The organism is Chryseobacterium proteolyticum, assembly GCF_046591535.1.
In the GTDB taxonomy this organism is placed as follows: domain Bacteria; phylum Bacteroidota; class Bacteroidia; order Flavobacteriales; family Weeksellaceae; genus Chryseobacterium; species Chryseobacterium proteolyticum.
Genome location: NZ_JBJLWK010000002.1, coordinates 921,405 through 979,075, shown reverse-complemented (window position 1 = coordinate 979,075; position 57,671 = coordinate 921,405). Strand labels below are relative to the sequence as shown.

General features: G+C 34.7%; 51 protein-coding genes and 2 pseudogenes (2 of these 53 cut by a window edge). 24 read left to right on the top strand and 29 right to left on the bottom strand.

The features are described 5' to 3' along the window. The 6 genes from ACJ5H0_RS10610 to ACJ5H0_RS10585 form a co-directional block, all read right to left on the bottom strand. Window positions 1-420 carry the 5' portion of a serine hydrolase domain-containing protein gene (locus ACJ5H0_RS10610; protein WP_411249426.1) on the bottom strand. Its footprint begins 18 nt before the window's first position, so the window shows 420 of its 438 coding nt (coding positions 1-420); its start codon is at window positions 418-420; its stop codon lies off the left edge, out of view. Window positions 421-437: 17 nt separating this feature from the next. Then, on the bottom strand, window positions 438-797 hold the full coding sequence (locus ACJ5H0_RS10605) for a DUF2200 domain-containing protein (protein ID WP_411249424.1): 360 nt from the start codon (window positions 795-797) through the stop codon (window positions 438-440). 29 nt (window positions 798-826) lie between these two features. Continuing rightward, complete coding sequence (locus ACJ5H0_RS10600; protein ID WP_411249422.1) at window positions 827-1,405, bottom strand: peroxiredoxin family protein; 579 nt, start codon at window positions 1,403-1,405, stop codon at window positions 827-829. Between the two features lie 108 nt (window positions 1,406-1,513). Next, a complete protein-coding gene (locus ACJ5H0_RS10595; protein ID WP_411249420.1) occupies window positions 1,514-2,023 on the bottom strand; it encodes a hypothetical protein in 510 nt (169 codons plus the stop codon). A gap of 30 nt (window positions 2,024-2,053) precedes the next feature. Continuing rightward, window positions 2,054-2,428: a VOC family protein gene (locus ACJ5H0_RS10590; protein WP_411249419.1), complete on the bottom strand. Its 375-nt coding sequence runs from the start codon at window positions 2,426-2,428 to the stop codon at window positions 2,054-2,056. A 100-nt stretch (window positions 2,429-2,528) separates the two neighbouring features. Continuing rightward, window positions 2,529-2,909, bottom strand: a complete 381-nt coding sequence (locus tag ACJ5H0_RS10585; protein WP_411249417.1) for a nuclear transport factor 2 family protein — start codon at window positions 2,907-2,909, stop codon at window positions 2,529-2,531. 90 nt (window positions 2,910-2,999) lie between these two features. Here ACJ5H0_RS10585 and ACJ5H0_RS10580 point away from each other — a divergent pair, with 90 nt between their 5' ends. Next, window positions 3,000-3,407: a winged helix-turn-helix transcriptional regulator gene (locus ACJ5H0_RS10580; protein ID WP_273649500.1), complete on the top strand. Its 408-nt coding sequence runs from the start codon at window positions 3,000-3,002 to the stop codon at window positions 3,405-3,407. Window positions 3,408-3,416: 9 nt separating this feature from the next. Here ACJ5H0_RS10580 and arr read toward each other — a convergent pair whose 3' ends face one another. The 12 genes from arr to ACJ5H0_RS10520 all read right to left on the bottom strand — a co-directional run bounded on the left by arr (window position 3,417) and on the right by ACJ5H0_RS10520 (window position 14,223). After that, window positions 3,417-3,851, bottom strand: a complete 435-nt coding sequence (gene arr, locus ACJ5H0_RS10575; protein WP_228456995.1) for an NAD(+)--rifampin ADP-ribosyltransferase — start codon at window positions 3,849-3,851, stop codon at window positions 3,417-3,419. A gap of 16 nt (window positions 3,852-3,867) precedes the next feature. Then, on the bottom strand, window positions 3,868-4,323 hold the full coding sequence (locus ACJ5H0_RS10570; RefSeq protein WP_411249414.1) for a MarR family winged helix-turn-helix transcriptional regulator: 456 nt from the start codon (window positions 4,321-4,323) through the stop codon (window positions 3,868-3,870). A 146-nt stretch (window positions 4,324-4,469) separates the two neighbouring features. Beyond that, the gene (locus ACJ5H0_RS10565) at window positions 4,470-6,554 is read right to left on the bottom strand and encodes a M48 family metallopeptidase (RefSeq protein WP_411249412.1); all 2,085 of its coding nucleotides are present in this window, start codon (window positions 6,552-6,554) and stop codon (window positions 4,470-4,472) included. A 123-nt stretch (window positions 6,555-6,677) separates the two neighbouring features. Then, complete coding sequence (locus ACJ5H0_RS10560) at window positions 6,678-6,992, bottom strand: hypothetical protein (protein ID WP_411249410.1); 315 nt, start codon at window positions 6,990-6,992, stop codon at window positions 6,678-6,680. Between the two features lie 48 nt (window positions 6,993-7,040). Then, window positions 7,041-8,216 (bottom strand): Kelch repeat-containing protein, encoded by a 1,176-nt coding sequence (locus ACJ5H0_RS10555; protein WP_411249408.1) that lies wholly within the window; start codon window positions 8,214-8,216, stop codon window positions 7,041-7,043. 13 nt (window positions 8,217-8,229) lie between these two features. Then, window positions 8,230-8,991, bottom strand: coding sequence for a hypothetical protein (locus tag ACJ5H0_RS10550; protein WP_273649490.1), 762 nt, complete (start codon window positions 8,989-8,991; stop codon window positions 8,230-8,232). A 63-nt stretch (window positions 8,992-9,054) separates the two neighbouring features. After that, complete coding sequence (locus ACJ5H0_RS10545) at window positions 9,055-9,633, bottom strand: hypothetical protein (RefSeq protein WP_411249406.1); 579 nt, start codon at window positions 9,631-9,633, stop codon at window positions 9,055-9,057. Window positions 9,634-9,824: 191 nt separating this feature from the next. Next, on the bottom strand, window positions 9,825-10,940 hold the full coding sequence (locus ACJ5H0_RS10540; protein ID WP_411249404.1) for a DUF6794 domain-containing protein: 1,116 nt from the start codon (window positions 10,938-10,940) through the stop codon (window positions 9,825-9,827). A gap of 154 nt (window positions 10,941-11,094) precedes the next feature. Further along, window positions 11,095-11,709, bottom strand: coding sequence for a hypothetical protein (locus ACJ5H0_RS10535; protein ID WP_273649484.1), 615 nt, complete (start codon window positions 11,707-11,709; stop codon window positions 11,095-11,097). A 175-nt stretch (window positions 11,710-11,884) separates the two neighbouring features. Further along, window positions 11,885-13,510, bottom strand: coding sequence for a chaperonin GroEL (groL, locus tag ACJ5H0_RS10530; protein WP_172280536.1), 1,626 nt, complete (start codon window positions 13,508-13,510; stop codon window positions 11,885-11,887). 110 nt (window positions 13,511-13,620) lie between these two features. Further along, window positions 13,621-13,899 carry a co-chaperone GroES gene (locus tag ACJ5H0_RS10525; RefSeq protein WP_029295711.1) on the bottom strand — a complete coding sequence of 93 codons (279 nt, stop codon included), beginning with the start codon at window positions 13,897-13,899 and terminating at the stop codon, window positions 13,621-13,623. Window positions 13,900-14,088: 189 nt separating this feature from the next. Further along, a complete protein-coding gene (locus tag ACJ5H0_RS10520; RefSeq protein WP_262888827.1) occupies window positions 14,089-14,223 on the bottom strand; it encodes a hypothetical protein in 135 nt (44 codons plus the stop codon). A gap of 328 nt (window positions 14,224-14,551) precedes the next feature. Between ACJ5H0_RS10520 and ACJ5H0_RS10515 the strand changes: the two genes are divergently transcribed. Then, window positions 14,552-15,667, top strand: coding sequence for a trypsin-like serine peptidase (locus ACJ5H0_RS10515; protein ID WP_411249401.1), 1,116 nt, complete (start codon window positions 14,552-14,554; stop codon window positions 15,665-15,667). A 52-nt stretch (window positions 15,668-15,719) separates the two neighbouring features. On the opposite strand, the gene ACJ5H0_RS10510 is transcribed toward ACJ5H0_RS10515, so the two are convergent. The 3 genes from ACJ5H0_RS10510 to ACJ5H0_RS10500 form a co-directional block, all read right to left on the bottom strand. Beyond that, entirely contained in the window at window positions 15,720-16,745 is a 1,026-nt protein-coding gene (locus ACJ5H0_RS10510) for a dicarboxylate/amino acid:cation symporter (RefSeq protein WP_411249399.1), read from the bottom strand. 243 nt (window positions 16,746-16,988) lie between these two features. After that, window positions 16,989-18,275, bottom strand: coding sequence for a CitMHS family transporter (locus ACJ5H0_RS10505; protein WP_172280530.1), 1,287 nt, complete (start codon window positions 18,273-18,275; stop codon window positions 16,989-16,991). Window positions 18,276-18,316: 41 nt separating this feature from the next. Continuing rightward, complete coding sequence (locus ACJ5H0_RS10500; protein ID WP_411249396.1) at window positions 18,317-18,922, bottom strand: DUF2490 domain-containing protein; 606 nt, start codon at window positions 18,920-18,922, stop codon at window positions 18,317-18,319. A gap of 603 nt (window positions 18,923-19,525) precedes the next feature. Here ACJ5H0_RS10500 and ACJ5H0_RS10495 point away from each other — a divergent pair. Both ACJ5H0_RS10495 and ACJ5H0_RS10490 read left to right on the top strand, forming a co-directional pair. Further along, on the top strand, window positions 19,526-20,269 hold the full coding sequence (locus ACJ5H0_RS10495; protein ID WP_411249394.1) for a sensor histidine kinase: 744 nt from the start codon (window positions 19,526-19,528) through the stop codon (window positions 20,267-20,269). After that, on the top strand, window positions 20,262-20,963 hold the full coding sequence (locus ACJ5H0_RS10490) for a LytR/AlgR family response regulator transcription factor (protein ID WP_172280526.1): 702 nt from the start codon (window positions 20,262-20,264) through the stop codon (window positions 20,961-20,963). Before ACJ5H0_RS10495 ends, ACJ5H0_RS10490 begins: the two co-directional genes overlap by 8 nt. Window positions 20,964-20,986: 23 nt before the next feature. Here ACJ5H0_RS10490 and ACJ5H0_RS10485 read toward each other — a convergent pair whose 3' ends face one another. Next, window positions 20,987-23,362 carry a M1 family metallopeptidase gene (locus tag ACJ5H0_RS10485; RefSeq protein WP_411249392.1) on the bottom strand — a complete coding sequence of 792 codons (2,376 nt, stop codon included), beginning with the start codon at window positions 23,360-23,362 and terminating at the stop codon, window positions 20,987-20,989. Window positions 23,363-23,429: 67 nt separating this feature from the next. Beyond that, window positions 23,430-24,008 (bottom strand): HupE/UreJ family protein, encoded by a 579-nt coding sequence (locus ACJ5H0_RS10480; protein WP_172280522.1) that lies wholly within the window; start codon window positions 24,006-24,008, stop codon window positions 23,430-23,432. Window positions 24,009-24,074: 66 nt separating this feature from the next. On the opposite strand from ACJ5H0_RS10480, the gene ACJ5H0_RS10475 reads away from it, so the two are divergent. The 3 genes from ACJ5H0_RS10475 to ACJ5H0_RS10465 all read left to right on the top strand — a co-directional run bounded on the left by ACJ5H0_RS10475 (window position 24,075) and on the right by ACJ5H0_RS10465 (window position 25,202). Further along, a complete protein-coding gene (locus ACJ5H0_RS10475) occupies window positions 24,075-24,224 on the top strand; it encodes a DUF6702 family protein (RefSeq protein WP_411249390.1) in 150 nt (49 codons plus the stop codon). After that, on the top strand, window positions 24,160-24,579 hold the full coding sequence (locus ACJ5H0_RS10470) for a DUF6702 family protein (RefSeq protein ID WP_411249389.1): 420 nt from the start codon (window positions 24,160-24,162) through the stop codon (window positions 24,577-24,579). Before ACJ5H0_RS10475 ends, ACJ5H0_RS10470 begins: the two co-directional genes overlap by 65 nt. Before the next feature lie 428 nt (window positions 24,580-25,007). Next, window positions 25,008-25,202: a hypothetical protein gene (locus ACJ5H0_RS10465; RefSeq protein WP_273649473.1), complete on the top strand. Its 195-nt coding sequence runs from the start codon at window positions 25,008-25,010 to the stop codon at window positions 25,200-25,202. Between the two features lie 357 nt (window positions 25,203-25,559). On the opposite strand, the gene ACJ5H0_RS10460 is transcribed toward ACJ5H0_RS10465, so the two are convergent. From ACJ5H0_RS10460 to radA, 3 genes are all read right to left on the bottom strand, one after another. Further along, a complete protein-coding gene (locus tag ACJ5H0_RS10460; protein ID WP_411249387.1) occupies window positions 25,560-26,153 on the bottom strand; it encodes an acyl carrier protein phosphodiesterase in 594 nt (197 codons plus the stop codon). 80 nt (window positions 26,154-26,233) lie between these two features. After that, window positions 26,234-27,775, bottom strand: coding sequence for a M12 family metallo-peptidase (locus ACJ5H0_RS10455; protein WP_411249385.1), 1,542 nt, complete (start codon window positions 27,773-27,775; stop codon window positions 26,234-26,236). Between the two features lie 307 nt (window positions 27,776-28,082). Further along, window positions 28,083-29,432 (bottom strand): DNA repair protein RadA, encoded by a 1,350-nt coding sequence (gene radA, locus ACJ5H0_RS10450; RefSeq protein ID WP_172280513.1) that lies wholly within the window; start codon window positions 29,430-29,432, stop codon window positions 28,083-28,085. 61 nt (window positions 29,433-29,493) lie between these two features. On the opposite strand from radA, the gene ACJ5H0_RS10445 reads away from it, so the two are divergent. The 4 genes and pseudogenes from ACJ5H0_RS10445 to yidC all read left to right on the top strand — a co-directional run bounded on the left by ACJ5H0_RS10445 (window position 29,494) and on the right by yidC (window position 34,263). Then, on the top strand, window positions 29,494-29,904 hold the full coding sequence (locus tag ACJ5H0_RS10445) for a hypothetical protein (RefSeq protein ID WP_172280511.1): 411 nt from the start codon (window positions 29,494-29,496) through the stop codon (window positions 29,902-29,904). Window positions 29,905-29,965: 61 nt separating this feature from the next. Continuing rightward, on the top strand, window positions 29,966-30,535 hold the full coding sequence (locus ACJ5H0_RS10440) for a YceI family protein (protein WP_411249382.1): 570 nt from the start codon (window positions 29,966-29,968) through the stop codon (window positions 30,533-30,535). Between the two features lie 128 nt (window positions 30,536-30,663). Beyond that, window positions 30,664-32,271, top strand: coding sequence for a CTP synthase (locus tag ACJ5H0_RS10435; RefSeq protein ID WP_411249380.1), 1,608 nt, complete (start codon window positions 30,664-30,666; stop codon window positions 32,269-32,271). A gap of 193 nt (window positions 32,272-32,464) precedes the next feature. Further along, window positions 32,465-34,263, top strand: a pseudogene (gene yidC / locus ACJ5H0_RS10430) (membrane protein insertase YidC). A gap of 61 nt (window positions 34,264-34,324) precedes the next feature. Here yidC and ACJ5H0_RS10425 read toward each other — a convergent pair. Next, on the bottom strand, window positions 34,325-34,909 hold the full coding sequence (locus ACJ5H0_RS10425; protein WP_411249378.1) for a ribonuclease HII: 585 nt from the start codon (window positions 34,907-34,909) through the stop codon (window positions 34,325-34,327). Between the two features lie 315 nt (window positions 34,910-35,224). Here ACJ5H0_RS10425 and ACJ5H0_RS10420 point away from each other — a divergent pair, with 315 nt between their 5' ends. The 13 genes and pseudogenes from ACJ5H0_RS10420 (at window position 35,225) to argS (ending at window position 56,589) form a co-directional block, all read left to right on the top strand. Then, complete coding sequence (locus ACJ5H0_RS10420) at window positions 35,225-38,221, top strand: SusC/RagA family TonB-linked outer membrane protein (RefSeq protein WP_411249377.1); 2,997 nt, start codon at window positions 35,225-35,227, stop codon at window positions 38,219-38,221. Between the two features lie 12 nt (window positions 38,222-38,233). Further along, window positions 38,234-39,460: a SusD/RagB family nutrient-binding outer membrane lipoprotein gene (locus ACJ5H0_RS10415; protein WP_411249375.1), complete on the top strand. Its 1,227-nt coding sequence runs from the start codon at window positions 38,234-38,236 to the stop codon at window positions 39,458-39,460. Beyond that, a complete protein-coding gene (locus ACJ5H0_RS10410; RefSeq protein ID WP_411249373.1) occupies window positions 39,420-39,899 on the top strand; it encodes a SusD/RagB family nutrient-binding outer membrane lipoprotein in 480 nt (159 codons plus the stop codon). Before ACJ5H0_RS10415 ends, ACJ5H0_RS10410 begins: the two co-directional genes overlap by 41 nt. A 483-nt stretch (window positions 39,900-40,382) precedes the next feature. Next, window positions 40,383-43,415 (top strand): SusC/RagA family TonB-linked outer membrane protein, encoded by a 3,033-nt coding sequence (locus ACJ5H0_RS10405; protein WP_273649458.1) that lies wholly within the window; start codon window positions 40,383-40,385, stop codon window positions 43,413-43,415. A gap of 5 nt (window positions 43,416-43,420) precedes the next feature. Further along, entirely contained in the window at window positions 43,421-44,851 is a 1,431-nt protein-coding gene (locus ACJ5H0_RS10400; protein WP_172280496.1) for a SusD/RagB family nutrient-binding outer membrane lipoprotein, read from the top strand. A 524-nt stretch (window positions 44,852-45,375) separates the two neighbouring features. After that, window positions 45,376-47,442: a TonB-dependent receptor plug domain-containing protein gene (locus ACJ5H0_RS10395; RefSeq protein ID WP_411249370.1), complete on the top strand. Its 2,067-nt coding sequence runs from the start codon at window positions 45,376-45,378 to the stop codon at window positions 47,440-47,442. A 140-nt stretch (window positions 47,443-47,582) separates the two neighbouring features. Then, complete coding sequence (locus ACJ5H0_RS10390) at window positions 47,583-48,380, top strand: SusC/RagA family TonB-linked outer membrane protein (protein ID WP_411249368.1); 798 nt, start codon at window positions 47,583-47,585, stop codon at window positions 48,378-48,380. Window positions 48,381-48,392: 12 nt separating this feature from the next. Then, the gene (locus tag ACJ5H0_RS10385) at window positions 48,393-49,814 is read left to right on the top strand and encodes a SusD/RagB family nutrient-binding outer membrane lipoprotein (protein ID WP_172280492.1); all 1,422 of its coding nucleotides are present in this window, start codon (window positions 48,393-48,395) and stop codon (window positions 49,812-49,814) included. A gap of 381 nt (window positions 49,815-50,195) precedes the next feature. Next, window positions 50,196-53,219: a SusC/RagA family TonB-linked outer membrane protein gene (locus ACJ5H0_RS10380; protein WP_411249366.1), complete on the top strand. Its 3,024-nt coding sequence runs from the start codon at window positions 50,196-50,198 to the stop codon at window positions 53,217-53,219. A gap of 10 nt (window positions 53,220-53,229) precedes the next feature. Next, a complete protein-coding gene (locus tag ACJ5H0_RS10375) occupies window positions 53,230-53,625 on the top strand; it encodes a SusD/RagB family nutrient-binding outer membrane lipoprotein (protein ID WP_411249364.1) in 396 nt (131 codons plus the stop codon). Between the two features lie 19 nt (window positions 53,626-53,644). Beyond that, window positions 53,645-54,202, top strand: a complete 558-nt coding sequence (locus tag ACJ5H0_RS10370; protein ID WP_411249362.1) for a SusD/RagB family nutrient-binding outer membrane lipoprotein — start codon at window positions 53,645-53,647, stop codon at window positions 54,200-54,202. Window positions 54,203-54,224: 22 nt separating this feature from the next. Then, a complete protein-coding gene (locus tag ACJ5H0_RS10365; protein ID WP_411249360.1) occupies window positions 54,225-54,659 on the top strand; it encodes a SusD/RagB family nutrient-binding outer membrane lipoprotein in 435 nt (144 codons plus the stop codon). A gap of 162 nt (window positions 54,660-54,821) precedes the next feature. Beyond that, a pseudogene (gene argS / locus ACJ5H0_RS10360) lies at window positions 54,822-56,589 on the top strand (arginine--tRNA ligase). Between the two features lie 34 nt (window positions 56,590-56,623). Here argS and ACJ5H0_RS10355 read toward each other — a convergent pair. Then, window positions 56,624-57,562 carry a YihY/virulence factor BrkB family protein gene (locus ACJ5H0_RS10355; RefSeq protein WP_411249358.1) on the bottom strand — a complete coding sequence of 313 codons (939 nt, stop codon included), beginning with the start codon at window positions 57,560-57,562 and terminating at the stop codon, window positions 56,624-56,626. Window position 57,563: 1 nt separating this feature from the next. Further along, a protein-coding gene (gene tamL / locus ACJ5H0_RS10350; RefSeq protein ID WP_345991977.1) for a translocation and assembly module lipoprotein TamL crosses the window boundary here: on the bottom strand, window positions 57,564-57,671 show its 3' portion. 2,220 nt of this gene lie beyond the right edge of the window; 108 of the gene's 2,328 nt are visible here — the last part of the coding sequence; its start codon lies off the right edge, out of view — the gene reads right to left on this strand; the stop codon is at window positions 57,564-57,566.

Here is a 57,671-nt window from a genome sequence, read left to right as displayed (position 1 = left end):
ATTATTTTTTCGTCTTTTTTTTACATAATTATTTAAGCCACTGGAATGTTCAAGCAGATTCTGAATAGTAATTTTATCAGCATTTTTGACTAAAGGAAAATATTTGTCAAGCGTAGAGGTCAGCGAAATTTTATGTTGTTCAATAAGTTTGAAAATTAATGTTGCTGTAAAAAGTTTTGTTACTGAGCCGACCTGATATTCAGTGTTTGGTCCAAACTTTTTATCCGGTATTTCTCCGAAAGACCTAAAATATATTTCTTTTCCATTTTTAAAAATGGAAATAGAGCCAATATCAAGGTTATTTGTTTGAATATAATCAATGTATTTATCTATTGATTTAGAATGGATGTTTTGAGAATATATATTTTGAATAAAAAAAAATGTAATTGCTACAATTAGAATTTTGCTTATATGTTTCATAAATGCTTTTAATAAAATTATTTTCTGAGAATTTTATCCATTGCTTTTCCCTTGGCGAGCTCATCAATCAGCTTGTCGAGATAACGGATTTTCCTCATGAGGTCATCTTCAATATCTTCCACACGGTATCCGCAAATAACTCCTTTTATCAACGAAACATTGGGATTAATTTGTGGGGCTTGTTCGAAGAAATCCCTGAAATTGGTTTTATTCTTAATTATTTCCTGAAGTTCTTTTTCAGTATAGCCCGTCAGCCAAAAAATAATTTCATCTACTTCTTCTTTTGTGCGCCCTTTCTTTTCTGCTTTGGTAATATAGTGAGGATAAACCCCGGCGAACGACATGTTGTAAACCCTTTCGTAATTTGTGTTTTCCATCTTTTTGTTTTAGTGGTTCATCAATGAGCTTATTTCTTATTGGCTTTTATGCTGTCAAGTTTTTGGGCAATAGCCGAAATATTTCCTGCTCCGCATGAAGAATGGAGGACTTTGCCATCTATGCCAATAAGTACTTTTGCCGGATTGCAAAATACATTATAATTTAATTTCTCAGATTTATTGTACGACTTTGTATTGTCAATTTGTTCAAAAAGAACATTAGAGTGGGCAAGGTAATCTTTAAACTCTTTTTCATTTTCCACAAATCCTTCTACAATACCAATAAAATGAGCTTCCTTATTGTATTTACTGTATAAAGCATTAAATTCTTCCGCCATATCATAGGATTCGCTCTTTTTCAGATAAGATTTATCGTAAATAAAAATAATAAGGTTTTTCCCCTCGTAATCCCGTGAATTAAAAGAAGTCCCACTGATCGTTTTAGCTGAAAAAGGTATGGGCTTTGAACCCACAAACAGATCGATCTGATTTTTCTTCATGGCCTTTGCCTCTTCCTGGAACTCTTTAAAAATCCTTTCTTTTTTTGCTTCCTTGCTTTCACAGGATAGCATTAATAAAATAACTGATACTGCTACAATATTTTTCATAGTACATTTTGTGATGGATGATGCTTTGATAAATATACGTGAAAATCAGGTGATCAAAGATGCCGGGATATATTTATCCATGTGATGTTATTATTTCTCATTTTACAACTATATCTTCCGTTCATATAGCTTTGCTTTTTCAAGCCCGTAATTATTGATCCTAAGAGTCAGTGCATTTGAATCCCAATCAGGAAGGTTTTGCTCGAGCATGTGCGTCAGTTTTGTGATTCCGGGTATTTCCTGATCGAATTCATACTGATTTTTGTCGGTTATGATTTCAAGGCCTGTCTGTCTGTCGTCAAAAAAAGGGATGCTGAATGAATAGACAGAAACAATTTCATCCCATCGGATAAATTCTGGCTGATTTTTGTGCTTATGGTAAAAACCATCTGCAGTGTATTTAAAATTCCCATCTAATTTCTCTAATCTGTCGGTTTCCTTTTCAATTGATTCATAATCTGTTTTAGTGTCAGAAGAATATATTTTAGCAATGGAAAAACAAAGAACTGTAAAACAGGAAAAAATGATAAAATAAGATATCCCTTCACTGTCAAAAACCGGATAATACATATAAACCCACAGTACAACAAGACAGCACATGATGATTATTATTTTCATGAAAGCGGGGAATTTAAAGAGGTTGTGTAATTACTTTTTAGACTTTAGCTGGAATACATTTCCTTCAGGATCAGTTCCGTCACATAACCAATAATCATAGTTTTCAAAGGTTTTAATTTCTCTCATCAGGATATTTTTCGATACGAACTCATTTCTTGCCTGTTCGATGTCTGTGTCAATTTCAAAAACGATCTTTGTATTATTATCGAATTGATGACCTGCATTAATTTTTTCCAGATAACGGTCTCCGATTTTATGAAATCCGATTTGGACCGATCCTGCATTAAGGAGCAGCCAGCTGGCGTCTTCCTCAATCACAGGGAGATTAAAATTTTCAGTATAAAATTTTTTTATCAATGGAATGTTCTGAACATACAGGATCAAGGTATCAAATTTTACATTCATTGGTCTCTTTTTTTAACAACGATAAATATAACAAAAAACCACTCCTGAAAATAGAATGGTTCTTTATTTTGATATAAAATATCCATGAAAGCCGGATGGTTTATGGCTTCATATTCTCCATAAAAGTTAAGGTATCAAAATACAGGGTTAGAGATTGTAACTTCCCATTTTTCACGGTCCAGTTTTCAGAAACATTACCATTAATTTTAGCGCCGTTCGGGAATTGGAAATCATAATTTCCGATGACGCTGGCTTTATCATCTTCAATTACCATTTGTTTCACTCTCATGGCTTCAAAACGTTGTGAAAACCGCTTTATAATTTCAATATAAGCCTGCTTTCCAACAACAGGAGTTGTGTTGGTCATATCACAGCCGGTATATTCGAAATCGTCGGCTAATGTACTCTCCCAATTGGCTTTTGCTGCAAATCCCTTGTAATAAGTTTCAAGAAGTTGCCTTGTGCTTGTTTGATTTTCCATTGTATTAAAATTTGTGATTATCTTTGTTGTTGCAAAATGCAATAACAAAGATATAAAAGTTATTGCATTTTGCAATAACTTATTTTTTGTATGGATAAACAGAGATCAGATTGCCCAATTAGTTGTTCCCTTGATATTTTCGGGGATAAGTGGTCACTTTTAATCATCAGGGATGTTATGCTGAGAGGTAAAATGTCGTACAGCGAATTTTTACATTCTGAAGAGCGGATAGCATCAAATATACTGGTTAACAGATTGAGTGTTCTGGAAGCAGAGAAAATCCTTGTTAAGGAAGTATCACCGCTCAACAAATCAAAATTTATCTACAGCCTCACAAAAAAAGGAGCAGATTTGTTACCAATTGTCATTGAACTGATGGATTGGGGAGCAAAATACAATGCCAACTGCCCACGAAAAGAGCTGGGGAAAAAAATCCAGCAGGACAAAATAGGTGTTATCCGCGAGTTAAGTGATGACCTGAAGTCAAAGATCAAGTAGTGCTGCTTGTCAGTTTATAATTTCTGCATCAGGGTTCTCACGGATTTTTGCAATGTTTTCACGCCATCTCTGAAGTTCATCATCTGTTAGTTTGATCCATTCTTTCACTTCGCCGATAATCTTTAAAGGTTCCTTGCTGCGGTAAGAACGGGTAGGGTTACCTGGAAATTTTTTGTCTGTTACATTAGGGTCGTTTTCAAATTCACCGGTTGGCTCCACAATGTATATCCTTTCACTACCATCTCCATTTGCCAATGCGGCGGCAAGTCCTGCGCCGTTTTTTAAAGCGGTAAAATAAATGTGATTCATAATAATTTCCGGATAGTAATTAGATGCGAATCCGGCGGTCAGCAGGTCTCCAGTTTTCAGATCCGCCTTTGTTCCATGATAAAACGGCCCTTTGTCTAAAACTTTATTTTCAGGTTCTTTGTTATTCATTTCCATGATACTCATATTTTACTTAAGATTTGATTTTTTCAATTTTGGTATTCATTATTTCCAGGGCACTCCGGAAATATTTTTCCAGGGTTTTTAATTCTTCCGGTGAAAAAGAGGCAAAAAGCTGATCTGTATTATCCTGGAAATCCTGATATTGAGGAATAATAAGTTGGGCTATTCTGGCGTTGTCCGGGACAATGATTATTTTTCGCCTGTCATCCTTATCCGGTTGGCGGCGGACGAGTTTTTTCTTTTCAAACCTGTCAATCAGGCCCGTGACGGCACCTGTTGTCAATCCTGTGATGACAGCCAGTTCTCCGGCAGTCATTGATCCCTTTTGCACAAGAAATCCCAGATACTTATGATCGGTTCCGCTAAGGCCTATTTTTCTACCGATACTTTCGTGCATTTGGATCGAAGTATAGGCAAATTGTTGACTAAGTTTTCTCAGTTGAATTGCTTCTTCACTAATTTTCATTATTCTTATTTGCTAAATATCTTAGTTACAAAGATAAATTAATTTTGTAAATAAAAAAACCACTTTGAAAAAAACAAGGCGGTTTTAGATTGAATAATAATCCTCTTTGAAGTCTGAAGACTTAAGAGCATTGTATGGACATTAATTTACGGGGCAAAATTGGAAGTGGTTGATATAGTGATTGGTTCTGAAACTGATTTGATAGTTTCAATATCCTTTATAACCGTCAGGAATTCCTTTTTTATAAGAAAATATTGTTTATGGAGAAAGTAAGGAAGTATGTTTATTGCCGTTATTAATAGTTGCAAATTAGCCGTGATATACTGATCGCTGCTGAAATAGACGAGTTCATTCTCGATGTAATACTTAAGATCTTTTAAGGTTTGTTCTTCAATATCATCAACTACTTGTGTATTCTCTAAATATGGGAGAATTTCATTTTTCAATTTTGTTTCAAGAGGTTTCAGGTTGGTAAAATTCTTTTTGATTTGTTCAAATTGAGTTTTTTCATTAATAAATGATGTTGCATTGATTAACTCAGAATATAATATATATTTATCTTCATATTTACCATCGTATTCTTCAAAATTACGGTAGCTATTTTCAAATTCATTTTTTCTGTTAAGAACAGCGGAAGATTTCAGGAAGTAGGTGTAAATATCCGAGTCATTCTGGTGGATTTGTTGTTTGATTTCCGAGATGGTATCATTCAATTGTGGAACAAGTTTTCCTGCTTCTCCGGAATTATATTTTTTCCCGTCATAATCAAAGGTCTTTAGAATGATTTCTTTTTTAGCGATGGCTTCTATTGTTTTTTTATCATTTTCCAAAGCAAGCAAAGTATAAACAAGTTCTACTTTGTCTTTTGAAAAAAGCTCTTCAAAAGAAAGATTGTCATTGGAATTTTCCGTAACAGTGAAATCAGGGTTTTTATTATCATAATAACCATTGAAGATTTTATCAAAGGAATCTCTGTTATATTGTTCTTCAAATTCTGTAGTAAATGTTTCAAAATTAAGTTCGGTTCTTTCCTTTTGGTACTTTAATCTGGAAAAAAGTTTTGCGGTCAACTTTTCTTCTGTTTTCTCAAAATCCCTGAAAAGGTTTTTAGCCGGTGTGCTTTCATTATCTTTTATGATATTAAGATTTCTAAGCCTTATGATTCTGTCTTCGTTGGAGGGATGTGAAGCCCACTGATTTTCAATATTCAGTTTTGACTTGTTGAAAAGTCCGGATTCAGAAAGTTTTACATAAGGAAGCCCATATTGGGTTTCGAGCTCACTTTGTTTTGCGAGGAAATTCATTACAAAAAATTGTTCTTTGTAAATATTTGGACTTGCCTGGTTCTTTGAAACCTTAGCATCATAAAAATTGATAACATTCTGGTATGAATTGTGAGCCAGCTCCATTCTTAATAAAGACTCCTCCAAAGCCAGTGATCCTGCAATATTCGCGGCTACTTCATCTGCATGAAACTCCATCTCTCTTGAAAGTGCCATATGTCTGATGTTCACAAAAGAATACATTTTGGTGAGCACCCACTGGATTTTATTTGTGATAAAAAGTGCTAATGCTGCAAAAATTGAGAAGTAACCACTCATATTTGACCATTTCTCAATAGAGTTACGGTACGATTCATCATCATTAACCAGATTAAAGATAATTTGATTCACATTATATACATAACTTCCAACTTTCATCGAGCGTTGGGAAAAATGCCCAAACTCATGGGAAAGGACAGCTTTCAATTCCTGTTTTGTCGAAGTATTAATCAGCCCAAGTCCGATGGTCAGATTTTTCTTAATAGGATAGAACATACTCCAAAAGCTGGAGTCATAGAAGACACTTGCATTGACATCGTATGCTAAATATACTTTTTTAGGAAAATCAGTCTCAGCCTCCTTTACAATTTCATCGATCATTTTAAAAAGCTCAGGTTCATCTGATCTTCTGATTTCAGTCAGAAAGCTTCTGTCGTTAATGTGTTTCTTAAACAAAAATTTAATAATAAAAAAGAATACGAAAACTCCTGTGCCTGCAAGCCCAGCTCCCAGCATGATGGTAATAAACATGGGTTTTACAGCAATTAATCCTATCCCTCCGATAATGCATCCTACTGCCAAGGCTATGGTAAAAAGGAACATGAGAAGATATATGAGGATGAAAACAACAATGGCTGAAACAGCAGATTTACTTTTCTTTTTGAAATCCTCAGAAACCTGAATGTACATGATAATAATTTTTTTGCAATAATACATTCATAAATTTAAAAGGACAAGAAAAACTGTTCTGAAAATCAGGATGATTAATGAGATCGGTTTTTTTAGGCAGTATCTTTTTTTATATAATCCTTCTTATTTCTTTGTAGCGAAAATTATGGTCTTTATTGTGTTGTAGGAGTAATTCAATCGTTTTATTTCTGAGCTGTCCTTTATTACCTTAACGTTGTTTATCTTATCCCTCTGAATAAGATCTGTCAGCCTTTTGAGATCAGATTCTTTTTGATTTATGAGCACTAAGGTTTGTTTATTTTGCCTTTTAAGTTCTTTCGAAAACGAAAGCATGCGTTCATTTTCTGCATAATTGGTGCTATAATCAACAATAGGTTGAGTCGTTGTTTTATTGCAACTTGCTAATACGAGCATTAAAATAATTGTAAAATATTTCATAGTGATAAAGTATGAATAAATATAAGTATTCTTCCAAAACACAGATCACTATCTCACAATTTTAATGCTTTCTAACTCCCCTTTTTCATTTTTAAAACGGAAAATATAAGTTCCCTTTCGGAACTTTGATAAATCTATATTTTGATTATAGTTGGTAAAACCTTTAAAGATTAATTTTCCATTTATTGAGAAAATGGAGTATTCAAATTGATTGCTATTATTTTTATTACTGATTATAAAGCCGTCTCTATAAGAATTGACATAGGCTTTTGTTTTCAATGCCTGATCTTCCGCAGGTGTATCTCCAGAAAGTATATTTTCACTAATATCTGCCACTTGTATACTTTTAATAGCTGAACTGGTTAGAGACGTTGTACTTCCACCGATGATATATAATTTATTATTATATACTTCCGCTGTAGCATGTCTTCTCGGAATCATATTGGAGGATAACTGATGGATTTTATTGGTTGTCGTGTCAAAATAGGCAATGAAATTTTGATAATTATAGCCCCCTACAATGAAAATTTTATTCCCGGATACAGCTAATGAATGTCCGGATATACCAACAGGCATCGTATATTGATCGATCCAACGGTTAGTCTTGAGATCGTAAACATTGATCAGGCGGGATGGAGTGCCATTAAAACCGCCAATTACATACAGCTTATCATTAACAATTTTCCCCTTTGTTTCCCTGGCTGTAGGCATATTAGGTAATGAATTCCAGGTGTTTAAAGCAATATCATAATACTGGAATTTATTAGAAAATACAGTGGTTGCGGCTCCGTTTAATCCGCTGCCACCAAACACATATATTTTGCCATTATAGATTGCAGAACCTGAATTTCCTGTATAGGAACGATTGGTCGCACCCTTCGTGATGGTATTGGTGTCAAGATCTACAATTTCAAGATGGCTATTTCCCCAACCGTTAAAAATATAAATTTTATTATTGTAAGTTTCTGAATTAGCAAATCTTTTAGGAAGTAGGGTAGAATTGAAAACACTCCATTTGTTATCGGTAATATTGTATTTCTCAATATACTTGGCATCGCTTGCTTTTTCCTGATACCCATTGCTTACATAAATATTATCATTCACGATTACACTGGTTATAGCACCTCTGCCAATGGACATATTCCTGAGATTTTTAAAATTGAGCATTTGTGCATGCGTTAGCAATGAGCCAAAAAATGAAAGAAGTAATAATTTTGTTTTCATGCTATGAAGTTAATTAATAATCAACATATATTTTTTCCAAATTCGACATCATAAATAAGAAACCATCAATCTCATCTTTTGAAGGTTCTTTTGCATACTGTTTCCTTATTTGTCTAATTTCCTCTTTTGATAATTCTTTTGTGTTTTCATGGGATAGATCCCATTCTTTGTCTTCTTTGTGACGCTTGAGATAGTTTTTATATTCAATTCTATATTCCTCGGTTTTTTGAAATGCTTTGAACTGATTTATTTTAAACTTTATGTAATCCTCTTTTTGTAACTCTTTGCTTTTGATTAAAATATCATTACTTAAAGTAAGAATCAGATAACTTGAATAGTAGCTTGAAAAACCAAAATTATCAGAATCAATAAAATCTCCATTCGGTACGGTAAGAATTCCTGAATAATTCAATTTAGTTTTTTTATCAGGAAAGATTTTATTGAATACAGAAATTTGTGTTTCTGAATCACTGTCCGGATCTGCTATTGTAAGATCAATCAGGAATAACTCATTATCTATTATTTCAAAATAGGCAATATACCCACGATGGTTTGAGGTAGTCATTAAAAATGTTTCATCTCCGTTTTCATTCTTTCTTACAAACTTTTCTCCATAAACAGGATGATCTTCTGGATGTTTCACAAAATATCCTTCTAAAGGATCATTCAGTAATTTATGGTTTTTTCCGTCTATTGTGATAAAATTAGACTGCTGGCCAGTTGCAAAAATTTTTATAGATATGATTAGAAATAGAACTAAAAATTTGAATTTCATAAGTCTGGGGTAAGAGTAAATGTATTAGAATGGCAGAGTTGTTTTCGGGATGGTTGCAGCCTTTTACGTCATAAAAGTATTAGTTACCCTTTTTACTTCCCAGCTTCCATCTTTTTGCTTTTCCAGCAGATAACCAAAACCAATTACAAAAGAAGTGTCATGATACTTATATTCTATGTAAGCAAATCTATCATTGAAATATAACGGATTTGAGAATTGATACAGTTTTATAGGATGATCAACCTCTTCCTTATGAGCAAGCCTTATATTGGAATTTATTTTATCATCAATCTTCAAAGAATCCAGGATATATTTATTTTGTATTAATAAATACAGCGAATCAGATTTTCTTTCTCCTGATTTACTATTTTTTAAATCAAGTAAGTGAACAACACTTTTATTAAAAAACGGTGGCGGTCCCGGCTCTTCTCCCAGCATTTCTTTTGGACTGGGAGTGTAGATTTTTAATTGTAGCAATTTAGGATCAACTAAATAGGGATTCTCTTTTGAAGGATTACGATTGGATTCGTATTTCAAAACAGCACTCACTATTTTGTTTAGTTCTGTTTCTTCTTGTTTTTTACTTTTGGAGCAGCTCACCGTAAAAAGAACAACAATTAACACCCAAAATATTTTTCTCATTCCATTAATCTTCAGGTTATGTATATTTAATGTGGTTTCGAAACAAATATAAGTAAAGTTGCGGGAGAAGCTGCTTTTTCAAGGACAACTCTCGTTACTTTAGTTGGGTCAATGATCCTTGCTTCAAGAATGTGAACATACTCTTCTATAGAGAAAATGAATGCAAAGACTTATTATTTATGGTGCTTTTATTATTCAAAGGGTTCCCAACTTTTATAGTCAAACCATTGTTCTTTATTATGTTTAATTTTTTTAATAATTCTTTTTGAAGGTCTGCTTGACCTTTTGGTTTTTGGATCATATATCATATCTCCATCATTGTCATAATAGATGATTCCTTTTTTGTCGCAAGTTTCAATGATTTTTACTTTAATGAGAAAGTCCTTTTCATTACGTTCGGTAATTATTCCTGTTGCAATACAAATATCATTATCATATTTATCTTCCTGTTCCTTACTCACAAATCCTTTTTGATAGTTGAACTTAATTGTATCACCAATTTTATATTTTGAAAAGCTTTCTGTTTTTCCTTTCAATTCGGTCTTTTTAGCATTCTCCCAATAATCCTGATAGTATTTTACCTGCTCTTCGAGCCTAATCTCTCTATTGTTTAAATGTCTGTGATAACTTACCAAAATAATTCCCGACATATTATCCGGATGATAAATATTTAAATCATTAAAATATTTTGATAGTCTTGAGCCTCCCCAAAGCTGCCAGTTATTCCTCATCCACATTCCAAATCCTAAATGAACTTTACCGGTAAACTCTTTTTCTTCCAAGGTTTTAACTTTTGCTTTTATACTATCATTCCAAAATGTATTGATCTGAGCAAAGCAATCCTCCAAGTCTTTGGGAATGTAAACTTTGTCAATGGTGTCTGTAATATATTTTATCTTGTTTTTATCATCTAGTTGTTTTTGAAGTTTAATATACTTGTTAAGAATATCTTTTTCTTTGATTTTACCATTTACAAGATATTGCTTAAAACTATATAGCAAGACTTGAGAGTGATGATCAAAAATTCCTTTTTTATCTAAATATTTAGTGATTTTTGGATTACCATTTTCACTTGTCCAATTAAAAATTGTTTCATAGTTTTTATACGGTTTTGTTTTTGCAAATGGATAAACAGTATAAATTAAACTGTCTTGATGAGTATTTTTAATTTGTATTTTAATACTATCCGGGCAGTCTTTATCTAAATACATTACAACTTGTTTTAAGTTTTTGGGTAATTTATTTTGGGCAAATACCTGTAATTGTGCTAAAAATAGAATAATGCTTATGAGGAATATTTTTTTCATGATATTGTAGATGGTCCAAATCTACGAATTACAGAAATATTATGTACGTTTAATTATACTAACAATGTTATTTTCGAGAAACAAAAAACCGTTCTACAAAGTAGAACGATGTATATAAATTGTCCAATATAATTTTATCTGTAAGAAAGAAATTTTAATCCCTTTCCATTATCCGGTACCAGTTTTTTTCTAATTTCCAATTATATTCTGGTTTTACTTTTATTAGTTCTTCATATTGCTTTTGTGTCTCCTTATCATTTGTGAATATAAAATAAGTTTGTGGTGATTCGAAAAAGCCACGAGAAATCCAAAATTTGATAGTTTTTGTGCCTTCAGTTTTATTCTGATAAATCCAAATATCATTTCCTCCATTTGAAATAATCGGGAAGTCAAATGAAAGTTTATAGATACCATTATTCGTTTTTGTATTTGGTTTCAATTTTTCTGTCAAAACTTCTTTTACTATTTGATTGCGCTTATTATATGAAATACGCCAGTCAATTTTTTCAATAATGGAGTTTGGGATTTTGTTGAAATTGTAAGACGTTAGAACTAATAAAATTAATGTTACTGAAAGATTTACTATTCTATTTGTCTTTATGTACTTTCTTTCCCTAATTAATTTTATTATTTGTCTTACTGTTAAAATTAGCAAGATTATACATACTAAAAACCAAGAAAAGGGTTGGATAAAATAGGGAAGATAAAAGTAGTCGACAAAAACAAAAACTAACCAGATTATTACCAAGATTACTATTTTTTTTATCATTCAATTCATTATTAAGTTTTGTCTGTCATTGGTTCATCGGATTGCCACTAAGATCCAAATTTAAATAATTGCAAATAAAATTTCAATGAGAAAGTTCCTTGGATTTTCTGTATAAAAAAACCGCCCCACAAAAAGTAGAACGGTTAGTATATTAAATTGTCTCAACGACATGTTGTTACATCATTCCTGGCATTCCACCACCCATTGGCATAGCAGGTTCGTCTTTTTTCACTTCAGTGATTACACACTCAGTTGTTAAAAGCATACCAGATACAGAAGCTGCATTTTCAAGGGCAACTCTTGTTACTTTCGTAGGGTCGATGATTCCTGCTTCAAGCATGTTTACATACTCGTCAGTTTTAGCATTGTATCCGAAGTCTCCGGAACCTTCTGCTACTTTAGCAACGATTACAGAACCTTCACCTCCTGCGTTAGCAACGATTTGTCTTAATGGCTCTTCGATCGCTCTTTTTACGATTTTGATCCCTGTAGTTTCGTCAGCGTTGATTCCTGAAAGGTTTTCTAAAGCAGAGATGGCTCTTACTAAAGCAACACCACCACCAGCTACGATACCTTCTTCTACCGCAGCTCTTGTTGCATGAAGTGCATCATCTACTCTGTCTTTTTTCTCTTTCATTTCCACTTCAGAAGCTGCTCCTACGTAAAGAACTGCAACTCCACCAGCTAACTTAGCTAATCTTTCCTGAAGTTTCTCTCTGTCGTAGTCAGAAGTTGTAGTTTCCATCTGAGCTTTGATCTGAGCTACTCTTCCTTTGATTTTCGCTTCGTCACCACCTCCGTTTACGATTGTTGTGTTGTCTTTATCGATTGTTACTTTCTCAGCAGTTCCCAACATATCTAGAGAGATGTTTTCCATAGTGAAACCTTGCTCCTCAGAAATTACCTGACCACCTGTAAGGATCGCGATATCTTCTAACATTGCTTTTCTTCTGTCTCCGAATCCAGGAGCTTTTACAGCAGCAATTTTAAGAGAACCTCTCAGTTTGTTTACCACTAAAGTTGCTAAAGCTTCACCTTCCACTTCTTCAGAGATGATCAATAGAGACTTACCACCTTGTGCGATTGGCTCAAGAACAGGAAGCAATTCTTTCATTGAAGAGATTTTCTTCTCTACTAAAAGGATATATGGGTTTTCTACTTCAGCTACCATTTTCTCAGGGTTAGTCACGAAGTAAGGAGACTGGTATCCTCTGTCGAACTGCATACCTTCTACAACATCTACCGTTGTATCGATACCTTTAGCTTCTTCTACAGTGATTACACCTTCTTTACCTACTTTTCCGAAAGCTTCAGCGATCAAAGCACCGATAGTTTCGTCGTTGTTCGCAGATACGGAAGCAACCTGCTTCACTTTATCTGTAGAATCTCCCACTTCCTGAGACTGGGATTTTAAGTTTTCAACAACTGCAGTTACTGCTTTGTCGATCCCTCTTTTAAGATCCATTGGGTTGGCACCCGCAGCTACATTCTTAAGACCTTCTCTTACGATAGCCTGTGCCAATACAGTAGCGGTAGTTGTACCATCTCCTGCAATATCATTAGTTTTGGAAGCTACTTCTTTTACCATTTGAGCTCCCATATTTTCTACCTTGTCTTCAAGTTCGATTTCTTTCGCTACAGAAACACCATCCTTCGTTACGTGTGGAGCACCGAAAGATTTTTCGATCACTACATTTCTACCTTTTGGTCCTAAAGTTACTTTTACTGCATTTGCTAATGCATCAACTCCTCTTTTTAAAGCGTCTCTTGACTCGATATCGAATTTTATTTCTTTTGCCATTTTATTTAGATATTAGATGTTAGACGTCAGATGTTAGACGCCAAGCATTATTTGAAAATTATTTTTTATTCAGTTTTAAATCTGAAATCTGGTGTCTTATATCTGGAATCTTATCCGATGATTCCCAGTAAGTCTCCTTCTTTTACGATTAAGTAATCTTTTCCTTCCAATTTCAATTCGGAACCTGAATATTTTCCATAAAGAACTTTGTCACCTACTTTCACAGTTGTAGGCTCATCTTTTTTTCCAGGACCTACCGCTACTACTGTACCCTCTTGTGGTTTTTCTTTTGCTGTGTCCGGAATAATAATACCTGAAGCTGTTTTAGTTTCTGCAGCGATGGGTTCGATCAAAACTCTGTCTGCTAATGGTTTAAAGTTTACTGACATAATATATCTGTTTTTTTAATTATTTCTGCTTTCAAATTCTCTAAATGTGTGCCAAATGAGGTTGGTACTTGTCAGGCGATGCTTCATGGTTAAAAATGGCAGAATTTTATTTTTGGTGTGAAATTTTGGCAGATTAAAAAAAATAAAGCCGGAAAAATTCCGGCTTACTTTACTGATCAATTTATCAGACTAAGGACAATATTGTCCCGGTCCGATCCATAATGTACATTTTCCGTTTTCATCACGTTCGCAGCAAACAAGTCTTGCAGCTCCACCGTGGATGGTTTTCTGAGCATCTCTGCTTAATAATTTAGCATTTTTCATAAGTTAATATTTTGTTTTTCTGATGTTCCTGAACATTTATTGTCAATCAGGAGTTTTTTGACATGATCAAATATAAGCTTTTTATTCAATTAAAATGATGTTGTTTGTAGATAGTTTTTGGTGTTTTGTATTTTGATAACCAGTGGATTATACTGTAAAGGGCAGCAGGGTTAATACTGTGCAAAAACAGGGATATTACTGTGGTATTTGGTGATGTATTCCTTCAACTTTGTGAGACCAAATATCATAAAAACTGAAACAATGGAAAAATTAAAAAAAAATCTTTCGTGATGCTCCGGCTGATTCACCGGTTCCCCGGGAATTGCTATTGGAGTATGAGAATCCGCTTCCGACTAAAGAACCGGATCGCAATTTATTTATTACGGATTCTGCCAAAAACTTCAGACTAACCGGAAAAAAAGACTCAGCAAAAATCTCAGTATCAAAGCTGAACCGGGAATTTTACCAGCTGGACCAGATTTCACCTTTTGACTGGGGTATTCCCGGGAAATCCGAAGAGATCATTACCGTAGAAAAGCTTCGTGCTACAATTAAAACTAAGAAAATAAAAGTGACCGAAGCTGAAGCTTTTGTGCCGGAAACTCATATACTGGGACTTCATCCTAAAGTGGTTTTTCCGAATACGAAGTCTGTCAAGAGAAACCGTTTGAACAGATTGGTTACGAAAAGTGCCAATCACGTAACTATTTTCGGAAATGATGACAGGGTAAATATTTATCCTAATACCTATCCGGAATGCTGTGTGTGCAGGGTAGAAGTATATACCAAATTAACCAGTGCCTCATCATGGAATTATCAGGGCAGGGGAACCGGATTTATGGTAGGCAGAAAAATTCTAATGACCTCTGGACATATGAGGCCTCAAAAACCTTATGCATCATGGATGATCAAAGTGATTCCTGCATATTACGATGGACGATCCATTTATGGAAATTCATTTTATACTTATGGAGAAAGCTATGTGGCTTACCAAAGTGACGTGGGAAATGATATGATGGTGGTGAAACTGTATGATAATATCGGAGATACAACAGGTTATTTCGGGGCAAAAAGTTATAACGACGATTGGGAAGATATGAATGTGTGGACCATGACGGGATATCCTTATGATAAAGGAGAAAACAGACCGACTTATCAGAGCAGCATCAGTGTTGTGGATGATGATGATGGAGATGATGTAAAGCTTCCGGATGGAAATAGTGTGGATAGTACACAGATAGAAAGCTACGCAGACGAGGCAAGTGGTGCATCGGGATCACCGTTATATAGTTGGTTCACCAATGGACAGATGTATGCCATAGGCGTTCATCATGGTAATGAAACCGACTGGGAACTTTTCGGATCTGATCTTCATTCTGTGGCTTCAGGGGGAGATATGTTGCCCGCACTTGTGATCTGGGCAAGAAATAATTGGGGAAATTGAAAGGATCACCTTGAAAAAACAAAACACAAGTAATATAAAAAACGCTTCATTTTTATGGGGCGTTTTTTTCTACGGGCTGATTTATTTTTGAGATAATGGCTCCGGAAACGGCAATACCGATAAAATTGGTTACTGACCTCGCCTCGTTCATGAAACGGTCTACACTATAAAGCAATGCAATATCATTCGCAGGGATCTTTCCAAACCTGTTCAAAGTAAAAATAAGAGCAAGAAAACCTGATCCCGGAACCCCGGAAGCTGTTTTAGATGTAACAGAAATGATAACAAAAAGCCATAAGTAATCATTGAGGCTTAATGAGATATTATAAAACTGAATCAGAAAACAGCAGGCTACAGAAATATAAATGCAGGCACCTGCGAGGTTGAAATTGTACCCCAGGGGAATAATGAATCTTAAAATTTTTTTGCTGTATCCCTCAGATTCCATCTTGTCAAAAATGATCGGAAAAGCTGTTTTGGAAGAAGAAGTGGTTATAACCAAAATGATCTCTTCTTTAATGCTTACCAAAAATTTGAGCAAATTGAATTTAAAGATATAAGAAACCAGTCCTAAAACTCCGAAGATAAAAGCAATATCGGCAAGGTATGCGGTTCCCACAACTTTGCTTAATGGCAGCAGGGTATTAATTCCATATACAGAAATGCCGTAAGCAATGTTACAGAAAATGATAACCGGAAGAATGATATATAAATATTTAATAATATGATAAAAAATAACAAGTCCTTTATCAAGGATATTCAGAAAACTCTTTCGTCTTTTTGAAAGGTTCATGCATATGCCGATAATGATTGAAGCTATAAGGAAAATAGCGTACCTGTTGCGATAGATCACAGAAGATAGGGAGGAGTCATTAATTTCAAACCTACTGGGAAGAATTACTTTTGTTTTAACGATCTGAATTCCCGTATGGGAACCGGGCTGAATAGCAATTCCAAAAATAAATCCTATGCTAATAGCCACAGAGCTGATGATAAAAAAGTAGAGAATTGTTTGCCATACAATGCTCCCTGCATTTTTTATATCTGCCAGGTGACAGATCCCGTAAATAACTGCCATAAAAATAATAGGCAGGATGATAGACTCCAGAACCAAAAAAAAAATACTGGCTGATTATCCCTAATTTACCGCTTATCTCGGGAAGGTATTGTCCTGTAAAAACACCACAGATAATAGCCACGAAAACATACAAAGAAAGATTCTTTAAATATCGGCTGGTGAATGTTTTTTTTGTATGGAAAAGATTCATTTGAGTTTTTTTCGCTGGATAAACGGACAATTCAATATAAATATATATAAATTTTATATTATCCCAAGAAGCAAAGCTCCTAATAACATGATAATGGAAGATCCGATAGCCCATTTCAATGTGTATTTCAAATGATCAGAAAATTCCACACCGGCGAGAGAGACCAATAAGTAAGTTGACGGAACTAATGGGCTCAGAAGATGAGAAGCCTGTCCGACAAGACTTGCTCTTCCCAGAATATCAGGTGGGATTCCCAGTTGTTGTCCGGTTGCTGCAATAATGGGTAATATCCCGAAATAATAAGCATCATTAGTCAGGAAAAAGGTAAGGGGAACACTGAAGACAGCAGTAATAATATTTAAAGAGCCTGCCATGCTTTTCGGAACAATTTCTATCATACTATTTCCCATAGCCTGCATAATACCCGATCCATTGAGGATCCCTGTGAAAATCCCTGCTCCAAAGATCATTCCTGCCACAGATAATGCATTTCCCGCATGTTTGGACATGAGTTTCTGCTGGTCTTTTAATTTAGGGTAATTGATAACAGAAGCTATGCAGAAAGCAATCATAAAGGCAATTCCCAAAGGAACAATATCTAAAATCATTACCGTTAACAATACGATGGTAAGGGCAAGATTAATCCAGATCAGTTTAGGGCGAAGAAGGGCCGGATCCGTTTCACCTGCGATATCACTATTGCTGTACTTTGTGTATTTTCCATATTTTGCAATACGCTTTTTTTCTTTCAGTCCTAAAATATAAGCCACAAAGATTACCCAGCAAATACCAAGGACCATAATTGGAATCATAGGAACGAAAATCTCTGTGTGACCCAGTTTGAGGGAACTCATAACCCTTGCTGTGGGGCCACCCCATGGAAGGATATTCATGATACCTCCTGCAAGCATTATGATACAAGTAAGGATCAGGGGATTCAGTCCCTGTTTTTTATATAGGGGAAGCATGGCAGCCACTACAATAATATAAGTAGAAGAGCCATCTCCATCCAGAGAAACTAATGTTGTAAGGATCGCTGTTCCGATGGTTGTTTTGATTGGGTTGTCTCCGACTGCTTTTAAAATAAGGTTAACTAAAGGCTGAAATAATCCTGTATCGATCATTAAACTAAAATAGAGAATTGCAAAAATCAGCATTACGCCTGTAAGTGCGATTTCTTTAACCCCATTTTTCATCATGTCACCCAGCTCATCGCCAAATCCTGCAATAAGAGCAATCACTACTGGAACAATTACCAAAGCAGTAAGTGGTGTCATTTTTTTATTCATGATAAGAACCATGAAAATAAAGATCATCAGAAACCCAAGAAATGTTAGCATAGCATTATATTAAATATTAAATTTTTTAAATTGATGTCTGGTTATTTTTGTTTTTTTCTCCAATCAAAACTGTTTCTGAACCCTATGTATCCGTAATTACTGGTTCTGCCCGGAGATAACTGATTAATGAAAGCCAGTTCAATTGCCGAGTTTTTCCCTGTTTTTATTCCAAGCCCTGCGGTGATACGGTTACTGTCGAAAGGGTCTTCCTTTTTGATGTTCATCCTTATCTCATTTTTTAGAATTCCATACAGTCTTTCTTTTTCACCCTTTCTGTTGAAAGGGATTCTCATGGAGATGAGATACCGGACCCTTAATACAAATTCGTCAGGATTATTCAGGAAACGCTCTTCTACACGGAATCTGCTGGAAATGGAAGATCTGCCGATATCATGGTCCAGGGTTACCTGTTGAAAGGCTCTTTTCTCATAGCGGGTCTTTTTCTGATCTTCTGTCTGGTAGGAATCCAAAATGAGAAACATACCTCCTAAGGCAGGTCTTACTCCTTTGGTTACTTCATAATCCATATATGCATTGACAAGGAAAAGTCTTTTGTCGTAAGCCAGGTCAAAAGAACGGTATTGTGTAAGGGCCGTTAAAGTACTTTTGTCAGAAACCTTGGCAGTCATGATATATTGGAACCACATATTGTAGGTATCAGTGCTTTGACCTTGATAAAAATGATGAAGCACTAATAAAAAAATAAAAATTAATTTTCTCTTAATTTTCATATAATATTGGGTTAATATTGTTACTTCTCAAATATATTTATTCGATTTACCGGGTTTTTAATTTTTCAATCAATGACCTATTTTATCAGCGAACTGCATTTTCTGTTAAAAAACATCTTATATTTGAGAACCCAAGAAATCACGTTTTTAGAATGTTTTTAATTGTAAATATTATACTTATACTGTTGTTTTTCAGGGTTTTATTTAGTGATAAGATTCTGAAAAAACTGATGGACTACCGTTGGGGTTTTCTTTTGAGGTTTCAGCATGTTTTCTTCTTTTTTGTCTTTATTTTAATCACTTTTTTTTACGGAAAATTACTTTCTTGATACCCCGGAGCTTATTTGGAGTGTTTTATCCGTAATGATTTTTAATATTGGGATTTATTATCTGGTGTATTATTATCTGGTTCCTCACTTTTACCTATCGAATAAATATCCGGAGTTTATCCTGTATGCCTTGATCTGTTTTTTGATGTCAAGTCTTTTCAGGATTTTGTTACAGCCTACCATTTTTAAAATGAATTTTAGTGAAACTCTTTCCAACACCAACTTCCTTTTTAATGTATATACGGCGCAGGGAATTGTGATTCTTGTTGCCTCCTTTTTAGGGATTACAAAAGATAAATTCCTTATAGAGCAGAATGTTGTGGATCTTGGGGAACAAAAAGAACAGCTTTACTTTGATCTTTTAAAATCAAAGATGAATCCTCATTTCTTATTGAATACTTTAAATAATATATATGCGAACAGTTTTATCCCATCGGGAAAAACTTCAGATTCCATCCTGCAGCTCAGTAAGCTTCTTCAATATATTATCTATGACAGCGGAAAAGAAAGAATTAGTCTGGCCCAGGAATTTTCGTCGATTCATTCTCTTACCATGTTGTACCAGTTGAAATATGATAACCAACTGAATATAGATTTTGATATCCGGAATGAGGAAACACTGGAATTAATTGAAATTCCACCTTCTGTTTTTTTGACCTTCTTTGAAAATGCTTTGAAACATTCAGGAATCGGTCTGGATCCCAATAGCTTCATAAAAGTTATATATGCTATTAACGACCGTGATTTGTTCTTCGAAATTATCAACTCTGTTCCGGAAAAAAAAGCTTTGGGAGAAACCGGATATTACGGGTTGGGAAATGAAGCAATCACCCAGATACTGGAAAAATACTATCCGGGAAAATATATTCTTTCTTCAGAAATGATTGAAAATAACAGATACAAAACAACTTTAAAAATTGATCTGAATGGCTAATCTATCCGTGATTAATGTGGATGATGAATATCCTGCGTTGCAACTTGTCCGGCAATATTGTGATCAAATAGAAGGTGTAGATCTCCAAAGCTCTTTTCAGGAACCGGAGAAGGCATTGGAATATTTAAAAGAGAATGTCGTTGATCTTGTTATTTTTGATATTAATATGCCGGGTATTAATGGAGTAGAGCTATTGCAACAGCTTCCTTATAAACCTCTCTGTATTTTTATGACCCTGGAGACCCAACATGCGGTAAAAGCTTTTGAGCTTGATGTTGTGCATTATCTTGTAAAGCCTGTAGATTTTGAAACCTTCAGGAAAGCCATCAACAAAGCCAAAGATTTTTTACAGTTTAAAAATTCTGCAGAACACTCAGAAAAAGAAGATTTCATCATGTTTAAATCCAATTATATCATGAATAAGGTTTTTCTTAAAGATATTCTTTGGGTACAGGGATTTGGGGAGTATATTATTTTAGTAACTTCTTTGAAAAAATATATGATCCTCGACAGGATGTCAAATTTTGAAGAAAAATTTCAGGCTTTTGGATTTATCAGAGTTCATAAATCTTATATCATATTGGCTTCTCATATTGAATCTTATGATGTGAAAAGCGTCTACCTCAAAAGTGGAGATAAAATTCCTCTGGGAAGAACTTATAAAAAGATACTAAAAGAGCATTTGGGAAAATAAAAAACCGCTTTTAAAGCGGTTTTTTATTTTTTTCCTGCGGCCTGCATCGGATTTACTTTTCCATTGGCACCGCCTCTTACTGCCCCTTCATGTTTTTGTTTGAATACCTGGAATCTGGAAGTCTCGGACGTACTACCATCATTGCTCCAGAAATTATTTGAAGTGTCAATATCTGCTGTTTCACGCATTGGGTCCAGCTGAATAGACTTTAATTTTTTCTCAAAATAATAAGTCTTTGTAGCCTTTTGTTCGTTAAGCCTCCAGATCTGAGCGGAAGATTTATCGTATAATTTCGTTCCATCTTCAAAAGTAAATTCCAGAATGATTGGCATCACCAGTCCTCCTTTGTTTACGAAGTCAATTTGATAAGCTTGAATGTTTTTGAACTTTTCTTTTTGCTGTTTATCAAGAGCCATATCATTGTCCTGTGTAAGGGAGTATTCTTTATTCTGGTCCACTTTTTCCTGGCCACGATCGTAACGATAGTAGAAATCCTGAGCTTCTTTATCCTTGTCTACATAGAACGTAATATTTTTATCTTCTCTGTTTCTGATTTTGGAAAGGTCTTCAAAATCATTAACAAGAGCTTTGTCGACTTTGTACTTTACTTCTTTAGGTGCAGGTACGGCATCTAAATCGGGAGTGGCAATGGTTACCTTATCAATAGCTATGTCAACAGGATCTGTGCCGTAAAACCATCCTCTCCAGAACCAATCCAGATCTTCTCCGCTTGCATCCTCCATTGTTCTGAAGAAATCGGCAGGTTCCGGGTGTTTAAAAGCCCATCTTTTTGCATAAGTTTTATAGGCCTTATCAAAAAGTTCTCTGCCCATAATGGTTTCACGAAGGATATTCAGGCCAGTTGCGGGTTTTGAGTAGGCATTAGGGCCAAACTGAACAATGTTTTCAGAGTTACTCATAATAGGCTCCAGCTGATCTTTTGGTAGTTTCATGTAATCCACAATAGTCCATGCAGGTCCTCGTTTTGAAGGGAACTTGTTATCCCATCTTTCTTCCGTAAGATATTCTGTAAAGGTGTTCAATCCTTCGTCCATCCAGGTCCACTGTCTTTCATCGGAGTTAATGATCATGGGAAAGAAATTGTGTCCTACCTCATGGATGATTACTCCGATCATACCATTTTTGGTTCCTTCTGAGTAAGTTCCATCTTTCTCAGTTCTTCCAAAATTGAAACAGATCATAGGATATTCCATACCATTTGCCGCTTCTACAGACTGAGCAACCGGATAAGGGTAAGGAATCGTGAATTCTGAATAAGTTTTTATTGTGTGTGCAACAGCTTTTGTAGAGAATTTTCTGTAAAGTCCGTAAGCCTCTTTACCATAGAAGCTCATAGCCATTACTTTATTATTGTTTTCCGGTATTACCACGCCCATTCCATCCCAGATGAACTTTCGGGATGACGTCCATGCGAAATCCCTTACATTATTGGCTTCAAAAACCCAGGTTTTTCTTTGTTTTGATCTGTTTTTTTCTGCTTTCTTCGCTTCATCGAGCGTTACAATTTCTACAGGCTCTGATGAGCTTTGGGCTTTTCTATATCGGGATAGTTGTTCTGAAGATAATACCTGTTCATAATTCTTACACTCTCCGGTACCTCCTACAACATGATCTGCAGGAACATTCATTGAAACTTTAAAATTTCCAAAGGCAAGGGCGAATTCTCCTCTTCCTGTAAACTGGTGATTCTGCCATCCATGAAAATCACTGTAAACACACATCCTTGGATACCATTGTGTCATTGTGTACAAATCATTTCCATCTTCAGGAAAGTTTTCATAACCACCACGGCCACCCATTTTAATTCTGTTGGTGATGTTGTAATTCCAGTCTATTTTTAACGTGAATTTTTCTCCTTTTTTCAGGATTTTAGGCAAATCAATACGCATCATGGTTTTGTTTACAGTATACCGTAATGCATTACCGGTTTCGTCGGTTACTTTTTCCAGATGAACGCCGTAGCCATTGTCCTTTTCCGGAAGTTCCGTTATCTTTAACTTCTGGTCATTTATGGTTTTAGGAAGGGTTGTAGAAGTAGGATAATTGGCTTTGTTGATGCTTGATGCCTCGTTCTCATCCAATTGTAACCATATATAATCTAAGTCGTCAGGAGAATTGTTATAATAAGTAATCGTTTCGGAGCCCTTCAGGTTTCTTTTATCCTCGTCCAGATAGGCGGAAATATTATAATCTGCTCTGTTTTGCCAGTAACCATGTCCCGGAGATCCGGAAGCAGTTCTATAAATATTTGGAGTAGGTAAAATGGTTCCTAATTGTTCAAACTTATTTCCGTGATTACTTCCCGGGTTATTTTGAATATTTTGGGCTGCTAAACCTGCAAATGTGAATACAGAAAGTAGGGTTACTTTTAGTCTCATGACCGAAATGATTTAATAATTTTCAAATATAACAATAACTACTTGAAAAAATATCAATCAATAAGTCTTAAAATGGAATTCTTTCTATTGTCATTTTTAATGCCAGGGCAAAAACACCGGACGATATAAAGAGTATCCAATCTTTTCTATTAATTTTGAATAATGTTAATGCAATAAACAGCAAGATTAAAATAGCACAAACAATTACAATCTGTCCTACTTCCAAACCAATATTAAATCCTAAAAGAGGAATCGCAATACTCTGGCTTTTTGCAATCATCACTCTTGCAGTATTGGCAAATCCCATTCCGTGAATAAGTCCGAAAAATAAAGCCAGGTAATAATTTGTTTTGTCCAGGGCCTGCTTTTTATTCTTCATAATAATATTACCTAATGCTGTAAGGACTATTGTTAGCGGAATTAAAAACTCTACCCAATTTGAAGGCACTCTTACTATATCAAGGATACTTAATGCTAATGTTATGGAATGACCTATTGTGAATGCTGTCACCAGGATTAGAATTTTCTTGAGATCCTTATAAGAATAAACCGCAATTAAAGCTAAAACAAAAAGTTGGTGATCAAGCGCATCTAAAGAAATGATATGTTCCCAACCAAGTTTTAAATAGAATAAAAAGTCCTGCATGATATAATGTACTGTAAAACGTACGAAAATAATGATTAATTTCGAAAAATAATTAAGTCTGTTTTTATGAAAAGTTTGTGGATACTGTTTATTCCTCTTGTTTTTTTGTATTCTTTTACTATTATAAAGCATCCCTATCATGTAGGTTCCGTTGAAATCAATTATAATACAAAATCAAAGACATTCGAGGTTACCGGGCGTTTTTTTTCTGGATGATCTGGAAAATGCCCTTGGTAAAAAATACAACAAGTCTTTCCACTTTAATGATCCGAAGTATAAGGTTCAGTTGGATGACGCTTTAAAAAATTATAGTGCAGAATATCTGAAACTAAAGTCCGACGGTAAGTTCTTAAGGGTAAATTATCTGGGATATGAAGAGGATAATGAGTCTGTGAATATTTTTTTGGAAACGGAATCTGTTAATATGCCTAAGAAAGTTGAAGCTGCAGTTAGTTTTTTGTATAATCTGTTTGATGATCAGATCAACATTGTCCATATTATTTTGAATGGGAAAAGGAAAAGTGAAAAATTATCCTATCCCAATCGATATCTGTATCAACAGTTCCAATGATGTATTTAATACGCTTTCAAGTGTATATGTAATTGTACATGTGTATTTTTTCTAATAATATTCTTTTTTGATGAAAATTAATACACCATTGCGTGATAAATATTAAATTTATATATTTGAGAAATATTAAAATAAAGGATTTTTATTTTTTTTTAACATTTATTTTAGATATTTAAAGGTCTTAAATATTTGCAAATTAAGGATTTTCTATATTTTGTTAAATCTATTAATAGTGACTAATTAATATTATTAATATTTTTTAATATTTGATCTTTATGTGTGTTTATTAAATAATTTTTTTTATATTTGATAGGGTTTAGATATGTTAATTTTTTATAAAATTATATATATTATATATTTTGTATTGGATTTAAAGAAGTTTTAAAAATTGTATTAATTCTTAGTTGTTAGAAATAACAATATTGCATATGGAAAATAAAGAAAGTAATTTTTTCTTGCATTTTTATCCCGCATGTACTTTAATTAAAGAACAAGTAGGGGTTAATACAATAAAGACATCAGGTGTTTTTTATGCAGATGAAGCAAAAGATTATTTAACCCGGATTCTGAAAATAGGTAATCCTCCAAATGACACAATTGGGCTATCGATGGATTCAACGTAATTATAAAAATTGGAAATAGTAAAACAGAACATTATATTTTTATTTTATTGCTATTTGGAGAAATAGTTCCCACAAACTCCGGATAGGATCAGGCACAAAAAATTCTAACAACACAAATTCGACATATATATAGCGCTTATCTTAATGGTAAGTGCTTTTTTGTATGGATTTCAATATTAGTTTTTCTTTGCATAAATGGGATAAATGTTTTTATTTTGTAACTAACAAATGTTTGTTTGTAACATTTTGGCAATAAAATTGACTAATTAAAATATAATCTTCATATCAAATTATTTTTAGCGAAATACCGAAGATTATTAAGCGCTTACTCACGTAAGTGCTTTTTTATTTTAAAGGTTAATTGTCTATTTGTAAAAGAGCATTGATTCCTCTTGTGTGCTCAAGTAAATCCGGAAAAAAATTATTGTAACATTCCTGAAGAAGATCTTTATTTTTTAAAAATGCTTCGAATACAGGAATATCTTTCTCCAGATATTGTGCTTTATTAAGAACATTTTGAATGCTGAATTTTATTCCCCAATCTTCTCTGTAATTATATAGCCAATCTTCTGTTTCCATCTTTGCTAACATTCTCTTAAAATTTTCAGGAAGCCATTCTTGATTTTCATTAAGAGCCTTGTAAACCCGGAGGGAATGGTTTTTCCAGCCTTGCAGTGAGTTAAGAGTAAAGTCATTAGCCAGAAAATGATCCATAGATACATCTACAAATGCTCCTGCATATAGTCTAACCAAAGGGCTGAATATTTTTTTAGCTTCATGAATAGCCGGATGGGAGTCTGTAAAGGTATCGATAGCTCGGTGTAAGGTAATCCCATCCTGAATTTCTTTTGGAAATGAGAACCGCTCTTTGTTTCTGATGAAATCTTCGAGAAACTGTCCGACAATTTGCTGATCTGTAAAAGAGAGAAAAGAATGTGCTAAATAATTCATAGGATATCAGGTTATAAAAATAAAACCTTCAAATAAAGTTAAGGTATTTGAAGGTTTATAAACTAACTATTTAAAAGAAATTATCTAACAATAAACTTTTTACTTTCTATCAAAGAATTTTTGTCATCATAAATACTTAGGAAGTACTCTCCGGAAGTTAATCCTTTGAGGTGGATGGTAGTTTCCGTAGTTGATATTACGTTTTGGCCTGCAGAATTGTATACTTTAAAAGAATACTTGCCGGTTCTGTTTCCTGAAATCTGAATCATATCATGAGCAGGATTAGGATATAGTAAGAACTCTTGTGTTTCATGAATAGCTTCCTTTGTGGCGAGGAAAGATTGTGTTTCAGGCATAAAATTAGAAACGACACAAGCGAAACGTGCAAATCCAAAGGCTTCATTAGCCGGCTTGGTGTTTCCTATTGCTACCCCCGTAGGATCACTATTGTAGTTAATGTCCGGATTTGCCCACCTGTTGATTCTGGTACAGTTGAATCCTTTAGAGGAACATTCATCATTATAAGCCATTATAGTTCTCCATCTTTGAGAAGAAGTGCTCGAAGTTCCAAGATCTATTGCTTTTTTATTGGTGTATCCATGATGATGATCACATGGTGTGGTGCTGGAGTCTACGTACCAGTCATGTCTTAATCCCATATTGTGTCCAAGTTCGTGGGCAAGTGAGTAGTTGGATACAGCACAATTGTATAGGCTTACACAAAACCCTGAATTACTGCTGTAGTTGGTAGAACTTGTATTTACATAGCCTAAGCCGCAAGTGTTAGTTGGTGTTGAGGTAACTAAAGCGCATAGATCCGCTCCATAGGTGGTTCTTAGTGTATGTACATCATCCATATACCCATCATTATTATTTCTAAGCCTTGGAAGATCCGTACTCAAACTTCCGGATTCAGTGTAGCTGATCTCTCCGGAGTATACAAGATTAATGGTGACATTGGAAACCCCTGAATTGGTTAATGCAGTATTGAAATTGGTGATAGCAGTTGCTACAAACGAATTACTCTGTGAAAGCCCGCCCCATGCGTTTTTTGCTGCGGTAGTGAAAACTACCATCACATCTACTCTGGTAGCAGGGCATACAGGGGTTGTTGATAAGCAAACGTTAGAATTTGCTTTATTAAAGTTTTCGTTTTTGTCCATTACATAATCATCAATCGAGTCCTGATTGAGGATTGTAGAATCGCTCACTTCGGATAATGCAAAAACGTTTGCATCAGTTTGGTGGAATATTACTTTTTCACCTGTGCCTGAAGCGTACATTCCTGTTACCACGCGATCATATTGTGAAAGTACAAGTTCGGCTCTAGGATCATTTTCAATAGTGTAAATATAAGATTCACTCTTATTGCTGTACGTTAAAGAACGGCTGAATTTGGCTGTGATCTCTTTACCGGTTGGGAGGTTGATTTGTAAATCGGATTTTAAATTAAAGGGAGCTTGGGAATAGTATTTTGTAACTAAATAAGAAGAGGATAGCTCCCTGCTTACTTTTTGGTTACTTTTTAAATTATTCTCATTAATAGCTGTTTGAAAAATTTTGTTTTGTCCAAATAGCATGCCGGCGCAAAACAACACGAAAATAGTGAATTTTGTTTTCATTTTATGTGATTTAGTATGGTGATATACAAATATATATAAAATATCAACATGTGGTGATTTTTTTTTCAATAGATGATCGAAATTTCTGCGAAATATTTAATTTCAGAGCTTTGTTGCTATTAAATTGATCTAAGAAACCGCGGTTGAAGATTGTTTTTAATAACATCATCACTCTCTATCGAATATTCATATTCATAAAGAGTGATGATGCTTTTTATTTAATCCTTGTCTGGATTTTGGCGATAAATTGGAAACTAGTACGTTTTCTTGGTAAATTAAATAAGGATGTTTTAGGACTGTCTTTTAATTAAAAGATTCGTTCATGGAAATCTTCAATTTTACTGACTTCCTCAATTTTAATCCCGAATTTTCTTTTAGGTATTTTGTTGAGGTTGGAGACAAAGATCTTTTCATATCCCAATTTTTCAGCTTCCGAGATGCGTTGTTCAATTTGAGCAACAGGTCTGATTTCGCCGCTAAGTCCGATTTCCCCGGCAAAACAAAAATGTTCGGATATTGCAATGTCTTCATTAGATGAAAGGATAGAGGCTACTACAGCGAGATCAAGGGCCGGGTCATCTGTCTTTATTCCCCCTGTAATGTTGAGAAAAACATCTTTAGCACCAAGCTGAAATCCGGCTCTCTTCTCCAGTACGGCAAGCAACATATTCAACCTTTTAGCATCAAATCCGGTAGAACTCCTTTGAGGTGTTCCATAAACAGCCGTGCTTACCAGTGCCTGAATCTCCAATAACATAGGACGATTTCCCTCAAGCGTTACAGCTACGGAATTTCCGGAAAGCTCCTCGAATTTTTTTGTAATTAAAATTTCAGATGGATTTTTGATCTCTTTTAAGCCCTGGGAAATCATTTCATAGATTCCAATTTCCGAGGTGGAGCCAAAACGGTTTTTATTAGCCCGTAATAATCTGAAAAGATGATTTCTATCCCCATCGAAATTTAAAACTACATCTACCATATGTTCCAAAACCTTTGGACCGGCAATCTGTCCGTCTTTAGTAATGTGACCTACCAGAAAAACGGGAGTATTGTTCTCTTTAGCATATTTAATGATCTCATTCGAACATTCTCTGATTTGGGAAACGGTTCCCGGTGAGCTTTCTATCAATTGGGACTGTAAAGTTTGAATGGAGTCGATAATGATAAAATCAGGCTCTAATTTTTTGGCTTCATGTAATATTTTTTCCAGTGAAGTTTCGGTGTAAAGGAAGCAATTTGGGTTTTGAACTTCAGATAACCGGTCTGCTCTCATTTTAATCTGTGAGGCGCTTTCTTCTCCTGAAACATAAAATATTTTCTTCTTCATTTTTAATGCCAGCTGTAAAAGCAATGTTGATTTTCCGATTCCCGGCTCTCCTCCGATCAAAGTAACAGAGCCTAAAACAATTCCACCTCCCATTACCCGGTTGAGCTCCTCGGAGGGTGTTTTAATCCTGGGTTCTTCAATTGCTTCAACTTCAATGATATTAATAACGTGTTGTTTTGTTTTCGAGGAAGGAAGACTTCTGCTGGATACCTTTTCCACGACCTCTTCAACTAATGTATTCCATTGTCCGCAGTTTTTGCATTGTCCCATCCATTGTGAGTATTGGGTTCCGCAGTTTTGACAGAAATATGCTGTTTTAAGTTTTGCCATACTGCGAAGTTCAAAATTTTTTTTTGAATTTTACTTCTGAATTTTTGGTTAATTTTCTAGTATGAAAAATATTTTAATAAAAAGCGTGGTTATATTCTTTATAATGACAATCCTTACTACATGGCTTGCAGATTGGCTCGTAGGATATTTGCATTTACCCGGCGGTGATTTTGGAATGCTTTCGTTGGCTGTTCTTATTGGGTGTATAATAAGCAGCGGAGTGGGACTTGTAACGGTTGTCATATTTAAAAGCACATATCAATCGGTGGTTAGGATTGCTATTTTATTTGAAGTACTCTACCTTTTTATGCTGATGATATCAGGAACTAATCCTTTTACTTATTTTTCTGAGAAAACAAACGCGAAACTTCTGAATGTACTTTTGTATATGAATGCAGTTGTCGTTTTTCTGATTGTAATTGCTATTCATTTTATGTATGTGAAAATAAAATCAAAGAAAAAATTATCATAGGTCAAGAGGTGGATGGGTTTATCACTTTATCTTTGGTGGGTAAAAAATAAAATATATTACAATGAAAAAGATACTATTAGCTTTTATGCTTGCTTTTTTAAGCATCGCAGGCTTTGCACAATCAACCTGGAAAGTAGATCCTATGCATTCTTCAGTTAACTTCAATATCAAGCATATGGGGATTAGTTTTGTGCAGGGAAGATTTGATAAATTCGATGGTAGAGTTGTTTCTTCAGGGAAAGATCTGGATAAGGCAACCTTCAATTTTAATGTGGTAACCGGATCGGTAAACACAGGCGTTGAAATGAGGGATAAGCATTTGAAAAGTGCAGACTTCTTCGATGCAGAGAAATTTCCGACCATGACATTCGAAAGCGGGTCTATTACGAAAGATAAAAATAATACCTACATTCTTAAAGGAAAACTTACTATTAAAGATGTGACAAAAGAAATCAGCATTCCGGTAACGTATGGTGGTGTAACAAAAAATCAGCAAGGGAAAGAAATTTTAGGCTTTCAAACAAAATTTACAGTAAACCGTTTAGATTATAATATTAAATATGATCCAACAGGAGCGGGTGTTGCAAAGGATGTAGATGTTAATTTATATTTTGAATTAATAAAGCAATAATTTTTTTAAATATAATTTGGTTTGGTTAAAGGTTTCTCAAGTAATTTTGAGGAACCTTTTTTTTTATTTCTTAGCAAATAAATTGCCTCGTATTTCTTTTTCCCATAACTTTGCACAAACCTAATCTAATGAGTAAAAAGAATACTAAATACATCTTTGTGACAGGAGGTGTAACTTCATCTTTGGGAAAAGGAATTGTTTCTGCTTCTCTGGGACTATTGCTGAAATCACGCGGTTTTAATGTAACGATCCAAAAACTAGATCCTTATATTAATATTGACCCAGGAACTTTGAATCCTTATGAACACGGAGAATGCTATGTAACCGAAGATGGTGCGGAGACGGATCTGGATTTAGGTCATTACGAGCGATACTTAGATGCTCCCACTTCTCAAAACAACAACGTTACTACAGGAAAAATCTACCAGACTGTAATTGAAAAAGAAAGAAAAGGCGACTTTTTAGGAAAAACAGTTCAGGTAATTCCTCATATCACTAACGAAATCAAACGTAGGATTAAAATTTTATCCAAGCAGAACTACGATATCATTATTACTGAAATCGGAGGAACTGTAGGGGATATCGAATCTTTGCCATACATTGAAACTGTACGTCAGCTAAAATGGGAATTGGGAGAAAAGAATTCTATGGTAATTCACTTAACCCTGTTGCCATATCTGGCTTCCAGTGGAGAATTAAAGACAAAACCATCTCAGCATTCTGTACGTCAATTGATGGAAAGCGGAATTATGGCAGATGTTTTGGTTTGCAGAACAGAGCATAAAATACCAAAAGATCAGAGAGCTAAATTAGCTCAGTTCTGTAATGTTCCTTTGGATAATGTAATTGAGTGTAAAGATCTGGAAACTATTTATGAAGTTCCTATGTACCTTCAGAAACAAAACTTTGATGATGTAGTTCTAAAAGAATTGGATCTTAAGAGTGATAAAGAAGCGGATCTTAAAGATTGGAAGAGTTTCCTTAAGAAATTCCAGAATCCTAAAAAGACTGTTGAAATTGCTTTAGTAGGTAAATATGTTTCTCTTCAGGATTCTTACATTTCTATCGCTGAAGCATTTAAGCATGCCGGAGCAGATCTTGAGACGGAAGTAAAAGTGAGATGGGTTTATAGTGGGGATATCACCCAGGAAAATATCAAAGAAACTTTAAAAGGAGTTAACGGAATTCTTATTGCTCCAGGTTTTGGAGACAGAGGTATTGAAGGTAAAGTATTGACAGCTCAATATGCAAGAGAAAATAAAATTCCTATGTTGGGAATTTGTTTAGGAATGCAGATTATGACTATTGAATTTGCACGAAATATTTTAGGGTATTCTAAAGCAAATTCTATGGAATTTGATACTGCTACAGAGCATCCTGTGATTTCTTTAATGGAAGAGCAAAAGAATGTTGTTGATAAAGGAGGAACGATGCGTCTTGGTTCTTGGAAGTGTTCTGTGAAGAATAACTCTAAACTTTTCGATATTTATGGAAGTAAGAATATAGCTGAAAGACACCGTCACCGCTATGAATTCAACAGTGATTATTTACAAGAATTTGAAAAAAACGGATTCTTTGCAACAGGTACTAATCCTGAAACCGGACTGGTTGAAGCTCTTGAGCTTAATGATCATCCGTTCTATGTAGGAGTGCAGTATCATCCTGAATATAAGAGTACGGTTGCAACGCCGCATCCGTTATTCAGAGCTTTTATTAAAGCATGTGAGAAGAAATAAAGGAATTTATATCGATTAAACGTCATATTTAAACTCAGGTTGATTATTATCAGCCTGAGTTTATCATATTGTAATAGAGTAAAAGATAGAGTTTTGATAAAAAATCAGTATTTTTGTCAGCTCGAAATCCAGGGTGAAATTTAATGTTGAATTTTACGGTGGATTATGAAAAAATAATTTTAATAAAATCAAAATGCAACAGAACAACGGACTCGATAAAAGTCAAATGATTAGTTTTGCGGTTTTATGTTTGGTTCTCTTCGGATTCATGTTTTATTTTCAGAATAAACAGCAGAAAGAGGAACAGTTGAAAGCTCAGCAACAAAAAACTGAACAGGTAAAAACTGCCGTAAAACAAACTCAGGCAAGTAATATCAATCCAAATGTAACTCCTAACGCTATTCAGGTTTCTACTTTAGGAAATAATGAATTGAAATTGGAATTTTCCAGCTTGGGAGGGCAAGTTTCTAAAGTAGAACTTTTAAAATACAAAGCGTATGATCACAAAAGTGATCAGGCTGATCTCCCTCTTTATTTAATCAATAAGAATAACTCAAACTACGGTTTTCAGTTTAAGGATAAAACGGGTAAGGTTATTAATACGAAAGACCTGGTTTTCTCTCCGACAGTGAATGGAAATGCTGTAACGATGACAGCTAATTACAATGGTGCTGTTATTCAGTTTATTTATACATTACTTCCTAAATATACATTAGACTTTAAAGTAAGAACCCAGGGGTTGGCTTCAGTAACTTCTGATACCAAGGCTGATTTTCTTTGGAATTATAATGTGAGAAATCTAGAAAAAGGTAGAGCTCAGGAACAATCCCACTCAGAATTTTCTTATGCATTTAATAACTATAAGAGCTATGATTACGATGGAAGAACGACCATGGAAGAAGAGAAAGAAACTCTTAACTGGATTGGTGTAAAACAGCAATTCTTCTCTTCTGTGATTGAAGCTAAAAACGGATTTACACAAAGTAAAGGAAATCAAGAATCAATAGAAGAGGGTGAATATTTGAAAAAATTCAACTACGAAGGATTTGTTCAGATGACAGGGAGTGAATTGAATCAGGATTTTACATGGTATTTTATGCCATTAGATTTACCGTTATTAAAATCATATGATAAAAACTTTGATGAGATATTGCCGTTGGGTTGGTGGCTTATCGGCGGAATGAACCGCTATTTCTTCATGCCAATGTATAATATTATTGCATCTTGGGGATTAACAGCAGGCTGGGTGATCTTCTTTATGACGATCATTGTTAAACTTATCCTATCGCCAATTATGTACAAGCAACATAAATTGAGTGCTATGATGAGGGTAATTCGTCCTGAAATTGATGAGGCTAATGCGAAGTTAAAGGATGCGGATCCGATGAAGAAGCAACAAGCTACAATGGAAATTTACAGAAAGGCTGGTGTTAATCAAATGGCGGGTTGTTTGCCGGCGTTGGTACAGATTCCTATCTTCTATGCATTATTCCGTTTCTTCCCGAACTTTATTGATTTAAGAGGAAAAGGTTTCTGGTTTGCAAAAGATCTGACCGCTTATGATGATTTAATCAGATTACCATTAAAGTTCCTTTCCTGGGAGATCACTTGAGTGTTTTTGCTTTAGCGTGTACGGTGGTAATTTTAATCTATACTATCATGACATCAGGAAATATCCAGCAACCTCAACAGGAAGGAATGCCAAATATGAAAGTATTAATGTACATTTTCCCAATTACATTTTTATTCTTCCTGAATACCTCTGCATCTGGTCTTTCATGGTATTACTTTGTATCCAATGCAATTAACATCTTGATTATCCTTGTTATTAAATATGTGATCCTGGATGAAAAGAAAATTCATGCCCAGATCCAGGCGAATAAGGAAAAACCAAAAACTGAAGGTAAATTCCAGAAAAGAATGCGGGAGATGATGGAGAAGGCTCAGGAACAACAAAGAGCTCAGGAACAACAGAGAAATAAGAAGAAATAATCTTATCATGATAATAAAAAAGAGGTGCAAATTATTTGCACCTCTTTTTTATTGCACCTATTTAATCATATTTAAGTCTGAAAGATTGCCTGTGGTGTACTGTGGGGCCAAATTTTATAAGTGCGTCCTGATGTTTTTTAGTAGCATATCCAAAATTAGTATTCCATCCGTATTCGGGAAACTCATCATGTAATTTAATCATCAGCTGGTCTCTGTAATTTTTAGCTAAGATAGAAGCTGCAGCAATTGAAAGGATTTTAGAATCTCCTTTAATGATGCACTGATGTGGAATGTAATTATAAGGGTGGAACTTGTTTCCGTCCACCAGAATTAGTTCCGGTCTTGTTGTTAATTTATCTAATGCCTGATGCATTGCATGGATGCTGGCATTAAGAATGTTGTGTAAGTCAATGAATGCTGGAGGTAATTCTGCGATAGCATAATCTTTAACATTATCTTTTATATAATTATCCAGATCCATTCTGGTTTTAAAATTCAATTTTTTAGAATCATTTACTAAGCTTTGTTTGAAGTTGTGGTCTAAGATGACAGCTGCAGCAACCACAGGCCCGGACAAGCATCCTCTGCCAACTTCATCACATCCTGCTTCTATGTAGTTTCCTGACCAACTTTGTAATAAATCCATTAAAATAATATATAAAACACTATAATATTTTGTAAAAATAAAGAAAAATATATTTTGGGGCAATATGTGTAAATGGCAGTGTATTTATCTTATTTATTTAATATTTCTAGTTGAGTTTTAAAATTTTTATCATATTTAAAAAATAACACGAATTAGTGATTTATGTTAAATTTGGCTTAATTTTATTAAATCGTTAAATATAATTCATATGTGTATTTGATCATTTATTGTTTTAAATCTTTTTAACAATTTATTTGGTTGTTTTAAGAAAGTTTTACATATTTGCATTTAATAAAAAAAATAATCAGTTTAAATATGAAGAAATTAACTACAAGTGTTTTGGCTATAGTTCTGACTTCCTCTTTTATGGTCGTGAACGCGCAAAAAAAGCAGACTGACACTATAAGAACTCAGGACATACGGGAAGTCGTTGTGACCGGAGCTCTTGGATTAAAGAAAAGACAGGATGCGATTACATCTGCTAATCAGGTTGTAAATAATGCGGAGATTACACAGGCGAATAATCCGAATGCAGTGCAATCTCTTACAGGTAAAGTATCTGGTTTACAGATTAATACAACGAATAATTCGGTAAACTCAACTACTAGAGTGGTTTTAAGAGGGCCGAGATCAATTTCTGGGAATAACCAGGCATTAGTTGTTATAGATGGTGTAATTTCTACATTAGGGATATTGCAAAATTTACCTCCGGAAATCATTGATAATATGAATATTATCAAAGGGATGCAAGGAGCAGCTCTTTATGGTGAAAAAGGAAGTAATGGGGTAATTGTTGTTACTACCAAGAAAGGAAGTAGATCAGAAAAACTTCAATTTAGTCTTACTAACTCAATAGACTTTTCTTCTGTTTTTAAACTACCAATTTATCAAAAACAATATGGTCAAGGGTATCCTGGTGATACATTTGACACTACTGATTTTGGGGGAACAAACTGGACTCCTTATGAGAACTCTAACTGGGGGCCTGCTTATTCATCAGCATTAGGAGGTCAGACTTTAATAGTGGGTATGCCTGATGCTAATAATGTTTGGAAGACTGAGACTTTTAGTCCAAAGAATAATCATATTGGCAAGTTTTTTAAAACAGGTGTACTGATCCAGAATGGACTATCGGTTACAGCTGGTGGAGCTGATTCTTATGCTTTCTTGTCATTAAACAGAGCGGAAAATGACTTCGTAGTTGAGCGTGATAATTTGAAAAGAAATAATTTTATTTTTAAAGCAGGTAAACAGCTTGGTAAATTTAGAATTGATGGTAATATCAATTACCTGGACTTGAAAACATCAACAACTTCCTCTGGTTTATATGGTCAGTTAATACAAACTCCTACCAATGTAGATGTTAGGCAATTTAAAAATGCTTTACCGGATGCCAGTTATACGATATATGCAACTAATCCATATTGGACAATTGAAAATGATAGAACGGATACAAAAGACAGAACATTTTCTGGTTTGATTAATTTAGAATATAAATTAAATGATCATGTATCCTTTACTTATGCTGGAACTGCGGTAATGGGGTCTACTGTAACTGAAAGCCATTTAAATGATTTCGCATACGATAGATTATATGACGGAACAGGAACTCCTATCGACGGTACTCACCCTACAGATTATGGTCCGGAGCCAGTTGTTTCTGAATATTATAAAAGCGTTGCATCTAGCTTTAGATATTATGGAGATTTGATGGCTAATTTTAATTATGACCTTACTGATGATCTGAACTTGAAATTTAATGTTGGGCATAATATTCAGGATACTTCTTCTTCAATAACTTCTGTTGGTGGTAAGAATTTGCAGGTGCCAGGTTGGTATCATATTAACAATGTGCTACAGCCTGACAAATTTTATAACCTTGATAATAGTAAAAACCAGCAAAGATCTTATGCTTGGTTTGCTAACTTGGATTTGGGCTACAAAGATTTCTTATACTTCAACTCTACTTTCAGATATGAGAAAAACTCTGTTTTAAGTCAAAATCCGGTAGGTCCTAATAAAGAGAAATTGGGCTTTAGTAATAAAGGTTATCCATACTATTCTTTCGGTGCATCATTCATTCCTACTAAAGCGTTTGCCTCTATTAAGGGAAAGGTGTTGAATTATGCTAAAGTGAGTTTGTCTTATAGTAAAGTGGGTAACGCGGGGACTGTGCCTGTTTATGGATTGGATCGTGTTGGGGTTTTCCCGACTGGATATCCTTTTAATAGTTTATCATCTTATCTACCAGCTACAACTTTATATAATCAAGGGATTCAGCCTGAATTCCTTAAATCTAAAGAGGCGTCATTGTCCTTAGGATTATTTAATGATCGTATTACCTTTGATGGCTCCGTATATAGAAATGATACAGATAACTTGATTACAACAATTACTACCTCTCTAGCTTCTGGTATTGTAGCATTCCAAGATAATATTGGGAATAGCAGAAACCAGGGGTTGGAATTGGATTTGGGATTTACGCCATTCAAAACGAAAGATTTTGAATGGAAAGTAAGAGGGTCTTATACTACTTATGAAACTAAGATCTTAGGATTGGCTGATGGTGCTGATGAAGTAGCATTATCAACCTATGGAACGCCTGGTGTGGGTATTTTTGCTGTTAAAGGAGAAAATTTCCCGGTAATTAAGGGAACTAAATATCAAAGAGATCCTAATGGAAATATTATAGTAAATGCAAACGGTACTCCTTTGGCGACTTCTACTTTTGAAGTATTAGGTAAAGTAAATCCGGATTATATTTTAGGATTTAGTACTTCATTCAAATTTAAAGGGATAACCTTGAGTGCGGTGGCTGATTATAGAACTGGGAATAGCTTTGTTGCTTTCAATAAGTCATTATTAGGAAGTATGGGTTCATCGGAGAAAACTGCTGATTTTGACAGATCAAAAGGGTATGTGGTTCCGAATTCTGTTCAGTTAGTGAATGGACAGTATGTTCCTAATACAACGCCGGTAGGTAATGATCCTTCATATACTGGTGTAAATGCGTATTTCACTGGGCCATACAGGTCTGTCGGGGAAGAATTTGTTGTTGATGGGACGGCATTAAAAGTAAGAGAAATTGCCTTAAGTTATGACCTTCCAAAATCAATCTTAAGCAACACATTTGTTAATTCGCTATCAATTGGTGTTTATGCAAGAAATCCTTTCTTCATTTATGCTAAGGATAACAGAAATTATTCAGATCCTGAAACGGCTTCAACTTCTGGAAATGCAGCTGGTATTGCTCTTAATGGACAGTATCCTAGTATAAGAAATTTTGGTTTTAACCTAAATGTAACTTTTTAATTTTTGAATAACATGAAGAATAATAAATTTTTAACAATACTTTTAGTTGCAGCATTAGGTCTTACAGCAACCTCTTGTTCCAATGATTATTTGGATGTCAATGACAATCCGAATGCAATTCAAGCGGAAGATATTACTCCGGAACTTATGCTTCCAGGTGCTATTAGTACTGCTTATAGAACTCAGGCTGGTACAATGGTGCAGTTTGGTAATTTAATGATGAACAGCTGGGCTGGAAATGCTTATACTTTCACCAGTCCTTTTCAGAGAGAATTTAATCTTAATAGTGTAGATAATACTTTTTATACTGGAATCTGGGGATTGTATCCTAGGATTGCTAATTTCGACCAGATGGAAAAATTTGCAAATCCTGATCATAAACAAGATAATTATATTGCTGTTGCTAAAATTATGAAGGCATACTATATGCAGTATATTGTAGATTTGTATGGAGATGCTCCTTATAGTGAGGCTTTCAAAGGACAGGTAAATACCTCGCCAGTGTATGATAATGATGTAGATATCTACAAAAGCTTAATTTCTAAACTAGAAGAAGCTAATGCTCTGCTGGATGCGGCGCATCCAGATGCTTTGCCAATAACTGCTCCTGATATAGTTTTTAAAGGAGATATGGATAAATGGAAAGGATTTTCTAATACAGTAATGCTGAGGCTTTTGATTAGGATGTCTAAAGTTACGGGAGATTTGCAGACTTATAGAAACCAGAAATTGCAAGCGCTTGCTGCTAGAACTTCGCCTTCGAATCCGGATCAGCATGGTGGATTTATTGAATCGGAAGTGACTGTTAATCCTGGATACTCTTCTGGAAATGATGATCAAATGAATCCTTATGTTCTTACGTGGGCTAGGACTTCGGCAAATACATCAGTACAGAACTATAGTTTTATAGTTGTCTCCGAGCATATGGCAAATGCATTAGAAGGAAATGTTATTTTGAATAGCAGTGATTATGCAAAGTTTACGGGGCTTAAAGATCCTAGAAGAAGTAGATTGTTTACGAATGTAAATTCTGTTGACGCAAATGGGAATCCTTTTGTTGGTTTAAAAGGGATTAGACAAGGGAATATACCTGGGCAACCGGGTGTGCCAGTTAATAATGTTAATACTTCTAAATTAGGAGTAGGTAACTTTACTTCTGCTGCTACAACTTCTTGGCTTACGATACTTACTAATAATAATGCGAGAGGGGGGGGTACTCTTTTCCAAAGCAGAGAGTGATTTACTGCAAGCTGAAGCAGCTCTTCGTTGGCCTACCATTTTTACTGGAATAGTAGGTCAAGCTAAATTTACTGATGCAATTACATCAAATGCAAACTGGTTAGGAGCAAATACTAGTCAGATGGCAACTTATTTAACTGGCATTAGTACAAGGCCAGGACTTGGGTGGATGGGTAGTGATGCTCAGAAGTTGGAGGCTATTATGACGCAAAAATGGATTGCTTTAACGAATATTAATCCTACAGAAATGTTTATTGAATACAATAGAACAGGATATCCGTACACGCCAATGGCAACAACAGCACAGTACCCTAACAAGCCTTACAGATTAGTATATCCATTCTCTGAATATGCTGCAAACTCCGCGCATGTACCAAATATTACAAGTGCACAAGTATTTGTTAAGAATCAATATACTCCATTCTGGAATCAAAATTAATTTAAGAACATTTTTTGATATATTTAAAACCGCCTTTTGGCGGTTTTTTTAGTTTATTATTTTCATAATTTATGCTAATATTAATAAATTAATTGAAAAAAAATATTATTATGCAAATCATTGGATCTGTATGATTGCTTATTTTTCTGTCTTTTAAATTGTATTACTCTTTTTTTTATTTTTTCTAATTGTTTTATAAGTATTTGTTTATTAAATTGTTATTTTGTATTTCTTGTGTTTTTATTCCATTTATATCACTTTTTATTGATTTAGTATAGTGTTTTTGTAGACTTGTTGTATTTCAATAATTATTTGAGCTATTGGTTAAGTGGTTTTTATTAAATAGTTAATTTTTAACAAAAATTAACTATTTAATGATGTTTATTTTTATTGATTATTGAAGTATTGTTAATTTTTTACTATTTTCTTTTGTGTTGTTAAGAAAGTTTTACAAATTTGTATTATCACAAAAATCAATTTAATATGAAGAAAATAACATCAGGTGTTCTGATTATGGTATTGTCCTCATCTATAGCTGTTGCCAATGCTCAGCAAAAGAAAAGTGACACTGTAAGAACGCAAGATATTGAAGGTGTTGTAGTGACAGCCCTCGGTATCAAAAGAGAAAAGAAATCTCTCGGTTATGCAACTCAAGAAGTAAAAGGAGATGCTGTAAATAAAAATCCTACCACCAACTTTCTAAACAACTTATCGGGTAAAGTAGCAGGTCTGGAAATTAAGCAGAGTACAAACTTTGGAGGTTCTATAAATGTTGTTACAAGAGGGTATAAATCTCTCTTGGGAGATAATCAGGCTCTTTTTGTTGTAGATGGGGTTCCTATCCTAAATAAAAATATAAACACGGCCAATCAGGCGACTGGTGGTGGTGGGTATGATTACGGAAGCTCAGTTGCTGATATTAATCCAAATGATATCGAAACTTTAAATGTACTTAAGGGAGCTGCAGCGACTGCTCTTTATGGTTCCAGGGCCCAAAATGGAGCTATTATTATCACAACTAAAAGAGGAAAGAAAAATAAGGAAGGGATAGGAATGGAGTTCTCAAGTTCCATTACTATGTCAACGGTTGACAGATCTACTTTCCCTAAATACCAAACACAGTATGGGCAGGGGTATACAGGTAACAGTTTTAGCAGTGCTTTATACCAGGGAAGTCCAAGGGTTGTTTTCGGAAATGATGCTTCTTACGGATCCGCATATGATGGTTCCATGGTTTGGCAATATGGTGCATTTATACCGGGTTCTCCAACTGAAGGACAAAGAACCCCTTGGCAAATCGCAAAAAATGGTCCTATTAAATTTTTTAATACTGGAACCAATTATGTAAATACCCTTTCCTTTAGTGGAGGTGATGAAAAAGCAACTTACCGATTGAGTTATGCAAATACTGATGCCACAGATATTATGCCTAATAGCTCCTTGATAAAAAATAACTTTAGTGGAAATGCATCATACAAACTCACAGATAAGTTAACGGCAAATTTTTATGCAAATTATGTAACTCAAAAAACAGTTGGGCGTAATACTACGGGGTATAATGATAATATTATGACCAATTTTAGACAGTGGTGGCCAACAAATGTTGATATAAATGATTTGCGAAATCTCTATATGGGATCGTATAAAAATTATACTTGGAACATGAAAAGTATTACGGACTTAACTCCGGCTTTTTGGGATAACCCTTATTTTCAGCGATACCAGAATTATCAGAATGATTCAAGGGATAGGTTTGCTGGAAATTTTAGTTTAAATTATGATGTTACAAAGGATATCAATTTACTTTTCCGTATGGGAAGAGATGGTTATACAATGATAACGGAAGACAGGAAAGCAGTAGGGTCTTATATTGGAAATGATTTTGGACTCAATGGAACTGTTGATCAACCTTCAGGTTATGCCACAAGTCAATATAAATTTTCTGAAACAAATTATGATTTCATTGGTACCTATAAAAAGAATATTACCGATGATTTCAATATTAATGCGTTGTTAGGAGGAAATATTAATGTTCAGAAAGTATATTCAAATCAACAATCGACCTCAGGAGGATTATACATTCCAGGTATTTATACAATCGCCAATTCAGCATCTTCCCCAGTTAGACCATTGATTTCAGATGTTTCCAAATATGTTTATGGTGCTTTTGCTCAGATTTCATTAGGTTATAAAAATACCTACTATTTAGAAGGGACGTACAGAAGAGATCAGTCTACGGCATTGCCTGAAAATGATGCAGTGTACTGGTATCCATCATTATCTGCCAGTGTTGTATTTTCTAATCTTATCAATGCTAAATGGCTTAACTTTGGTAAGATTCGAGCTGCTTATGCTGAGGTGGGTTCAGATACTCAAGCTGATCAACTATTGAATAGATATTTCAGCCAGCCTTCTTATGGAGATATTCCTGTTTATGCATATAATACAACGTTAAGAAATTTTGAATTAAGGTCTCAGAGTTTGAAAAATATAGAATTCGGAATTGAGGCAAGAATGTTTAAAAACCGCCTAGGCTTTGATGTTGCCTGGTTCCGTAATAAAGCCTTCGATCAAATTTTACCTTTACCAGTATCTTTTGCAAACGGCGCTATTGCTAAAACTCAAAATGCAGGAGAATTAACTACAAAGGGTTTTGAAGTATCCATTAATGCAACACCAATTAAAACAAGTAATTTTTCATGGGATCTTAATTTAAACTGGTCAAATCCATGGACAAAAGTTACGGCTCTTAGCCCGGGAATTGAAAATATAACGATGGGTAGATCACAGGGTGGTGTAAGTATTAATGCTCCTTTAAATGGAGATTATGGTTCAATCTGGACTTCTGATTATGTGAGAGATTCGAATGGACAACCAATTGTTGGTGCAAATGGAGCTTATTTAGTAACGGATACGCCGACGTATAATCAGGGAAGTTTTCAAGCGAAGTGGACTGCAGGTTTAAATAATACAATTAGCTATAAGAACTTTTCATTAAGTTTTTTAATTGATTGGAAAAAAGGAGGTAAAGTATATTCATTAGATCAGTTCTATGGATATGGAACAGGTGTTTATCCTGATTCTGTAGGAATAAATGATCTTGGAAATCCAATTCGAAATACTTTAGCAAATGGTGGAGGGGTCATACTACCAGGTGTAATGCAAGATCCTAATAACCCAGGTAGCTATATTCCAAATACAATAAGATTGGATAAATCACAATCAAGCCAGGTACTGGGAACAGATCTTCCGGGAGCTGCTTTTGTTTATGATGCCAGCTTTATAAAATTAAGAGAGGTTTCTATCACCTATAGATTTGATAAAGATTTTTTCAATTCTAAATTTATACAGGGAATGTCAGTGAGTTTAATTGGGAATAATCTATGGATTATGCATAAGAATTTACCATATTCAGATCCGGAAGCAGGGCTGTCTTCAGGTAATATTCAAGGGTATCAATCTGGTCCTATGCCAGCAACAAGAAACATTTCGTTTAATGTAAAAGTTAATTTTTAAAGAATATGAAAAAATATATAATAACACCAATATTAGCTCTTTTATTTGTAGGATGTACAACGGGAGATGATGTAAATTTGGATCCACATGCAGCTTATAATACGACTCAGGAGTCTTTAGTTACTTTTGCACAAAAAGAACTTAGTGATTACATGAATACGCCAAGTGTAAATGAGAATAATTTCAGATTGACGATGCAATACTGGCAGGAAACGATTTATGTGAATGAAAGTAATTATGATTTTACCAATCGGAATGTATCCAATAATGTCTGGACTGATAACTATGTAAATGTTTTGAAAAATTTAGACCAGGCAGAGCAGATAATTAAAGCATATGTACCACCACCTTCGGAATTGTCTACCTGGCCTGCAAAAAAAACAAATCAATTAGCTATAGTGGATATGATGAAGATCTATACTTATCAGGTATTGGTTGATACTTACGGAGATATTCCTTATACGCAAGCTTTAAATATTGATGTATATCCTCTTCCTAAATATGATAAAGCATCTGATATTTATTCTTCTCTGATAAGTAAATTAGAAACTGATTTAAATAATTTAGTTGTTGGAGGAAGCTCGTTTGCTTCCGGAGATATCTTTTATAAAGGGAATAACGCACAATGGAAAAAGTTCGGAAATTCACTGCTTTTAAAATTGGGAATCGCTCTTGCAGATGTTAATCCTGCCTTGGCTCAATCAACAGTTAACAAGGCGATTACTGGTGGAGTATTGGCTTCTTCTCTGGATGATTGTAAATTTCAATATTTAGCAGCATCTCCAAATGAGAACCCTATGTTTCAAGAAACAGGCTCAAGAGATGACTTTATTGCAGGTAAAACGTTGGTAGATTATATGAATAACTCTAATGATGCGAGAATTGCTAAGTACTATACTGATGTTGATGGTAATTATGTAGGTCAGGTTATTGGGGCACCTGGTGAGTTTTCTGAATTCTCGAATGCTGGTGAATTTGCCTATACTGCAACTACTCCTGGTGTTATTTTAAGCTATACAGAGGTTGCCTTCTATCTTGCTGAAGCTGCTGCAAGATGGGGTATAGGCGGAAATCCTGCTACTTTATATGGTGAAGCAATCACTGCTTCCTTTACTGAATGGGGTGTGGGTGCTGACGCAGCTGCATATATAGCTGCTCATCCTTATGATGCGTCCAACTGGAAGAAGTCTATTGGTGAGCAGGCGTGGGTAGCTATGTATAATCAGGCAGTAACTTCGTGGAATTTCTATAGAAGATTAGATTATCCACAGTTGGTTGCGCCTGCAACTGCAATTCCAAATGCTAATGGAAAAGTACCGGTAAGACTTCAGTATCCGGCTGCAGAGGCGACAACGAATGGTACGAACTACGCTGCAGCAAGTGCTGCAATTGGCGGTGACAGGCTTACAACAAAACTTTTCTGGGATAAATTTTAAACTAAGAAATGCAATAGATAAAATAGCTGGAATTTATTCCGGCTATTTTTTTTACAAATCATCTGATCTGATTTAAACTATAATGTTTTTTTTATTCTAAATTTCAGAGAATGATGAATTATTTAAGGTTATAGGGAGAAAAATAAATTATGTAATACATAATAATTATTGTTTGATTACTTCATAATGAGTACTTAATATATAGCTTATAAAGATTAGTGTTTATTTTTTGTTCTTTTTTAATTAGATGATATACAGTTGATTGTATATTTATTTTGAATTTTTTCATACATAAATATCACCAATTAATGATTTAGTATTGCCTTTTAATAGACTGATTCTATTTTTGTAATTAATACAGGTTATAATTATTTATATTTTGTTAAAAAGCATGTTTTTAACATATTTGATATTTTTCTATTCATTAATTTTTGTTAATTTTTGTCTAATCGTTACTTTTTCGTCTATTTCTTTTGTGTTGTAGAAAAAGTTTTACAAATTTGTAACGCTAAAAATAATTTGATATGAAGAAAGTAACTACGGGTATCCTTATACTGGTGTTATCTTCATCCCTAGCTGTTATAAACGCTCAGCAAAAGAAGAAGAATGATACGGTAAAGACCCAGGACATTGAGGGAGTCGTTGTGACTGCCTTGGGTATTAAGAGAGAGAAAAAGTCTTTGGGGTATGCTTCCCAGGAGATTAAAGCGAGTGCACTCTCCGATGGTACTACAAATACGGGTAATATTGCAGCTCAGTTATCTGGAAAGGTTGCTGGTCTTAATGTTACTACCAATAATAATTTTGGAGGGTCCTCAAACCTGCTTATCAGGGGGATGAAAACATTAGGAGGAGGTAACCCGCTAATTGTTATTGACGGATCGCCTGTTAATAACTCCAACACTCAGGAAAAAAATATTGATTATGGTAATGCTCTTTCTGATATCAATCAGGACGACATCGAATCGATCAATGTATTAAAAGGAGCAGCAGCGTCCGCATTATATGGAGAAAGAGGATTAAATGGGGTTATTGTTATCACAACCAAAAATGGAAAAGGAAAGGATGATGGGTCTTGGGGAATTACACTTTCATCTGCTATACAAGTAGGATTTATTGATAAATCCACCTTCCCTGAATATCAGACAAGATATGGAGCAGGTTATTCTCAAAAGTTTGGATCGCAGGCAGCAGATGGTCTTAATAATGCTAATTATGGTGCTGATGCATCATGGGGTCCAAAATTTGACCCCAATCTAATGGTTTACCAATGGGATTCTTTTGATCCAACTTCTCCTAACTATAAAAAAGCGACACCATGGGTGGCTGCAAAAAATGGACCTATTAAATTTTTCGAGAACCCTGCCACATATATTAATAGCGTAACACTGGAAAAAGGACAAAAAGGGAAAAATATAAGTTTTACGTATGAGAATATGATGTCTGATGGGCTAATGCCTAACTCTCATCTCAACAAGAATAATCTTTCCTTAAAAATTAATTACGATCTGACTCCAAAATTGCATTCCACTTTTTATTCTACAATGACTTTGCAGGATACTAAAGGTAGAAGTATTACAGGATATTCAAATAATACAGCAACAGGTTTCAGACAATGGTGGCAAACTAACGTAGATGTGACCGATCTAGAAAGGGCTTATTTTGCAAATGTTGACCCTAGTGTTGCCAGTGCTGCAAATAATTATGGAAATGTTACCTGGAGTAGAAAATCGGCCGCTGATGGACGACCTGCATATTGGAATAACCCATATTTCCAGGCCTATCAAAATTATACATCAGATAAAAGATATAGAAACTTTACTTACGCACAGTTAAATTATGATTTATTAGATAATATTTCTATTACTGGAAAGGTTTCATATGACAGATCAAATCTTTTAGCAGAGAATAGATTAGCTGTTGGATCTTTACCACAGGCTTTCGGGCAATCAAATAATTCTATTGGTTCAGGTTACGCGAGACGTGATGTGTTAAGAACAGAGACCAATTATGATTTAATGGTAAATTATAAGTTTGATATTACTGATAATATTAATGTTTCCGGGGTTGTGGGTGGAAATATTCGAAGAAATTACTATAATTCTGTGTATGCTTCAACAGAGGGAGGATTAATCGTTGCTGGGATCTATGCATTATCAAATTCTAAAAAATCACCATTAGCATCAGATGAAACTGAATATACCACACAAACTAATTCAGGATACGTTACTGCTTCATTTGATTTTTATAAAAAATTCTACGTGGATGCAACATGGAGAATAGATCAGAGTTCAACATTATTAGCTGGTAATAATGTATACAATTACCCTTCAGTAACCGGCTCTTTAATCATGTCGGAAATTCTTAATACGAAAAACTGGATGAACTTTTGGAAATTAAGAGCAAACTACGCAGAGGTAGGAGGTACGGCAGATCCTTATCAATTAGTTAATAATTATAGAGCCTCTGGAATCTTATCTGGAATAGGAATATATAATCCGATTATCAATCAGCCTTTTCTTAATTTACAACCTCAAAGAGCTAAAGAATTTGAGATCGGAACAGAAGCACATTTTTTAAGGATAGAATAACGCTTGACTTTGCTTACTATAAAACAAGAACTATAAATCAGATTCTTTCACCACTTCCTACATCGGCAGCTATTGGGTATTTAGGTAAAGTATTCAATGCAGGTAGAATTGATAATAGTGGAGTTGAAGTACAGCTAGGATTGGTTCCAATAAAATCTAAAGATTTTACATGGAATATTGATGCAAACTGGTCAAAAAATAAGAACCAGGTTGTAAGTATATATCCAGGAATTTCTAATCTTTTAGTAAATAGTTTCCAGGGTGGTGTTTCTTTAAATGCAAGAGAAGGAGAAGCTTGGGGCACCTTGGTTGGTGCTGATTACACATATTTAAACGGACAAAAAGTTATTGATCCTAAAACAGGTAAATATTTACAAAATCCTAATCAGATCATTGGTAACACGACACCTGATTGGATTGGAGGAATTAGAAATAGCTTCAGTTATAAAGGATTCTCCTTGAGTTTCTTGATCGATATGCGAAAAGGAGGTGATGTATTTTCAACGGATATGTATTACGGCCTTTCTTCAGGTCTTTATAAAGAAACAGCTGTCGGAGATTACAGGGATAAGCCTATTGTTCTGCCGGGAGTTCTTCCTGATGGCAGCCCAAATACTATTGCTTTATCGCCGGTTGATAACAATGGATCTATGGGATACAAAACACAACCGGCAAGCGCCTTTGTTTATGATGGATCTTTCATCAAGCTAAGAGAAGCAAGCATCGGATATATGCTTCCTAAATCTCTGTTAGCAGGGACTAAAATCTATGATGCTAAAATTTCAATAGTTGGAAGGAATTTGTGGATTATTCACAAGAATTTGCCATATGCTGATCCTGAGGCGATGGTAGGTGGAGGCCTTAACTCTTATGGGTGGTCTATCGGTTCGATGCCAACAACAAGAGATATTGGTGTTAATGTAACATTTAAATTCTAAATTACTTTACAAATGAAAAATATTATAAAACTAGGTTTGGTATCTGTATGTATTGGGTTGACTTTAAGTTCATGTCAAAGTGATTTAACGTCTCTTAACGATGATCCTAAGCATCCTTCAGTTCTTCCATCTGATAATTTGTTAGCTACTGCAATGTATCAGTCTTCCTACTATATGGATAATCCAAGTGTAAATTTTAATAATTACAGATTTTTTACACAGCAGTGGGCTGAAACTCAATATCCAGATGAAACTCAGTATAATTTAGTGACTCGTAATCAGCCTCGTAACCATTTTAATAGGATGTATGTTTACAGTATTAATAACCTGAGACAAGCAAAATTGAATCTGAAAAACGAGGTGGAGACAGACGATATCAGAACAAATAAACTAGCAACGCTGGAAATTGAAGAGATTTTTATCTGGGAAAATTTGGTGGATACATATGGTGATGTTCCTTATTCAGAAGCATTTAAGCCTGATGAAATTCTAACTCCGAAATATGATGACGCGAAAACAATTTATCTTGATTTGATTAACAGAATCGATGCTGTTACAGCTACCATAAAGCCTGCATCAACTGGTTATGCTGATCTGGTTTACGGAGGTAACATGGCCAAATGGAAAAAATTTGCTAATTCTATTAAACTAAGACTAGGGATGAATTTAGCAGATGTTGATCCTACATTATCAAAAACTACGGTTGAATCTGCAATTGCTAGTGGTGTTATTTCTTCAGATGATGAAGCCTACAAGTTTAAATATGATGGAAATACTTTTTCAAATCCCGTATTTGATAATTTAGTGGCTTCCAATAGAAATGACTTCTTACCTAGCGAATTGGTAGTGAATACGATGAAAAACTTATCAGATCCAAGAATGGATGTATGGTTTACAAAAGTTGCAGGTGCTTATAAAGGAGGTGTTTTTGGTGAGTTAAATGATCCATATACTAATTTTTCTCAATTAGGTCCCTATTTTAGATCTGCAACTGCTTCGTCGAATTTATTGAGCTATGCAGAAGTTGCTTTTCTTAAAGCGGAAGCTGCTGCCAGAAATTATTCAGCTGGGGGTACAGCAGTAGATCTTTATACAGCTGCTGTTACAGAATCTTTAAGAGAGAATGGTGTTAGTACTGCTAATATAGCAACATATCTGGCAACTAATCCTTACAATGCGGCTAACTGGAAGCAATCGATTGGAGTTCAGGCATGGATTGCCATGTTTAATAAAGGATTTGCCAGTTGGAACTTTACAAGACGCTTAGATAATCCAATTCTTGTGAACCCTCCAAAATCAAACTTGTCTTCTGTACCATACAGAATGCCTTATTCCGATCAGGAATATGTATTAAACGGTGCAAATGTGAAGGCAGCTGCGAATAAAATTGGTGGCGATAAAGCAACTACAAAATTATTCTGGGACAAGTTTTAATAATATATTTAAGATTCATATTAAACAATACTTTGTGTCAAAATGGTCGGGATTTATCCCGGCCATTTCGTTTTTTACCAATTAATAGCAATGAACATACAAGATGTAAATCATATTGTCAAATTATAACTATTTTAAAATAAAAGATGTTAATTTTCGCTCTTTTTGTAATGTATATATCCAATTTGATATTCTTTTTTACAGGGATATGCTAATTTTTAACTTACTTATATTTATTTATTTGCTAATTTTTGGTTTAAAATATTAACAAAATAATGGATTAATTTCGTTGTTTTTGAGTAATCGGTAATTTTGTGTCGTTTTCTTTTGTCTTGTTAATTAAAGTTTAACAAATTTGTGAGGCTAAAAAATTAATTATATATGAAGAAAACTACTGCTGGTGTTCTCTTACTTGTATTGTCTTCATCCCTAGCTGTGTCATATGCGCAAAAAGGGAAAAGTGATACAGTAAGAACACAAAACATTGAAGGAGTTGTTGTTACCGCTCTTGGAATTAAAAGAGAGAAAAAATCCTTAGGATATTCAACACAGGAAGTGAAGGGAGACCAGATTTCCGCAGTACCTGTAGCTAATGTCTCAGATGCATTAGCAGGGCAAGTTGCAGGTTTAAACATTACTCAGTCTGGCACAATGGGAGGATCCACCAATATGGTTATACGAGGCATTAAATCATTAACCTCAAGTAATCAGGCATTAATTGTAATTGATGGAACACCTATTAACAATGAAACATTTAATCAAAGTGGGATTGGCTCCGGAGGTGGAGGGTACGATTATTCCAATGGATTAGCAGATCTTAATGCTAATGATATTGAAAGTGTCAATGTATTGAAAGGTGCGGCAGCAAGTGCTTTGTACGGATCAAGGGGGATGAATGGTGTGGTTATGATTACGACAAAAAAGGGAAAAAAGAGCAGAAAAATTGGAATAGAATTTAACAGCTCAACAACTTTAGGATTTGTTGATAAGTCTACACTTCCAAAGTATCAACATGAATATGGTGGTGGCTATACAGGGAATTCTTTTTATAGTGGTGACATTAAAGGGAATGGTGTTGTGGAGAATAATATTGTTTACACCTATGATGATGCTTCTTTCGGAACCCGTTTTGATCCTAATCTTTATGTTTATAATTGGGATTCCCAATATCCTCAATTACCGGGATACCTTAAGACTACTCCCTGGGTAGCAGGGAAAGATCCTAATTCGATCTGGAATACTGCAGCAACATATCAAAATTCCATTGCCTTTTCCGCAGGAAATGAAAAAGGAAAATATAGATTGGGGTATACCAATTTTCTACAAGAAGGAGCTTTGGATAATAGCGAAATAAGAAAAAATACAATTGACTTTTCCGCAGACTATAATTTTACAGAGAAGCTTAATATTTTTGGTAATATAAGTTATATAAATACCAACGGAAAAGGAAGAGTATACACAGGATATGAATCCAGAAATCCTATGCAGGGATTCAGGCAGTGGTGGAATATGTCTGTAGACATGGATAAGCAGAGGGAAGCCTATAACCTAACGGGTCAAAATATAACCTGGAATATTAAGGATTACACAAAGCAAGAAGTAGGATATACGGATAATTATTTCTTTAACAGAAACCAGAATTATCAGTCAGATACAAGAAATAGATATTTCGGAAACTTTGGATTTAACTATAAGATTACTGATTGGATAAGTTTTATGGGAAGATATGCATTTGATACTTTCGACGAGCTTAGGCAGGAAAGAGTAGCAACCGGTTCATCTAATCAGGGGCGTCGCAGTAACGGAGGTAAAGGTGAATATTATTTTATGACCCACAAGGTTTATGAAATGAATTATGATGCTATTTTAAACATTAATAAAAATTTGGGAGCAGATTTTAGCCTGAATGGAAATGTAGGTTTTAATCTTAGAAGAAACGGAAGGTATGGTAATTCAGGACTAACCAATGGAGGCCTAAAGGTGCCTGGGTTATATTCTATCACAAACAGTGCGGAGCCCTTGACAGAAGTGAATGTTGGCGATTTCGATGAAAATAAAAGTGTTGACGGAATCTTTGCCCAGGCTAGTTTAGGATATAAAAATATGTTATTCTTAGACGGATCTATTAGAAGAGATAGATCATCAACCTTGCCGATTAGTAACAATACATACTGGTATCCTTCTGGTTCTGTAAGTTTTGTTTTTTCTGAACTTTTAGCTAGTAAAAATAAAATTAGCTTTGGTAAAGTTCGATTAAATTATGCAGTGGTAGGGAATGATACAGGACCTTATAATTTATTAAATACTTATGCTTTTAATCCTGCATTTAACGGGTCTTTCAATGCAAGTGCAAGAGATGTAGCAGCAAATCCAAATCTAAAACCTGAAATGCTGGATGAGATGGAAGCAGGTTTAGAAATGGGTTTCTTTAAAAATAGAATAAGTTTTGATGTTTCGGTTTACCAACAGAAAACCAAGGATCTGATTACCCCAACCAATATTTCAGGAGCATCAGGTTTTACAAGCAGATGGATAAATGCAGGTGATATTGAAAACAGAGGTATTGAAACAAGGTTAACTGTTGTCCCAATAAAAACTACTAAATTTTCCTGGGAAGTTACTGCCAACTGGTCTAAAAACAAATCAAAGGTTACTAAGATTTATGGAGAAACAGATTTCTTACCATTTGCTTCAATGTGGAATGTTACTTCCGGAGCAATGTTGGGAGAATCTACTGGGACTATCAGAGGAACTAATTATGTTTACCTAAATGGGCAACGTGTAGTTGATAGTAATGGTAAATATATGATAAGCACAAATCCACAAGAAAAAATTGGTGATGCAGTGCCGGATTGGAGAGGAAGTATTATCAATACAATCCGATATAAAAATTTAAGTTTAAGCTTTTTAATTGACGTGAAGAAGGGAGGTGATGTGTATTCGCAAGATATGGCATTTGGTCTTGCTACAGGATTGTACAAAGAAACAGCAGGACTTAATGATCTGGGTAATCCTTTAAGAAATACTCTTGCAAATGGAGGTGGAGTTATTTTGCCAGGAGTGAAGGCTGACGGAACACCTAATGATATAAGGGCTGGCTTTACAAACTATAGAAATCCATATGGCTACTATGGTGGACCGGAGGCAATGCATGTTTATGATGGCTCATTTGTAAAGCTTAGAAATGTAACAATTTCCTATAAATTACCTAAAGAAACTTTTGGAAATTCTTTCATTGACAGCATGACACTTTCTTTAATTGGACGGAATCTATGGATTATTCATAAGAATTTACCGTACGCCGATCCCGAAGCCTTAATGAGTTCAGGAAATGCATTAGGTTTTCAAAATGGAGCACATCCATCTATGAGAGAAATTGGTGCAAGTATAAAAGTTGAATTTTAAAGTTAAGAAAATGAAAAAAATAATTATAGGCTCATTCTTAAGCTTATCCCTGTTTTCATGTACTAATGAAGACTACGAAAATTTAAATAAAGATCCGAAAAATCCTGCAGAAGTTCCCGGGAGTTTTCTTTTTACAAATGGGGTGAAAAGCCTTTTTGATCAAATGGGTAATACCAATGTTAATCGAAATGTATTCCGGTTGTTTGCTCAGCAATGGACACAGACTCAGTATGTCGATGAAACCAATTATAGTATAAGAAACAGAAGTATTCCGGATAATCATTGGAACATTCTCTATACGAAAGTTCTTTATAATTTAAAGCAAGCCAAGGAATCTATTAATAAAGACCCTAAACTTACATTGGGGCAGAAAAAAAAATCAAACTGCCTACATTTCAATCATTGAGGTTTATACGTGGCAGCAATTGGTTGATCTATTTGGTAATGTTCCTTACTCACAAGCATTACAAGGGGTAGAGGGAACTTTGCCTGCTTATGATGATGCTTTTACTATTTATAAAGATCTATTATTAAAAATAACAAAAGCTTATAGTGATATTGATCCTAAGTCGACTGGTTTTGAAAAAGATTTTGTTTTTGATGGAGATCATACCAAATGGAAAAAATTAGCTGCTTCAATAAGATTCAAACTTGCTATGAGAATAGCAGATGCCGATCCTTCATTATCAAAGACAGAAGCAGAAGCCGCTTTCACACAAGGGCTCATCTCTTCTAATCAGGATAACTTTATTCTAAGGTATGAAAGTAATATTGCTAATGCTAATCCATTGTATGCTGATCTGGTTTTAAGCGGAAGACAGGACTTTGTTCCTGCGGATACCTTCGTAGACTACCTAAATGATTTACAGGACCCAAGAAGGAATGTATTTTTTGACAATAATAAAACTCCTTATGTTGGAGGTATTTATGGAAGTTTTAATACCTATACAGATTACAGCCATATCGGGAAAGTTTTTTTTTAATCCTGACCTTAAAGGAGATTTAATGGATTATTCCGAAATCTCATTTCTACTTGCTGAAGCGAAAGAGAGAGGCTATAATGTCCCTTTACCTGCAGCGGCTTATTATACACAAGCGATTACTGCAAATATGCAGTACTGGGGCATCGATTCTGTGGATATAGCGGCTTATCTTGCTAAGGCTAATGTAAATTATGCTACAGCATCTGGCACATGGAAGCAAAAAATTGGTAAGCAATTCTGGATTGCGATGTATAATAGAGGATTCGAAGCTTGGACTGTATGGAGAAAATATGATGCTCCTGCTTTAAGATTACCTGCAGCAACAAAAGCTCCTGTGCCAAACAGGTTTACTTATCCTGTACGTGAAACTACTCTGAATGGAAGTAATTACAATCAGGCAGCAGCTGCCATTGGAGGAGATCAGTTACAAACAAAGTTATTCTGGGATAAATTTTAACACCTTAATATATTTCACATTCATGTTAGGCCGCCTTCGGGCGGTTTTTTTTATTTCCGTATATTTGTACTTCAAAATTTTGAAATGAATCACCTCAAAAGTGTTTCATTTGCTCATGATTTGTTACAGCTAGTATTATAGCGGAAAAATAAAAATAATTACATGAATATTAAAGATATAATAGAGGAAAAACTTTCGGAGGTCATTTTGAATGTATATCAGTTGAAAGAAATCAACCTTGAAGTTCAGGAAAATAAAACTGAATATGAAGGAGATTTTACAATTGTCACTTTTCCATTGGTAAAGCAGTTGAAAAAAAATCCTGAAAGTATCGGAGTAGAATTGGGAGAATCACTTACTGCACAGACCGACTTGTTCGAAAGCTTTAACGTTATTAAAGGATTTTTGAACGTAAAGGTTAAAAACCAATTCTTTGTAGATCAGCTCAAATCAATAAGTGAAGACTTTTCAAATATTGATAAGAAAAATGTTACAGTTATGGTGGAATATTCTTCGCCAAACACCAATAAACCTCTTCACCTGGGGCATATCAGAAATAATTTGTTAGGGTTTTCTGTGGCCCAGATTTTAAAGGAGGCCGGATATGATGTGATCAAGTCGCAGATCATTAATGACAGGGGAATTCATATTTGTAAATCAATGCTGGCTTGGGAAAAATTTGGAAATGGAGAAACTCCTGAGACCACTCATACCAAGGGAGATAAGTTCGTTGGAAACTATTATGTAGAATTTGATAAAAACTATAAAAAAGAAATCTCTGATCTTGTAGAACAGGGAATAGGAGAGGATCAGGCCAAAAAAGAAGCTCCTTTGATGAAAGAAGCTCAAAAAATGTTGCAGGATTGGGAAAACGGTGATGATAAAGTAAGAAGTTTATGGGCAGAAATGAACAGCTGGGTTTATAAAGGTTTTAATGAAACCTATAAAAGATTGGGAGTTGATTTTGATCAGGTTCAATACGAAAGCAATACTTATATTTTAGGTAAAGATCTTATTCAGGAAGGACTTGATAAAGGGATTTTGTATCAGAAAGAAGACGGATCGGTTTGGTGTGACCTGACGGATGAGGGATTGGATCAAAAACTTTTATTGCGTTCGGATGGAACATCAGTTTATATGACTCAGGATTTGGGAACCGCAGTAGAACGATTCAAGCAGAATGATATTCAGAAACTAATTTATACTGTAGGGAATGAGCAGGATTATCATTTCCAGGTGTTGTTCAAGATATTGAAAAAACTGGGTTATGAGTGGGCTGATCAGCTGTTCCACTTATCATATGGAATGGTGGAACTTCCGGAAGGAAAAATGAAATCCCGTGAAGGAACTGTAGTGGATGCTGATGATCTGATGCAGGAAATGTACGAAACTGCTAAATCAAAGGCTCAGGAATTAGGAAAACTTGAAACGCTTTCGGATCAAGAAAGAGAATCTTCTTATGAAACTGTTGGGTTAGGTGCATTGAAGTATTTTATGCTTAAAGTAGATCCAAAGAAAAAAATGCTATTTAATCCGGCGGATAGTGTTGATTTCAATGGAAACACGGGACCATTCATTCAGTATACATATGCACGTATTCAGTCCTTATTGTCAAAAGCTAACTATGAATATAAAGAAGCTTCTGCAGTAGAGCTGAATGAATTTGAAAAAGAGCTAATCATGTTACTGGCGAATTATAAAACTATTGTAGAAAGAGCTGCCGAGGCATTAAGTCCTGCTCTTGTCGCTAATTATGTTTACGATTTGGTAAAATCTTATAATTCATTTTATCAGAATCAAAGTACACCGATTGTAAAACTTGAAGAAGGAGATTTAAAACAAACCCGTTTAAATTTATCTGATCTGACGGCAAAAACTATAAAAAAAATCTTTAGGGTTACTGGGAATAGGAACCGTAAACAGAATGTAAAATATAAGCCTTCCGGATTCGGGAGGCTTTTTTATTAAGTTTGTTGGTTTTGTTTTGATACATCTCTGTGACTGTCTTCATATAATTTTGCATCACTCCATTTGGCATGTTTGGAAGGAACAATTTTATAGCCTTTTTTGTAAGAGTATACTTTAGTGAATTCAGCTCCGAAAAATATCAACATACAGGAATAATTAATCCACATCATAATAAGGATCACGGTTCCTGCCTTTCCAAAGGTCGAAGTCGGTTTGAAATTACTGAAGTACAGGCTTAATAAAAATTTACCCAATGTAAATAAAATAGTTGTTAAAATTGCACCTTTCCATACGGGTTTCCAGCTGATCTGTACATCCGGGAGAAATTTGAACATCAAAGCAAATAGAAGCATAACGAGCGCAAAGCCAACAGCAAAATTGACCAGTTCAACCAGCATATACGTCTCGAACCCGAAATAATTGGTGATCCATGTATTAAAAAGGCTAATCGCTGATGAAAGAATCATCGTGATCATTAATAAAAATCCAAGAATAAGGATCATTCCAAGTGAGTTCGCTCTATCAAGAAGGAATTTGATCAATGCTTTTTTGGGTGCTGATTGAACATCCCAAAGAGTATTTAACGAATGTTGCAGCTGAAAAAATAAAGTAGTAGAACCAAAAACCAAAGAACCGATCCCCACTGCTTTCATGAAAATATTCTGCTTATCGATCAATGCTCCGGCAATCATATTTTCTACACTTTTAGCAACATCTTCCCCCATTAATCCGCTGATTTGAGTACTGATCTGCCCGCGGATGGCTTCTTCACCAAAAAAGTTTCCGGCTATCCAGATAATAATAATTAATAGTCCCGGGATTGAAAAAATAGCGTAATAAGCTAAGCTTGCCGAATCCCTTGATGCGGTTGAACTATTCCATTCACTAAACGTTTCTTTTAAAACTTCCCAGAAAAATTTTATATTATTGATCATATTAAAATGGATATCCGATTGCTATATTTAATACAAGATTATCTTTTCTCCAGCTGCTGTCCCCGAAATTAATTCTGTTAAAAGTCCATCGGTCCCCTTTTTCATAATA

Coding starts and splice junctions, on each gene's coding strand:
- ACJ5H0_RS10400 (WP_172280496.1), top strand. CDS start 43,421: ATGAAAAAATATATAATAACACCAATATTAGCTCTTTTATTTGTAGGA.
- ACJ5H0_RS10405 (WP_273649458.1), top strand. CDS start 40,383: ATGAAGAAAATAACATCAGGTGTTCTGATTATGGTATTGTCCTCATCT.
- ACJ5H0_RS10525 (WP_029295711.1), bottom strand. CDS start 13,899: ATGTCAGTAAACTTTAAACCATTAGCAGACAGAGTTTTGATCGAACCC.
- ACJ5H0_RS10365 (WP_411249360.1), top strand. CDS start 54,225: ATGGATTATTCCGAAATCTCATTTCTACTTGCTGAAGCGAAAGAGAGA.
- ACJ5H0_RS10590 (WP_411249419.1), bottom strand. CDS start 2,428: ATGAATGTAAAATTTGATACCTTGATCCTGTATGTTCAGAACATTCCA.
- ACJ5H0_RS10460 (WP_411249387.1), bottom strand. CDS start 26,153: ATGAATTATTTAGCACATTCTTTTCTCTCTTTTACAGATCAGCAAATT.
- ACJ5H0_RS10555 (WP_411249408.1), bottom strand. CDS start 8,216: ATGAAAACAAAATTATTACTTCTTTCATTTTTTGGCTCATTGCTAACG.
- ACJ5H0_RS10380 (WP_411249366.1), top strand. CDS start 50,196: ATGAAGAAAACTACTGCTGGTGTTCTCTTACTTGTATTGTCTTCATCC.
- ACJ5H0_RS10605 (WP_411249424.1), bottom strand. CDS start 797: ATGGAAAACACAAATTACGAAAGGGTTTACAACATGTCGTTCGCCGGG.
- ACJ5H0_RS10545 (WP_411249406.1), bottom strand. CDS start 9,633: ATGAGAAAAATATTTTGGGTGTTAATTGTTGTTCTTTTTACGGTGAGC.
- radA (WP_172280513.1), bottom strand. CDS start 29,432: ATGGCAAAACTTAAAACAGCATATTTCTGTCAAAACTGCGGAACCCAA.
- ACJ5H0_RS10595 (WP_411249420.1), bottom strand. CDS start 2,023: ATGAAAATAATAATCATCATGTGCTGTCTTGTTGTACTGTGGGTTTAT.
- ACJ5H0_RS10475 (WP_411249390.1), top strand. CDS start 24,075: ATGAAAAGTTTGTGGATACTGTTTATTCCTCTTGTTTTTTTGTATTCT.
- ACJ5H0_RS10485 (WP_411249392.1), bottom strand. CDS start 23,362: ATGAGACTAAAAGTAACCCTACTTTCTGTATTCACATTTGCAGGTTTA.
- ACJ5H0_RS10415 (WP_411249375.1), top strand. CDS start 38,234: ATGAAGAATAATAAATTTTTAACAATACTTTTAGTTGCAGCATTAGGT.
- ACJ5H0_RS10600 (WP_411249422.1), bottom strand. CDS start 1,405: ATGAAAAATATTGTAGCAGTATCAGTTATTTTATTAATGCTATCCTGT.
- ACJ5H0_RS10495 (WP_411249394.1), top strand. CDS start 19,526: ATGAATTTTAGTGAAACTCTTTCCAACACCAACTTCCTTTTTAATGTA.
- ACJ5H0_RS10420 (WP_411249377.1), top strand. CDS start 35,225: ATGAAGAAATTAACTACAAGTGTTTTGGCTATAGTTCTGACTTCCTCT.
- ACJ5H0_RS10455 (WP_411249385.1), bottom strand. CDS start 27,775: ATGAAAACAAAATTCACTATTTTCGTGTTGTTTTGCGCCGGCATGCTA.
- ACJ5H0_RS10480 (WP_172280522.1), bottom strand. CDS start 24,008: ATGCAGGACTTTTTATTCTATTTAAAACTTGGTTGGGAACATATCATT.
- ACJ5H0_RS10565 (WP_411249412.1), bottom strand. CDS start 6,554: ATGTACATTCAGGTTTCTGAGGATTTCAAAAAGAAAAGTAAATCTGCT.
- ACJ5H0_RS10410 (WP_411249373.1), top strand. CDS start 39,420: ATGCGAGAGGGGGGGGTACTCTTTTCCAAAGCAGAGAGTGATTTACTG.
- ACJ5H0_RS10465 (WP_273649473.1), top strand. CDS start 25,008: ATGGAAAATAAAGAAAGTAATTTTTTCTTGCATTTTTATCCCGCATGT.
- ACJ5H0_RS10385 (WP_172280492.1), top strand. CDS start 48,393: ATGAAAAATATTATAAAACTAGGTTTGGTATCTGTATGTATTGGGTTG.
- ACJ5H0_RS10445 (WP_172280511.1), top strand. CDS start 29,494: ATGAAAAATATTTTAATAAAAAGCGTGGTTATATTCTTTATAATGACA.
- ACJ5H0_RS10560 (WP_411249410.1), bottom strand. CDS start 6,992: ATGAAATATTTTACAATTATTTTAATGCTCGTATTAGCAAGTTGCAAT.
- ACJ5H0_RS10505 (WP_172280530.1), bottom strand. CDS start 18,275: ATGCTAACATTTCTTGGGTTTCTGATGATCTTTATTTTCATGGTTCTT.
- ACJ5H0_RS10500 (WP_411249396.1), bottom strand. CDS start 18,922: ATGTGGTTCCAATATATCATGACTGCCAAGGTTTCTGACAAAAGTACT.
- ACJ5H0_RS10490 (WP_172280526.1), top strand. CDS start 20,262: ATGGCTAATCTATCCGTGATTAATGTGGATGATGAATATCCTGCGTTG.
- ACJ5H0_RS10540 (WP_411249404.1), bottom strand. CDS start 10,940: ATGAAAAAAATATTCCTCATAAGCATTATTCTATTTTTAGCACAATTA.
- ACJ5H0_RS10570 (WP_411249414.1), bottom strand. CDS start 4,323: ATGAAAATTAGTGAAGAAGCAATTCAACTGAGAAAACTTAGTCAACAA.
- ACJ5H0_RS10395 (WP_411249370.1), top strand. CDS start 45,376: ATGAAGAAAGTAACTACGGGTATCCTTATACTGGTGTTATCTTCATCC.
- ACJ5H0_RS10550 (WP_273649490.1), bottom strand. CDS start 8,991: ATGAAATTCAAATTTTTAGTTCTATTTCTAATCATATCTATAAAAATT.
- groL (WP_172280536.1), bottom strand. CDS start 13,510: ATGGCAAAAGAAATAAAATTCGATATCGAGTCAAGAGACGCTTTAAAA.
- arr (WP_228456995.1), bottom strand. CDS start 3,851: ATGGAAATGAATAACAAAGAACCTGAAAATAAAGTTTTAGACAAAGGG.
- ACJ5H0_RS10520 (WP_262888827.1), bottom strand. CDS start 14,223: ATGAAAAATGCTAAATTATTAAGCAGAGATGCTCAGAAAACCATCCAC.
- ACJ5H0_RS10580 (WP_273649500.1), top strand. CDS start 3,000: ATGGATAAACAGAGATCAGATTGCCCAATTAGTTGTTCCCTTGATATT.
- ACJ5H0_RS10355 (WP_411249358.1), bottom strand. CDS start 57,562: ATGATCAATAATATAAAATTTTTCTGGGAAGTTTTAAAAGAAACGTTT.
- ACJ5H0_RS10375 (WP_411249364.1), top strand. CDS start 53,230: ATGAAAAAAATAATTATAGGCTCATTCTTAAGCTTATCCCTGTTTTCA.
- ACJ5H0_RS10440 (WP_411249382.1), top strand. CDS start 29,966: ATGAAAAAGATACTATTAGCTTTTATGCTTGCTTTTTTAAGCATCGCA.
- ACJ5H0_RS10435 (WP_411249380.1), top strand. CDS start 30,664: ATGAGTAAAAAGAATACTAAATACATCTTTGTGACAGGAGGTGTAACT.
- ACJ5H0_RS10585 (WP_411249417.1), bottom strand. CDS start 2,909: ATGGAAAATCAAACAAGCACAAGGCAACTTCTTGAAACTTATTACAAG.
- ACJ5H0_RS10535 (WP_273649484.1), bottom strand. CDS start 11,709: ATGATAAAAAAAATAGTAATCTTGGTAATAATCTGGTTAGTTTTTGTT.
- ACJ5H0_RS10510 (WP_411249399.1), bottom strand. CDS start 16,745: ATGGCAGTTATTTACGGGATCTGTCACCTGGCAGATATAAAAAATGCA.
- ACJ5H0_RS10425 (WP_411249378.1), bottom strand. CDS start 34,909: ATGGATTTATTACAAAGTTGGTCAGGAAACTACATAGAAGCAGGATGT.